The sequence below is a fragment of the Aetokthonos hydrillicola CCALA 1050 genome (assembly GCF_017591665.1).
Taxonomy (GTDB): domain Bacteria; phylum Cyanobacteriota; class Cyanobacteriia; order Cyanobacteriales; family Nostocaceae; genus Aetokthonos; species Aetokthonos hydrillicola.
This window is the reverse complement of sequence record NZ_JAAKGC010000060.1, coordinates 1-45,122: the sequence shown is the minus strand read 5'-3', so window position 1 is coordinate 45,122 and position 45,122 is coordinate 1. Positions and strand designations below refer to the sequence as shown.

Sequence of the window (45,122 nt, the reverse complement as noted above, 5' to 3'; positions counted from 1 at the left end):
AAAAATAATAACGTCTTGGTTAATGTTAGGTATCGAGAAGGAACGTTGCGGATGGATGCGGGAATGCGGAGAAAGATATATTCTAGTTGGTTTGCGTAACCATGAAGAAGCAAACAGGAACGTACAAAATTTAACAATAGCACCAGGGAAATTGACAATTATGCCCCATGCCCCATGCCCTATGCCCCATGCCCCATGCCCCATGCCCCATGCCCCATGCCCATTTTTCCCCAACATTTGTAGTTAAATTTTGTTACGATTAACATAGAGCTAGCATTTCTGCCTTCCCTATCTATCACCTACTTCGGAGACACCTGATGCTGCGACTTGAACATATTAGTAAAATTTACCCTACAGGTGAAGTCCTCAAGGATGTCAACTGGGAAGTCAAACCAGGCGATCGCATTGGTTTGGTGGGTGTAAACGGCGCTGGAAAATCGACCCAACTTAAAATTATCACAGGAGAAATAGAACCTACTTCTGGTGAAGTTATTCGTCCTGCAAGCTTACACATAGCATACCTCAATCAAGAGTTTGAAGTAGATCCCCTTCGGACTGTAAAAGAAGAATTGTGGCGTGCCTTTGGTGAAGCCAATAAAGTTAATGAAGCATTGACACAAGTCCATCGCGAAATGGAAACTGCAACACCAGAGGAGTTAGACAAACTGATCCACACAATGGATCGGCTTCAGCGCTCCTTTGAAGCTTTGGACGGATACGGCTTAGAAGCCCAGATCGACAAACTCTTACCAGAAGTTGGATTCGATCTGGGCGATGGAGATCGCCTCGTTAGCGCTTTTAGCGGTGGTTGGCAGATGCGGATGAGTTTAGGAAAAATCCTGCTGCAAAAACCTGACTTATTGTTACTGGACGAACCGACAAACCACTTAGATTTAGAAACTATTGAGTGGTTAGAAAATTATCTCAAAGGGCTAAGTACTCCCATGGTCATAGTTTCTCATGACCGTGAGTTTCTGGATCGCCTCTGTACTCAAATAGTCGAAACCGAACGTGGGGTTTCTACTTCATATCTAGGTAACTACTCAGCATACTTACAACAGAAAGCTGAAAACCAGTCCGCTCAACTGAGTGCTTACGAACGCCAACAAAAAGAATTAGAAAAGCAACAAGCGTTTGTTGACAGATTTCGCGCTAGTGCTACCCGTAGTACTCAAGCAAAGAGCCGAGAGAAACAATTAGAAAAAATTGAGCGTATTGAAGCCCCTACGGCTGGGGTAAGAACTTTACACTTCCGTTTTCCCCCTGCACCCCGTAGTGGACGTGAGGTGGTGATAATTAAAGACTTAACCCATATCTACGACGATAAAGTGTTATTTTTGGGTGCAAATCTTTTAATCGAAAGAGGCGATCGCATCGCTTTTATCGCGCCTAACGGAGCTGGTAAATCCACTTTGTTACGCTTAATTATGGGGATCGAGGAACCAACAGAAGGGCTCGTCAATTTAGGCGAACACAGTGTTATTCCAGGCTATTTTGAACAAAACCAGGCAGAAGCTTTGGATTTGAAAAAAACAGTCATGGAAACTATTCATGACGAGGTTCCAGATTGGAAGAATGAAGAAGTTCGCACTCTATTAGGAAAGTTTCTCTTTAGTGGAGATACTGTTTTTAAAGCAGTTTCAGCACTAAGTGGTGGCGAAAAAGCACGTCTGGCGTTAGCAAAGATGCTATTATGCCCTGCGAATTTGTTGATTATAGATGAGCCCACGAACCATCTCGATATTCCCGCTAAAGAAATGCTAGAAGAAGCCATACAAAACTACGATGGCACGGTGCTTGTGGTTTCCCACGACCGGTATTTTATCTCTCAGGTTGCCAATAAAATTGTAGAAATTCGAGATGGTGAGTTCCGCGTTTATCTCGGTGATTATCATTACTATCTAGACAAACTTGAAGAAGAAAAAGAACAGGTAAGGTTAGCAGCAATAGCTGCTGAGAAAGCCGCAAAGAAAGCAGCAAAAGCCGCCAAAGCTAGTGCCAAACGAAAATAAAAGAGGAGTCAGGAGACAGAATTCAGTAGTCAGAATATCTCACCCATAAAGGGATGGTGTATTCTAAGTTCTGAGTTCTGAGTTCTGAATTCTTTTTATTCTCACTTCTGTCGACTGACCTCACAAATTCTGCTTGACAAACTTAATAAATTGTAATGAAACAAGTGGATGAGCAAAAATCCACTTGCAGAAGTTCTTAGCAATGGTATCATTCAAGTATTACAAAAAGTAAAAGGCAGTTTTGTTATGACCAAAGCACCTGTTTCTCCCGTGGTGCTAGTCATTTTAGACGGATGGGGCTACTGCGAGGAGATAGATGGAAATGCGATCGCCGCAGCTAACACTCCGGTGATGGAAAGTCTATGGACGGCTTATCCCCATACCCTCATCCGCACATCGGGAAAAGCTGTGGGTTTGCCAGAGGGTCAAATGGGGAACTCTGAGGTTGGTCATCTAAATATTGGCGCTGGACGAGTTGTACCACAAGAACTGGTACGCATCACAGATGCAGTAGAAGATGGCTCGATCCTCGGAAATCCAGCACTTGTCAAAATTTGCCAGGAAGTGCTTAGTCGTAATGGCAAGCTGCATCTAGTAGGGCTTTGCTCTGAGGGTGGTGTACACTCTCATCTTAGTCACCTGTTTGGCTTACTGAACCTAGCAAAGTCGCAAAATATTACATCTGTCTGTATACACGCAATTACCGATGGTCGCGACACTAGCCCAAAAGAAGGTCTAAAAGCGATAGGGCAGATTCAAGATTATATAGACCGCATAGGAATAGGGCAAATTGTCACCCTTAGTGGTCGCTACTATGCGATGGATCGAGATCGACGCTGGGATCGGGTCAAACGAGCTTATGACGTGATGACACAAGATAGCTCTGGTAACGGTCTTTCGGCATTGCAAGTCATACAAGCATCTTATGCAGAAGATGTAACTGATGAGTTTATTGTCCCAGTTAGAATTGCTCCAGGTGCAGTAGAACCTGGAGATGGCATTATATTTTTTAACTTCCGCCCAGATCGTGCTAGGCAGCTTACCCAAGCTTTGATTAGTTCAGAGTTTAAGGGTTTCACAAGAGACCAAATAACGCCGCTTTCTTTTGTTACTTTTACTCAATACGACCCAGACTTACCAGTTGGGGTTGCCTTTGAGCCCCAGAATCTTAGTAACATTCTGGGAGAAGTCATCGCTAAGCATGGTTTAAAACAGCTTCGGACTGCGGAAACAGAAAAATACGCCCACGTCACTTACTTCTTTAATGGTGGGTTAGAAGATCCTTTTCCCGGAGAAGACCGAGAATTGGTTAATAGTCCAATGGTGGCGACTTACGATAATGCACCTGCAATGTCAGCAGCGGCAGTTACAGATGTGGCGATCGCCGCTGTTGAAAAGCGTATTTACTCTCTAATTGTAATAAACTATGCCAACCCAGATATGGTGGGACATACTGGGAACATGGAAGCTACAGTTCAAGCACTAGAAACAGTTGATAAATATTTGGGTAACCTGCTTGCTAGCATTAGCAAGGTTGGGGGAACAACAATTATCACTGCTGATCATGGCAATGCTGAGTTTATGCGAGATCATGACGGTAATCCTTGGACAGCTCACACCACTAATCCAGTTCCTTTGATCCTTGTAGAAGGAGAAAAGGTCAAAATCCCTGGACATGGTACAAATGTTGTACTACGCAGCGATGGAAAGTTAGCTGATATCGCGCCTACAATTCTGGATATTTTACAGTTACCAATTCCTGTGGAAATGACAGGGCGATCGCTGTTACAATCAGCTGAGTATGAAGTTCAAATTCCTCGCAGACCTGTACAGGTCGGTCTTTGAGATAGCAATCAAATCTTTGCTCTGATGCTGTCTCAGTAGATTAAAATCAATGTGTTTTTACTGTAAACCCCTGGTGAAAATCTAGGGGTTTACTGCTATGTTTTGATAGAATTTTGTAAAGATAAAAAAATTAACATTTTATAAGATGCAGGCACTGGAAAAACATTCTGTCAAAGAAAAGTCAGTTGTATCCAATCTTCGTCAGCCCTTAAAGATTGTCGCTTTGGGAGATAGCTTAGTCTATGGCTTCGGCGATCCAGAAGGAGGAGGATGGGTTGAACAACTGCGGCGATGGTGGATGTTACCTGATAGTGCAGGTCATATCATATATAATTTGGGCGTACGGGGCGATCGCACTCACCAAGTCGCAGAAAGACTAGAAGTTGAATTTCGTCATCGAGGTGAATTGCGAAATCGTGTTCCTGACTTAATTATTCTTTCAGTCGGGGTGAACGACTCAGCAAGGGTAGGTCGTCCGAATGGGAAAAATTATACAGATTTTAAAACTTTTGAATCCCAGATAACTTCTTTACTAGAACGAGCACAACAACTTTGTCCTGTACTCTTTGTCGGTATGGTTCCCGTTGATGAAGCGAAAATGCCGTTTCTAGATTGCTTGTATTACAACCATACAGACCAGTACTGTTATAAAGAAGCTACTAAACTTGCTTGTGTTAAGCGAGAGATTCCATATCTCGATATTTTCCAACAATGGATGGATCGCGGTGAGACTTGGAGGCTTAAGCGCATGAGTAACGATGGGCTGCACCCGAATACGCTAGGATATAAAGCTTTATTAGAAGATGTTATCAATTGGGATGCTCTTGCTCCCTATAATTTTAATATTCAAAATCTCGTATGACGCCAACTTTATTTGGTCGCTGGCAAACTCGACTATTACTACTTTTAACCGTAGGCGTTGCGGTGTCCATACCGTTTGCGACGGGTTTAATTGCTTCCAGTCCTGGCATAGTTTATTTTGAGATACTTGCCTATGTTGCTATCTTTGGCTTAGCCTGGGATATAGTTTATAATCAACTCCAAAAGTATCGTTGGGATAGGGATTGGCCTGCAATTTACCAGTTATTTGCAGGTATTTGGGAAATGGTATTTGTTTGGCTTGGGGTCGGAGTTTTTCATCTCTTACCTGTTCCCCAAGAAGTTCCCATCAAAGTTTTTTTGGTTCACTATAGTATCGTGTGGATAGCAGTTTTTATCGCTTCCCAAAGCGTGATGCGTATTCTATTTCCCCATTGGCGTTTTCGCGGTGGTCGATGGTTGTGAAGCAATGGCTCAGTTTACCTGCATTGGTTGCTCGTTGATCACCGATTGTTATGGCGCGTAAACTTACAGAATGCTGCGACGAACAGCGAACCCTTCCCATTATTAGTTAAATCGCAGTTCTCTGCTGTTCCTTTACCTCTTTCAACTACCCGCACACCATATGAGCCATTCCCACTAATTCGACTACCTTGAATGCGAAGTTCTGCTCCACTAGTAATATGAACCCCATCATATTCATTCATGATGATATTGCATCCTTCCACTATTCCCCGAGCACTCTTCCGTATTAAGAGACCAAAGTATTTCCCATGATGAATTTGACAGTTACGGATGACAGGTTTGGCTGTCGAACCGTGAATATGTATACAGGAATGGTCAGAAGTAATGTCACAGTTTTCTAACAGCAGTTCCCCAAAGGGAATATCTACGCCAGCAAAATTTTTTTCTCCAGTCCGACAACGTAGGGTTAAACCACGCACTTCAGCATAATCAGCACCCATTAAGATACATGATGAGTTTATACTCTCAATAATAATTTCCTCGACCGAGCCAATACCAACGATTTGAACGGGCTTATCAATAATAAGGCTCTCCTGATAAATTCCTGCTGGAACCAGGATAGTATCACCGGGCTTAGCATTACGAATAGCCTCGTTAATAGTTGTTGGAATTAACAACCGCTTTTTTAGCTGTTTAGGCAGGTTGCTAATAATACTTTCTGGCACAACTTTCAGTACAGTAGTGCGCTCGATATCAAACATCCACTTTAGTATCGGAGGGCTCGTCGAAGAAGGAGCAACAGATAGAGGACGAGGGAGAGCAACGGGGATAGGAGGAATAACTTGCTCTATCTGTAGTACCTGACTTACTTCCTTAAAACAAGCAGATTGCAGAGCCTTAACACCTTTGACAACATCCTGATTAGCCAGCAATTTAAGTTCTGCAAATACTTGAGAATTTTGAGGTTGTCGAAAGTCATTGCGGCGAAAAAGAATGTTTTGACCATTATCAAACGTAGTCCATAACTGTGGTTGCTCACTTAAAGCTTTAATGGCAGTATAGATAGCCAAAGCAGAAAAATTATCGATATCGAGACTAAAATCCTCTCTTGTTCGTTTCGGATGTTGATAATCGGGATTACCAACTTCCAAGCCCAGTGTTCCGGTTAAAGGCGGAACAAACATCCCATCATAATCAATCAACTTGAGCTTGTCACCCACTACTAGGACGTTGCTATCGGATAAATCACCGTGAGCAATTCTCATTTGTTTCAAGTCTTTTACCAGGCACAGCCAACGGTCAGCTAATTGCTTTAAAGCAATTGAATTTCTTAGAATACTTTGAATATATTCTCTCAGGGTCTTTCCCTCAACCCACTCCATTTTAATAATTGGGTACCACTGTTTATTAACCTTAATTCCTACTTGCTGAAATTCAAAGTTAACGAAATAAGAACTATTGTGTTTTTTTAAATACTTGCTAATTATTTCATAACGAATTTTACGTTCTGGTTGATTGTGCTGAAAACAGCGTATTGCCCATTTACGAGTGCCACAATCTATTTTATAAACAATGGCAAATCCCCCAGTACAGGCACGTGGCAATCCATTTGAAGTCATCACTGGCACACCCCGTCGCAACTCAGGGTCATTAAAACGGGTATTAGGATTTTGAATAGCTATTTGGTAATCTCTAATTTTTGGCCACGGCATAATGTTTGCATTTTTTAGTGAATATCAATACTAATGAGAGTCACATCGTCATTGCGTATTTCCTTGTTGTCTCTCAACGTAGAAATCCACTCCTTAAACTGTTCTTGTTTTTGAGAGTTAAGTTCACTGAGAAATTCTAAAGCTGTTGTGTTATGTTTCTCGCACTGATTCAAAAACCAACAAGCTAGAGCATCAGTCATTAAATAAAATCTGTCTCCTTTTTGCCAGTAGTCTTCTTTCTTTACTTCTACCGCTTTTACTTTTACTGCATGAAGAATCTCATGATTCCGAGAAGGATTACTAGATATAAGTAAAGGAGTATTATTAAATTTAGCAGAAGAAGACACGGGGAAAGGATATATTAATTTGTTATCTCGTACTTGGAATAAGCAACTATCACCTAATGCAACTGCTATCCATTTTCCTGACATGTTATCAGTATCTTCGAATTCTTCCCGATTTAGTGATGCTTGTTCAAAGACTTTCTTTTGTCTCTCTGCAACAGAAATTGAGGGTTGTTCTGATGTGAGATCGCTTGGTTGTATGTTCGATTCTGAAACAGGACTAATTGCTTCAGTCATTTCATCAGATTTGGGTATTTCTGGTGAATTCACAGACTCGTTTGTGCTATTTTTTTCTGATAAATTTCCTGATTCTGTGTTTGGCTCTGAAACAGGATTAATTGCTTTAGTCATTTCATCAGATTTGGGTATTTCTGGTGAATTCACAGACTCGTTTGTGCTATTTTCTTGTGATGTACAATTTCCTGATTCTGTCTTTGGTATTTCTTCTGAATTAACGAACTGATCTACAACTTTTTCTAAAGTTGGTTCAGGCTCTATGAATTTTAGAAACAAGAAAGTTGAAAATGCCCCCTTTTTCAAACCTGGCTCTTCATACCACTTAATTGGTTTTTTTCTTTCTTTTCTTTCTTGAAAATATTTCTCTGTCCACTCTTTCCATTTTTTATAGGCTATGTTAAGAGATTCCTCAAGAAAAGTTTCTGATAAATATTTTGATTGATTGTCGTTAACTTCATACTGCTGCAAGCAGTCCAAAAGAATACGAGCCCAATGTTTACTTAGTAAACTCTTACTGGCACCATCTGCAATTCCAAAACACAAGTGCTTCTCTTGCTGATCAATGGTTTCTTGAGGAAAGAAAGCATCTTCATACTCTTCATCTTTATTTCCTGCTTTTGGAAGATGAAAAGTTGCATAATAAATCCTCATTTTTTCCTCGAATCTTAGCGTGGAAGACAACTATTTTCTGTTTGAGTCCCAATATCTAACAAGTCGATCACAGTATCTACCTTGGCATTATAAACAAAACCCCGTGAATTTTCAGATAAGTTGTATTTCAGAATTTCTGCATAATTTCTCATTTCCGCTGGAAACTGACTAGACATCTCAAAAAGAGTACGAGCTAAGTCATCAGGTAAATTTCGCTTAGTATCTGGAAACAAGATCTCATTACCTTTTTTTTTCGCAAGGTGACAGTTAAATAGCAAAACGTTACCATCACTACTAGAAAGATCTTTTAATGATTGCGCAGGAATAGTAGGATCACCATCAGTTGCTCTACCATCAGTAATGTTGATAACTATAGGTGGATAGCAGTTGGGGTGTTCTTGCAACCAGTTTTCTATAATTGAGTGAGCCAACTGCAATGCTTCACACATTCGAGTTTGGTCACCTTCTGCAACTGGCAAAAACCAAATTGGGTATTTGTATATTTCTCCTTCATCAGTTGTGCGCTCCTCAATATGATATGTTTTCTCTGCAAGTTCACTAATTGGAACGAGTTTTTTACCTGCTAAATCACCTATAAATGCAGGAGCAACAGAGTGATTGTAACCAATGACACCAACGTAAAAATAATCTCGAATCCCTTCTTCTTGTGCACAATTATTTGCTAAACTGTATAAAAAATCATTTATTTTTTCTGAAAGCTCCTGAGATGCAGTTTTTCCTTCAGCCTCGTGAGTGTAAAGTATTCCATCTATGACTTTTGGTAGGTCTAATGCAGTCATGTTAGTTGGATCTAATACCGACTGCATAGAACCTGACTGATCGAGTAAACATAAAAAACAAGTAGGGTTTCTACGGCTAATTTCTGCTTGATAAGGCATGTTTTACTCTCCAATATATTTATATGTAAAGAAATTTACCGAAGTGTAACCGTTGGAAATCTACAATCACCCTGCATTGGTGCTGTCTGGTACATTGTTACCAGATATCTCCAGTAATTTTAGCAGAAATCAAAATCTTTCACCTATCTCAGTATCAGGCAATGAGCTACCGTCTCTTTAGATCTGGGTGCTTACAAAAATGTTTTTTACGATAAATTATAACATTTTAGGACTTACGCACTATACAAATCCGACATCATGTGTATTAACAGATAATGGCTGTTTCAAACGTACGTGTAGGGGCGCAAGGCCTTGCGCCCCTACAATGGACGGTAATACCCTCATTTGTGAAAAAATCGTCGGTGGAGGCGTTATTAATTCCTACCCCATATCTGATGATTTCTGTCAATGCGTAAGTCCTACATTTTATAAAAAAATAACTATTTCAAGCCTAATAAAGCTCACCATATTACTGGTAGAACGAGCAAAAGAGATTTAATCGTGATCGTCGTCATCGTCGTCATCGTTATCGTGGTCATCATGTTTAGCTTTATCTGTAGCAGCAGGCGATCGCGATCGCAACACTTGAGAATTTGTTGATCTCCCAGACGTAGTTACACCAGAGACAGCAGGCGGTGTTGATGTTTGGAGTTTTGATGAATGATCTTCCAAAGGTTTTTTGAATGCAAAGAACCCCAGAGCAGCTGAGATGAGGGTGACAACGGCTGCTAAAGTTCTTGCAATAGCTTCAAATTGTTTAGACCGGATCTCCATCTTTGTATAATGGCTCTCATCTTTAGGGCTCATTCCTAATCCTCCTGTCTTGCAATAAGTTAAGAGTTTATCTTAATGACATAAAAGTTGAACTATCTTGAGATAGAGCTTTGGAAAAAGCCAAAAATAGAGGAATTCTGTATTACAGAAAAATTAATAAATATAAAAGGCAAAAAACCAGATAAAAATCTGTTTTTTTAGATTGTCAATGCGTAAGTCCTAATCTTGCAGTGTGGGTTCATCCCCACTTCGGTAATAAAGTAGGGAGCAAGATGCTCCCACTACCATCTTTTTTGCAAAGTTGAGAAGCTGCGAATATCAGTGCTTTTACTGTACCAATCTTTAGGAGCAAGAAAGTAGAAAAGAATTAACAAATTTTATTTTGCTAATCAGTATTGTTTTATGAAATTTTTATCTAAAGTTTCGATAGTTTTAACTTCTTCTTTGGGTTTATTTTCAATTAATTTTGCTTTTTCTCTACCTGCACAAGCGTCAGTCGTCTGTGAACCTGGTACAATTAATAACTATCAAAATGGTTCCTTGGCAACTTGTATTCTTGCAAGAGATACAACCGTGCAGGTTTATAGCCCCACTGCCGGATCATCTAATTTTGAGTGCCAAGCTGAAAAATCTATATCTTTTGATGATAAGGCAAACTTTAAAAGTTGCCAGCTTGCACAGGAAATTAAACTTAGAAAAGGTAACTTGATTGAAACTTGTCCGGCACAATATAAAGTATATGTTTCAGTTTCAAATAACGGTATTCAATCCATTAGCTGTAGTCCTTAAGTTTAGAGGTGTCAAAATAGCCATTGATGAATAACCTCTATTTAATATTTTGTTGTATAAAGCTGGGCAACCATTTCGGCACGAGATGAAACTTCAAGTTTACGAAAAATTCGCTTTAAAGCTTGCTTGACAGAATTCTCTGTAATCCAAAGTTCCTTGCCAATTTGTGCGTTGGTTCTTCCTAGGGCGACTAATTCAGCAATTTGTAATTCACGAGGCGTTAAGCGATCGCTCTTTTCGATCCCTTTTTGTAACTTTCCTTCACAAACATTTTGTGAACGCACTGTTGCAGCCCAAGTAGATAAATGTAAACAGATAGCACTCAAATCGGCTAGATTTTGTGAGTCAAACGCTGGCATTGACTGTTCACGAGTACAGCCCACAACACCAACTAATTTACCACGACTGACGATTGGTCCTGCCATTACATGCCAATGATCGGGGCGGGGACAAATCATAGTCCAAATCTTGGGTGATACTACCAACCCTTCGTGAACTGGCGCATGGCGTTCCACTAAGTAACGTACAACTGGATTATGTTCTATTGATAGTCCAATTTGCAATGTTTTTTGAAGCTTGCTGTCTTTGAAAGGCAATTGATCGAAGAAAAAAATTCCGTAGCGTTTAACAACAAAATACTCGTTGATTTTTGGCAAGACTTGCGATCGCAGCTCTTGTTCATCCTGCGCTTGGTTGATTGCTCCAAATAAAAACTGCAAGGAAATTGCCATAGTCATACTGGGCAAAAGTGTACTCGTTCGAGGACTGGGCGAAAGCAATGCGCCTCTTCTAATCTTAGCTTTAGTCCAAATCGCGTAACACAACCTATGCTCGAATATACTCATCCCGAGGTTTTAGTCGATACCGAATGGCTAATGAATCATCTTAACAATCCCACTGTGCGTGTGATTGAAGTTGATATGAGTCCGGAACCCTACAAAAATTCTCACATTCCTGGTGCTGTTTTCTGGAATATTCTTACAGATCTGCTATTACCAGACCTCAGGCTAAATTTAGAAGCGACTGCTATCGAAAAACTACTTTCGAGATCGGGGATTTCCAATGAAACGACTGTGATTGCTTATGGTAGTTATCCAGGTATAGGAGCTTGGATCTTCTGGATTTTGAAAATGATTGGACATGAAAAGGTGTATGTTCTTAATGGTGGGTATTCGAAATGGGCGGCTGAGGGTCGTCCACTAGCAGCAGAGTTGTCAAGCTTCCCACCCAGTCTGTACCGAGCGAAATCACCTGATCCTAATTTACGAGTTCCACAGGTAGAAGTTCAAGCATCTCTTGATCGACCAGACTGTGTGTTACTGGATGCACGTACCCCTGAAGAATATCGTGGTGAAGTATTCATGATTAAGCCACCAGAAGGGAGGGAACGAGCAGGACATATTCCGGGTGCTGTCCATGTTGATCACTCCCTCACCCTAAATGAAGATGGAACTTTTAAGTCAGCCTCTCAGTTGCATTCTCTCTACAGTAGTCAGGGTATCACTCCTGATAAAGAAATATTCCCTTACTGTGCAATTGGTGGACGCTCTGGATATACCTGGTTTGTTTTGAGATATTTACTGGGGTACCCCAAGGTACGAAATTACGATGGCTCGTGGAATGAATGGAGCCGTCTACCTGATGTACCGATTGAGCAGTAATATTAAAATATCGTTCGTAGTTGCGCTGTCTTCGCTAAAGCGAGCCAGTGCGTTGGACGGGTTTCCCGGCTTAAAGCAACTGGCGGTGCAACTACAAACCAAAAAACTAGAAATTTATGAAACGCTGTACTCAGTTATTCTAGAACCAGGAATTGAGAATCAAGATATGCCTTATAGTCAATTCACGACTATTGGAAAAGTTAAACAGGCTTTTGGGATCGAGGTAGTTGAAGGGAAACGCTTTTTACCTGAAGTAGAACCAATCACACCATCTGATACTTTACTGAACTACTTGGAGCAAACATTGCCTTTGGCGATCGCCGTAAGTACAGAAAAAGCTAGATCAGAAGGAATCATTGCCCCTATCTTGGTGGAAGTCCGTAGTATTCTCAATAAACGGGTCAGCCTCTTTTCTGGTGAAGAGTTCAACGTAGATGAGAGTGTCGGACTAAATGGGGTGTGCGATTTCCTATTTAGTGGTTCATCAGAACAAATGGAAATAGAAGCCCCAGTTTTGATACTTGTCGAAGCAAAGAAGGGAGATCTGAAAGTTGGTATTGGTCAGTGTGTTGCTGAGATGATTGCTGCACAAAGATTCAACAAGGACAAAGGAGGGTTGATTAAAGTAATCTACGGTTCGGTAACAAATGGAACTTCGTGGCGATTTATGCGCTTGGTAGATCTGACTGTAGAAATTGACTTTATGGATTATTCAGTTCCACCTCCAGATCAAGTTCTTGGTTTTTTGGTGTGGATGATTCAAAATTCAACAAATTATTGAATATCCTATACTGTTACAGTAATACTCATTTCATCTTAAACTGAACTTCTCTCGTAACAAGGATCTGTCAGAAGCAATTAAATTCAGCTATAGACATAGTGTTCCAGTTAATCGTAAATCCTTTACCTATCAAGTTTTTGGGTTTACGGTGACTCATTAAACACCCACTTCAACCATTGTATAAAAGATGAGAGTACGTTTAAGGACTTTACTCCAGGCGCACCAACAGAAGCTAGATTATCCACTGATTGTAGAGCAGCGTACTGTAAACCGAGGAAACTGTCAACTGGTGCATAGGAACCACCAAAAGTAATAGTTCCTGCTGCATACATTCGACCTTGACCATTAAGCATCTGTTCCAACTCAAAATGATTGTCTACGTCTAATCGACCAGACTGATTCAACGGGAGGTTATAACGTTTTACTAAATCCTTTAACAAAGGACTTGTTTCTACTTCGGCATCAAGTCCAGTTGCATCGATAATAAAGTCAGCTTGTAATATTAACTGTCCAAAGTCTTTTTCTTGAATATAAGTAATGGTGCGATTTTGGGAATCGCGTTCTACTTCTCGTACTTTACCAAATTCAATTTTATACCAGCCTTCTCTTAAACCTTGGTCAATAATGCGCTGCCAGTAACGACGATGAGCAGTGGTTGTACCTCCCCACTGTGACTTTTATAATAAGTTCTCACGTCTTTTAGGAATGGCTTTTTCTAGCATTTCCTTCAATTCTCCACCCCAACAGGCTTTAGGCCAGTTAAATGGTTGAAGTTCGCAATGATTTTTAACTAAGCGTTGCGTTTTATCGAATTTATTACCTTGAGGTTTAGGCGATTGCATCAAATGCAAAACGGTGATATTTTGATTTCGCTGTCGTGCCTCATAAAGCCGTTGTATAATGCGGGAAGAGACAATCCCCCTTCCTCGAATTAATACTTTACCACCCTGTCGCTCTAACTGCTCATAGACATGATTGTGAGGTTCATAAGCATTTACCACAGATTTAAAATCTAGATATTTTTTTCGATAAGCTTGTAGATCTAATAGCAACTCAATTCCTGGATAACCTGTTGCCAAATGTAAATAACAAGCAACTAAAAAAGCATAATTTCCTTTTCCACGAGAATATGCTAGGCAATATCTGTTATCATCAGTTTTGCGTATTGCCCGCACTCCCCCAAATCGATAAATTTGCTCCCATCCAATCCGCTTTGCCTCCCGATCTATAGAGTCAAAAATATTTCCTGCGCAAGGAGTATAAGTTTCGGCAAATGTAGGTTCAGCAAAGACTTGCCACAAATATCTCAAGGATTTGTGAAGCTCACCTTTAGTAAAATACTGCCAAGCTTCTCGCCAAGCATAACTAGGGAAGCCCCAAATGTTATCAGGACAAGAGTCACAATTAGAGCGGAGTCTTTCGAATAAGCGAATTTGCGAATTCAAGCACAGATCCTTGTAATGTCCATAAGGCTTTTCTTGTATTCCCAGTGCTACAATTTTGGTTTTCTGCACACCACAAATTCTCAGAAAATCTACCCAAATAAAGCTACCAAGTCCCGCCCCAATAGTGGCATAATCACACTCGTCCACGCTGTAACCTGTAGCATATAGCGCTTGTACCCGAACTTTGATCTCCTGAAACACTGGTGGTGGAAAATTACTACTGAGCGGTGTTGCACGTATTGTGAGAGTGATTCTATAGGAGCCAATTTGTAAAGTATCACCGTCAGATAGAGGAAAAGGTTTTTGAGGTTCACACCTATCACTGTTAACGAGGGTACAGTTAGTACTATTTTGGTCAATAACTACCAATTGGTTATGTTCCCGCTTAATGAGAGCATGGTAACGAGAGACTTTGTCACTGCTAAGTATTATGCGAGAAACACGCTCTCCCCCAATCTCTGATGGCATTTGGTCACATTCTCTCCCAAAGGCAATTGGTACATTCAACCGTGGTTCTCTTCGTTCTCCCGTTGCTGGATCTTCCCAAGTTAATTGAATCATTGTTAAGGGATGGAGGGTTGGATGGTTCTACTAACAACTAACAAAATTACTGGTACAACACGGTGGAAATAAAGCTAGTATTTTGCAAATAGGTAAAAAGCTTGCAGTATAAAAGTTCTTACTTTTTTCTGATTTGACTAGGTTGTACTAAAACAGTGAATGCTCCTGATAAAAAGGTTCCGCACCAAGGACAGCTAGCTCTCAGATATTCAATAGGGGAAACTTCATGACATTTTGGACATTCTAAACCAGAAACACCTTGCTGTTGTAGGCTCCTGGCAGATGGAATAGAAATAGCTACAACTTTGAGTTCTTGTTGTCCCAAATAAAAAACGCTACCTTCTGTTAAAGCGAATTCACCTTGAATCAGTTCTCTTCCATCTACCAGGGGGATATTGTAATCTCGCAGATTCCTGATAAAAAATTTCTGCTCAGATGAATGAAAATAGATTTCAACATGCAGACGTGATACAGTAGGTTCATTTAGAACAATGTCGCATTGGTATGGATCACGACCGATACGAATCGTTCCTTGATTTTTGCTTGGTTGTTGTTCGTAAATTTGCTGAGTTTTGTCTTCGCCTGCATCGTGCCACTGTAAAGTTAGTGCGTTCATCGTTCTAACTCCGTAACTTTTATTACTTGATTGGCGTTCTAGTATAATTCTTCTTCTTTGTGGGTTTCGATAGTGACATCAGAAATTGGATAGGCGACACAGGTCAATACATACCCAGCTTCTAATTGGTCATCACATAGGAATGACTGATCAGACTGATCCACAACACCCGATATAACTTTACCAGTACAGGTAGAACAAGCACCAGCGCGGCAAGAGAAGGGTAAATCAAGACCAGCTTCTTCAGCTACGTCTAGAATATATTCATCACCTGGTACGTCAATAGTTTGGTTTAGACCTTCAGCTTCGTTGATGAGTGTCACTCTGTAAGTTCCGTAACTGCGTGGAGGGGGATTGACAGAAGTTACAGAAATAGGAGTAGTGGGTACAGAAATAGGAGTAGTGGGTACAGAAATAGGAGTAGTGGGTACAGAAATAGATCGGTGACGAATAATAATTGTGGGAGCTATCTTCAACGCTTGTATCACTTCTTTTGCTGTTTGATAGCGACGTTTCACAGCCCCTGAAACCATCTTGTCTAAAACTTGTGCCAAATTATTGCTTACAGGAGTGCGCAAGTAATTTCTCCAGACCCACTCACCTTCCATGATATCAAATAAGTCAAATGGCGATTTTATCGTTAGAAGATGTAAACAAGTGACACCAAGACTATAGATATCACTGGCAAAAGATGCTTTCCCCAATGCTTGCTCTGGTGATGCATAACCTTGTGTTCCAATAGCAGTCCCTGTGACTGCTAAAGCTGTTCTGGTGATAGTTTTAGCTGCGCCAAAATCAACTAAAACTAGCTCACCATTACTACGCTGGATGATATTTTCTGGTTTAATGTCTCGGTGAATGACTTTTTTGGAATGGATGAATTCCAACACTGGCAGCAAGCTATTTAGTAAACTGATGATCTTGTCTTCAGTGAAAGTCCCGTTTTGCTTTATTTCATTCGCTAAATTCTGTCCCTCAATAAACTCTTGTACCAAATATTGTTGGCTCTGCTGAGAGAAATATGCCAGTAGTTCCGGAATTTGACGATGATTGCGACCTAATTCATCCAAGTGTGCTGCTTCTACTTTAAATAACTTCTCTGCTTCAGCAATATTGTTGGTACCTTGTGCTTGAGGGAACAATTGCTTGATGACGCAGTTAGGTTGAGAAGGTTTATGTTCATCAATAGCTAAGAAAGTTCTCCCAAATCCACCTTGTCCGATCTGCTTGATAGCCCGATATCGGTCTGCCAATAATAGTTTAGAGCCACAAGTTGTACAAAATTTTGTGTCACGACGGTTTATGATTGGGGAAGTGCAATTGGGATTGAGACAGTAAGTCATGGGATGTGTTCCTGTAATAACTTCTGGCTAAGCTAGAGAAAGAAGTGCGATTCTGTAGAAGAAGAAACGTCGTTGGTTTTTAACGATTTCTACCAAAGTATTATTAAATTCCATTAAATATACTGAATACAAAACTTAAAGCAAAAAGCCCACAAAAATCATGGTGTTCTGGCTTCAATAACAAAACCGAACATCCATCACTATGTTTTGGGTAACGCTCATGCGCTCTACCCAACAGTCGCTACGATTTTCTTTAACTGAATCGGAAATTCCTTCTGTTAAAATCCAGACGGATATAAATATACTACAATTCTTATTTTAAAATAAAGGGGTTTGATTGCTAACAAAGTAAGTCAGTGGGCGAGAATTATAAGCTGATGTGTAGCTAAACTGTACAACATGAAAAGATAAAATCATTGTAGTGCGGGCATCCTGCCCGCGCTTTTATATTAGAAATTAAATGCGTAACAGCTTACGACTGTACGTTCGCTTATTTTGAGATCCAAACGGGAATTAAAGCCTTAATGTAAAAGGAAAAAGGGAGTTTTTACGTAAATCAGTATTTTTATGTAAAATTTATTACCGCTCCAAAAGGCTTTCAGAGGCGCTTATTTAAGCCGTAGGCATAGGATAAATCATAAAATGACCAAAAGCTCCTATGGGACTAAAAATGCCTGAATCCATTCCACAGCCTGAATTACAACCCCTGTAAGGCTTAATTAAATCTTGCGGTTAAAAATGAGCGAACGTACAGTTACGAACTGTGTGAAGTTTTGTAAAACAGCTTGGAAGGTTTGTAGTTGGACGTTAGTGCGCTAAAGCGCAACTACAAACCAAGGATATTGTTTGTGCCGATCTACTTAGACTGAATACAAAACTTAAGGTAAAAAGCTTATAAAAGAAGGTGTTCTGCATCCAGAACACCTTCTTGATTACTCATCAACAGTTAACAGGATCGTGTGTTATAAAACTGACCCTGCATTCGCCAGTAATAACTCCCGTTGCTCTGGCTTACGTACTACCACCTGACCATCATCGTCAAGATCAACAATAGCAGTACTGCCTTCTGTGATTTGACCAGATAGCATTGCTTCAGCCAAAGAATCTTCCAAGAGGTTCATAATCGCCCGACGTAATGGTCTAGCACCATAGCTGGGGTTATAACCTTCTTGTACCACACGGTCTTTGAAGCTTTCGGTTACTTCTAAAGTGATTCCTTTTTCTGTTAAGCGGCTCTTCACTTCACGAAGCATGATCTCAGCAATTTGCTTGATTTCATCTTTCTTCAGTTGAGTGAAGACGATCATGTCATCGATACGGTTCAGGAACTCTGGACGGAAATAAGCCTTTAGTTCCTCATTTACAAGTGTACGAATTCGGTTGTAACTAGCTTCAGCTTCATCGGCTGAGAATTGGAAGCCTAGACCACCACCACCTTTTTCTATTACCTTAGAACCGATGTTAGAAGTCATAATTAACAGTGTGTTTTTAAAGTCCACTGTTCGACCTTTCGCATCAGTTAGGCGACCATCGTCCAACATTTGCAGGAGCATGTTGAATACATCAGGGTGGGCTTTTTCGATTTCATCGAATAGCACCACTGTGTATGGTCTGCGTCGCACAGCCTCGGTAAGTTGCCCACCTTCGTCGTAGCCTACGTAACCAGGAGGTGAACCAATGAGTTTGGAGACGGTGTGGCGTTCCATGAATTCGGACATATCCAGGCGAATCATCGCGTCTTCTGCGCCGAAGAAGTAGGAAGCCAATGCTTTTGCTAATTCTGTTTTACCTACTCCAGTGGGACCAGAAAAGATAAAGCTAGCAATAGGACGGTTGGGATGTTTTAACCCAACACGAGCGCGACGGATTGCTCTGGAAACAGCAGTGACCGCTTGCTCCTGACCAATAAGGCGCTGGTGAAGAGTGTCTTCTAGGTGTAAGAGCAGTTCTGACTCAGATTCAGTCAGCTTGTTAACTGGTACACCTGTCCAAGAGGCGACGATCTGAGCAATGTCTTCTTCATCTACGATGGGAGCATTGACAGATTGCTCGTTTTGTGATGGAGCTTGTAATTGTTTTTCAAGCTCCAACTCGCGATCGCGCAATTGTCCAGCTTTGTCGAAATCTTGGACTTGAACTGCTAGGTTTTTAGTTTTGCCGACTTGTGCTAGTTCTCGCTTCAGTTCTTTGTTAGTAGAATTCATAGAACTACGCAAACGAACGCGAGAGCCTGCTTCATCGATCAAGTCAATTGCTTTATCGGGCAAGAAGCGATCGCTAATGTAGCGATCTGATAAATTAGCTGCTGCAACAAGTGCGGCATCAGAGATTTGTACTTTGTGGTGTTGCTCATAAGCTGAGCGCAAGCCATGTAAAATCTGGATTGTTTCTTCTACCGATGGTTCGCCTACCATAATCGGTTGGAAACGACGCTCCAGGGCTGCATCTCGCTCAATGTGTTGACGATACTCGTCAAGAGTTGTAGCTCCTATGCACTGAAGTTCACCCCGTGCTAATGCTGGTTTAAGGATGTTGGCTGCATCCATACCACCTTCTGTGCCACCAGCACCAACTAAGGTGTGGAGTTCATCTATCACTAGGATGATATTTCCCTCAGTGCGGATCTCCTCCATAATTTTCTTGAGGCGTTCTTCAAAATCGCCGCGAAAGCGAGTTCCTGACACTACAGCCCCCATATCGAGGCTGATAACTTGCTTGTTTTGTAAAATGTCGGGAATATCTTGGTTAATAATACGTTGTGCTAGACCTTCCGCGATCGCTGTTTTACCAACACCTGGTTCTCCAATCAATACAGGGTTGTTTTTTGTACGGCGTCCAAGAATCTGAACAGCGCGTTCTATTTCTTTCTCACGACCGACTACAGGATCAAGCTTACCTTCTGCTGCTAGCTTGGTAAGATTTCTACCAAATTCCTCTATGGTTAGCGTTTGATTACGTCTTTGTTGACCACCACGGTTACCAACGCCAACAGATGATAGTTCTCCTAACTGACGAATTACTAAAGTTCGGACTTGTGATAATTCCAGTCCTAGATTTTGCAGTACTTTAGCGGCGACGCCTTCGCCAGCCTCTGTTAATCCTAAGAGTAAGTGTTCAGTACCAATATAAGTGTGTCCCATAGTCCGAGCTTCTTTGAAAGATTGCTCGAATAAACCTTTAACCTTAGGGGTAAACGGGATTTCTGATGGTACAAAGCCAGAACCCCGACCAATAATTTTTTCAACTTCGCGACGAGCTTCTTTGAGGGTAACGCCCAAGTCTGTCAACACTTTGGCAGCAACCCCTGTTCCTTCTCCAATTAAACCTAGGAGAATTTGCTCAGTTCCAACAAAGTTGTGTCCCAGGCGACGTGCTTCCTCCTGGGCTAGCATAACTACTTTAATTGCTTCGGAAGTGAAATGTTCAAACATACCGGGTTATTGCTCCCTTACAGCTTGGGCTTTGGGTGATATAACGTTCACCCTCACCTGAAATTTATTTTTAACTTTTCTTAAGAACAATGTATCTTTCATCAAAACCTTGTGGCAGTAGGGAGAGCCGTAAGATTGAAGGTGTGGTTGCCGTCTTTTTTGATTAAGTGACTTAGAATGATATATCTCCCTTATAGACCGAGTTTAACAGAGTTTAGAGAATGTTCATAGCATCCCCTAAACTTTACAGGAGCATCCCCATTTTGCAAAAAAATGGTAGTGCGAGCCGCAAAGCTCCCTACTTTATGACCGAAGCGAGCATCCTGCGCGCACTACAAAATAAAATAAATTCACACATTTGGGATGATCCCCAATTTTACCGGAATTAACTAAAACTCAGAACCTATGGCTGAAGCATCAGGAAGTAAAGACCAACAACATCCCCTTTACAATCGTGATTACCCGTTAGTTAACAATTTATTAAGTCAACAGCCCACCGACTATAACTTAGCAGAGCTTGCTAGACTAAAAATTCGCTATAAAGGTTTTCCTGGTGCAAGAGATATTCAACAAACCTTAGATAAAATCTTGCAGCAGTGGGGTCTTACAGAAGAACAACTTTACGAAAAAACTCGCCAGATTCATAACTCTGGGAGAATTTACACAAGCCGTGGCAAAAAAGAAGAAGAAGATTGGAATTAGTTCAGTTATCAGTTATCAGTTATCAGTTATCAGTCAAGAATAAGTCTTTATCAGAAGTTATGAGTATAATTATTGGTTTAAAACCTCCTACCGTTATCAGTTATTTCCTGGTAACTGAGAACTGTTCACTGGTTACTGTTCACTGTATTAAGCTACTTTTGCTGCTTTTTTGAAGCTTCATACTCCCGCAATTGCTTTAACAGCTTTTCTTGAGATGGAGAAGAAGTAAAAATAATTGTGCTTGGTTGAGACTCTTTGTCAAGATTTTTTGATGCTGTAGAAGACAAGTCAAATGTCATCTTTGTTGGCGTTTCCTTTGAGGCTGGAACTGTGGAATTTTGGTTAGAAATTATTGCAGCTTTTAAAGCATCTAAATCAGCAGCTACTTGTGATTGTTGCTGCATCTGCTGCGTAGAAGAGACCAAAGATTTAAGACCATTCACAAGTTGTCGCAAATTTTCTCGAAAGGTGGGGTCGCCAGTCAATTCGTCTAAATCGGAGGTAATTTTTTGAGTGTTTTGAAACGTTACTCTTGCTGAATCTAAGGTTTGCTGTACTACCATCAAATTTTTTGGTTCGTTGAGAGTATTTGTGACATTACGCAAATTACTAGATGCCTGTGCAGCATTTGCAGAAAGAGCTTCTAGATTTTTTAGTAATTCTCCTTTTGTGACACGATTGACTGCAGGTGATAAGCTACTAACAGTTGAGCGCAATTCCTCACTAGTTTGCTTAACATTGTTCAAAGTTGTAACTAGAGAAGAACGATTATTTACCAATAAATTATCCAAGTTGCTAATTAGCTTGTTGGCTTGATTAACTGTTAAACGAACATCCTTTGCAGTGGTACCGAATTCATTGGTCGTAGTAGTGATTTGATTTAAGGCTCGAGTGCTGGATGCACTCAGTTCATTTGTCGCTCGTTGAATTGAATTGTTAGTAGCTGAAAAGCCGTTGATTTGTTGTTGAAGGTTTTTCGTTAAAAGATTGACGTTGCGAGTTAATTCCGCAACATTACCAGCTGCCAACGCAGTGTTTTCTACAGCTTTATTGACATTCCTATAAAATTCTGGGGTGCTGTATCTACTTGATAGTTCAGTTGCGGAGCGAATAAGTTCATCAGTACTGATCCCAATTCGACCTTTTAAGTGAGATCCATTACAGACAATAATTTGGGGATTACAATTTTCGTCTAATGGTTTACCAGCAAGTTTTCCATCAAATAACGAGGTTTTTGGTGTAATATCGATTATTGTTTCTCCACTGATAAATCCGGTTTGATTAGCTTCAACAATCACATCTTTAGGTATGATCAAGTTTGGTTTGTTAATGTCAATTTCTACTTCAACATGATTTGGTTGTGGTCGAATAGCAGCAATATTGCCTACCTTAACACCACGATACTGAACAACTGCCCCTTTTTGCATTCCGTTAACGTTGCCAAATTCAATAATGGCTTTGTATGAGTTCCGAGTGACGGAGAATCTATTGATCCACAGGATGATAGATCCAAAAACTCCCAGTCCTAATAGGAGTAATAATCCTACAGAGCCTTCTCGAAATGTTCGCGATCGCATTTTTTTTACTCCCCTAAGAATTTTAGATTTCAGATTTTAGATTTTGTCTTTAATCCAAAATCCAAAATTGTCCTAACCCACCACATGAATTGGTCCTTGTACACTTCCACTAATAAACTGTTGAATCAGAGGGTTGTCGGTAGTGTCAATTTCGCTGACAGAACCCTGCCATTGCACTTTACCTTTATATAGAAAAACAATCCTCCGGGCTGTCCGATGAATTGTACTATGTTGATGGGTAACAATGGCATATGTATTACAAATTCCTGTTGTACAATGCAACTGCTGAATTAAATTTTCGATCACCGTCGAAGCAATAGGATCAAGTCCTGCTGTAGGTTCATCGTATAGTAAAATCTCTGGTGCTTTCTCAGGATTATCGGGGTTGGACATAATGGCGCGAGCAAAACTGACTCGTTTGCGCATACCTCCAGATAGTTCAGCAGGGTAGCGATCGCCTGTTCCCCTCAAACCTACCATTTCCAACTTTTCATGCACTAGTTCTCTAATTCGCGATCGCGATAATTTCGTATCTTGAAAAAGTGAAAACCCCACATTCTCCTCCACCGTTAAAGAATCAAATAGCGCCGCCTGTTGAAAAACCATCCCAATGCCAATAGAATTACCGTAATCTTCAATCAAACCCTCTCTCCGTCGCCCTTGTAAATAAATTTCCCCAGCATCGGGAGCATCTAACCCAGCTATAATACGTAAAATTGTTGATTTACCAGTCCCGCTAGGACCAATAATTCCCAATGCCTCTCCTCGATTAATCGTTAAATCTACATTGTCTAAAACCTTATTGCTATCAAAGGACTTAGAAACGCCTTTCAGTTCAATCAATGCTTCAGTCATCTATCATTGGTGGTAATTGTTGGTAGTCAGTTGTCGGTATTTATTTGACAACAAAAAAATGGGAAAAATGGACAATAGCAATGTGATTGTCATTGGTAGCGGTATCGGCGGCTTAACCGCTGCTGGATTACTCGCTCGTTACGGTAAGCAGGTGATTGTCTGTGAAAGCCATACAATTGCTGGAGGTGCTGCTCATAACTTTAGACGACGAGGATTTGAATTTGATTCTGGTCCTTCATTCTATTGTGGTCTGACAAGTGCTAGAAGTTTAAACCCTATCAAACAAGTTCTTGACGTTTTAGGAGAATCCCTAGAAAGTGTATCCTATGACCCATTAGGACATTACCACTTTCCTGAAGGCACTGTTGCTGTTTATTGCGATACTTTTGCTTACCATAACCAAATAAGTAAAATTACCCCCCAAGGTGCTGAAGAACTCAAGCTATTTGAACAACGCTTGTTACCTCTATATGAGGCGATGAAAGGTATTCCTACCTTGGCTTTAAGGGCAGATTGGCAGCTGGTTCCCATAGTACTTAAACGTTACTTGCCATCTTTGTGGAAAATGGTTCCTAATTTTCCCATTATCCAGCAATCTGTAGGCAAAATAATGGATGCAACCGTCCAAGATCCTTGGGTGCGGCGGCTCATTGACTTAGAATGCTTTCTACTATCAGGTTTAAAGGCTCATGGCACTATTGCCCCAGAGATAGCTTTTATGTTAGGTGAACGATCTCGTTCCGGGGTTGAGTATCCGGTAGGGGGAAGTGGCGCGATTGTCAATGCCTTAGTACGGGGTTTGGAAAGGTGGGGTGGCAAATTGTTATTGAATTGCCATGTTGAGCAAATTCTCGTAGAGAAATCGTTTGCAAATTCTCGAAACAAAGTTGTTGGTGTGCGTTTGAAAAGCGGCGAAATCCTCAAAGCGTCGGTAGTCATTTCTAATGCGAGTGTCTGGGATACTTACACTCAACTACTACATCCAGAAGACTTACCCTCATCTTATCGTCAAGCAGCTTTAAATACACCTGCAATTAATAGTTTCATGCATCTTCATTTGGGCATCAAAGCTTCTGGTTTAGAGAATTTAACGGGACATCATGTGGTTGTTCATGATGCTAGTAAAGATATTACAGTACCAGGCAATACTTGTATGGTATCAATTCCCAGTGTATGGGATACAACACTTGCACCACCATTCCATCATGTGGTTCATGCTTACACCTTAGAACCATACGCTGGATGGGAACGGAATGAGCAATATGAACAAAAAAAGCAGGAAAAAGCACAAACTTTATATCGTGCGCTACAACGGATTATCCCAGATATTAGGGAACGTGTGGTACTAGAACTTATCGGTACACCCCTCACCCATGCTCATTATTTAAGAAGGTATCAGGGAACTTATGGTCCCGGGATAGCTGCTAATCAGGGGATGTTTCCCGGAACACACACTCCTATACAGGGCTTATATCGAGTTGGTGATAGTACTATGCCAGGAATTGGTGTGCCCGCAGTAGCAGCTTCTGGTATTTTGTGCGCAAATACTTTAGTTAAACCACAGCAGATAGAAGAATTATTAGATTTTTCCTTTGCGTAACTAACTTAGTTAGTTGAGTAGCTTCTACCATCTGGAATAGTCTTTCAGCCTTTTGTAGTGTTATTTGAGTACAATCAATCAAAGTCCCATCAAATGTATACTCCATTGGAATCTAGTGACTTTTTTCCTACACCAGTTGCTGAGCCGCAAAAAATCTTAGTTTTATCAGCGATTCCTGGTGGACTACGTTTAGATCAAGAAATTCGCAATATTGAGGAAGCTATAGAACGATCAACAAAACGCGAGCTGTTTGAGATTTGTATCAGAACGGCTGTACGTTCTCAAGATATTCGTAGATCTATTGCCGAAGAACGTCCGTTTATTGTTCATTTTTGTGGGCATGGTATGGAGGATGGCAGCTTGTTATTGGAAGATGATGCGGGAGAGAATAAACTTGTATCACCACAAGGGTTAGCATCGCTGTTTAAATTACATGCAGATTGTGTAAAATGCGTGGTGCTTAATGCTTGTTATTCAGTTCAACTTGCTGAGTCAATTAGCCAATACATTGATTATGTAATTGGAATGAATCAGCCAATCGAAGATCAAGCTGCCATCGCATTTACTCAAGGTTTTTACGATGGGCTAGGTTTTGCAAATCCAAATAATCAAAATGCATTTGAACGAGCTTTTGACGAGGGTATGGTCGCACTTCAAATGGAAGACCTTTTACAAGCTTCAGTACCCGTTTTGAAAAAACTAAGTAACAAGAATATTCTTGAGATAAATTCTGTTATTACAAATCAAATCATTACTCCAGTCCTAGATAATGATCTAGGAAATAATAGTTCTGAACAGCTAAATATTAAAAATTTACAAACTTGTATCCGTCCCGAAGGAAGATATTTAAACTTAGAAGTACTTGCTCAAGGTGGCATGGCAACAGTTTATAAAGCTTATGACACAGTTTTAGAGCGTGATGTTGCTATTAAAGTTTTAGAACGCAAGGGATTAGAACAATATTTTGATAAAAGTGTTAAAGAGGCTGCTCAAATTTGTGATGAGCCTCAATTTATAACTATTTATAATTTTGATGTTAACAATGATGTTCATTACTACATCATGCGGTTTATCGAAGGAGAAAATCTCCGCAAACGGATGATTAATGATTATCCTCAAGGCTTCCCAGTCGAGTTAGTACACAAAATTCTTTTGAAAGTTGGAAATGCAATTGTTAGAGCACGGAAATTAGGTTTTACCTCTGGCGGCAGTATTAGACCGTCGAACATTCTGCTACATAAGTATAATGAGCCTTTTATCTCAGCCTTTAACTTGTGTGAAAGCTTTCCCACAGGAAAAATATTGCAAGAACTTGAGCGGATGTCTAAAGAGTCAGATGAGGAAGAATATCTAGAGGAGTTAGCTTATCTACTTCCAGAGAAATTTGCGACATATCGTCATGATTTTTCATTGGATAAATCTGATCAATATATGCTCGGTTTATTAGCATATGAACTTCTAACAGGCGAAATTCCACATACTCTTGAGAGTCTTGAAGACTTGCAGCAAAAAAAAGATAAAGCATTCAAAAAACTGACACCAATCACCGAGAAACGACCAGAGTGTCCTAAAAAATTTGAAAAAGTCATTTTAAGAATGGTATCACTTCGTCCAGAAGAACGCTATGAAACACTTCAAGAAGCAGTTGATGCAATTCCCCATAATGTCAATATTAATCTGAACCTAGCGAAAGAAAGTTATGCAAGATGTACAATTCAGCCGAATTTTAATAGGCAATTCTTCAAATCTTTCTACTATAAATTCACGGTAGAGTTGTGTCCTCACGCAGCTAAGAAATTTTCTTCACTTGAGACAGAAGACGACTGGAAACGTCAACATCAATCTCTTAAAGAAGCTATTCTTTTGTTATTTGCTTACTTTGAATTGAAGGGGCAAGAACAGGATGATCTCTTTTTGAGACAGGATGAGCAAGACGAACCTACTATTTTAAGTTGGATTGCCAAAACCCATAGTCATAAGCGTAGAAATATTACGCAGGACTTTTATAAACCCTTCGTCGATTCTCTGATTCAGACGGTAATTGATTTTGATCCTTCTTGTCAGGGAAACCCAGATTATCAAGAACTCGTAAAAAATGCTTGGTTAGAAGTCGTAGAACCAGGAGTTAAATATATGATATCGAAGTATTGACAACGCAATGTCTAACACCAAATTTGTAGAACGCGCCCTTGAATTTGTTTTCCTAACCAAGGTGTGTTACTCGAGAGTGTATAAAGGTTTTGTTTCTCGACTTTCCAGGTTTGCTGGGGGTCAAATAAAGTCAGTTCGGCTTTTTCACCAGGTGCGATAAGAGAAGCTTGCTGCCAAGGGCAGATCGCACTCATCTTCTGTTTTAAACACTCTGCTGGGTTGCTACTAAGAGCTTTCCATAACTCTAAAGCTGTAAATTCCCCGGTTTCTACCAGATTTTGCCACAGTAGGGGTAATGCTAATTCTAAACCAATTGCTCCTGGGGGAGCTTCAGCAAAGGCAACTGTTTTTTCTTCGTAAGTGTAAGGCGAGTGGTTAATGGCGATCGCATCTACAACACCTGTTTTCACTGCCTGTCTCAATGCGAGCAAATCATCTGGATTGCCTAACGGTGGATCTAAACGTAGAGACGGATTGTAATCGCTAATTGCTTTCGTGTCAAGTAACAAATGCATCCAGGTTGTACTGGCGGTGATGGGTAAACCAGAAGCTTTTGCTGATGCTATAAGTTCCACACCCCGAGCAGTAGATACATACATAATATGTACTGGTGTGCCTATATCAGCAACTAATTCTAATAAAGCAGCAATGGCGGAGGTTTCAGAAAAAGAGGGATTACCAGGTAAACCAAAGCGGATGGAGTCTGTACCTTCACGCATAACACCATTTGCTGCTAATTGGCGATCGCAACACCAAAATGCTACTGGTTTTCCTAAAGGTTGGACATATTCTAAGACTCGCCGCACCAGCACTGAATTCTCCCAAGGCTGACTATCAGCAAACCCAACCACTCCCGCCGCAGCTAGATCTGCCAATTCCGTCATTTGCTTACCAGCAACACCTAAAGTCAGCGCTCCCCAGATATTAACAACAGGCAAAGACGAGGAAAGAAGGGTATTTTCCTCATATCCTCGTTTAGTCGCTAATAACTTTGCTACCACAGCCGGATTATCGATTGATGGTGAAGTATCAGGTAAGAGACTAACTCGCGTAAAACCCCCAGCCGCCGCCGCTTGCAGTAGAGATAACAGGGTTTCCCGTTCTTCAAAACCTGGCTCACCGGAGTGGCTATACAAATCAATTAATCCTGTTCCTAGAACTAGCCCGCGACAATCTCGAATCCGAGTATCTTTTGGCAGCATATCAGAAGTACCACCAGTAACAGACTGGATCTTGCCATCACTGATAAGCACATCAGCGATTTGATCTGTTCCCGAAACAGGATCAATAACTCTTACTTGTTGTAGTAGTTCACTTGTCATAATTTCGATTTTTGAGTTTTCAGAAAGATTACAGCCAAACTGTTGAAAATACCAGAAAATTGCTTGCTAGGACTTGCAATCACAGATTCCATAAACTTGGTGTTATCGTCTTTACATAAAACTCAAAGCTCAAAAACCGTCAAAACCTTTACAAGGCACCTGCTGCAGTTTTATCCAATACACCTCCTCCTAAGTGAGAGGTAATATTCATTGCTTGCAGCACTGGTAAACCACTCAATCCAGAGGGGTAGTCAATGACGGTAACTGCGCCATTACCTTGGCGAAAATTCCAAAAATGTTGTGATGACAAGCCGAGAATTTGACAAAGCAAAGTCTTATTAGTAGCGTCGTGAGCAACTACTAAGCCAGTTTTAACTTGCTTTGCTAATGAAGCTTCAACAATTGAGTTCCAAGCAACCTGACTACGATCCCACACCTGTTGCAAATTTTCTCCTTCAGGCATTTGGACTTCTGTTGGAGTCTGTCGCCAACGCTGTAACTCTCCTGGAAACTCTTGCTCTATTTCTTTTTCTAATTTTCCTTCCCAAAGCCCGTGACTGATCTCTTTTAAACCGTCGTCGAATTCCAACACAACATTTTGATGATGCTGCAATATAATCTGTGCTGTTTCTTTTGGGCGTAACATTGGGCTACTGACTGCAAAATCAATATCCACGTTCTTAAGAAATTCAGCGCATGAATGGGACTGCTGCTTACCGTTCTCGTTGAGAGGAACGTCAATTTGTCCTTGAAACTTAGTCTGACGATTCCATTCTGTTTCCCCGTGACGCACTAGCAACAATCTTACTCCTTGATGATTTGCTCGCAAGGGCGGAAAAACTCCTCCCAAATGCTGCGTCTGATTCATTGACTCTAGTTGAACTGGTTCTCCCAATCCTCCAGAAAAATTTAGTACGCTAATACCACAGTTAGACTGTTGAAGGGAATGATAGCGAGATGGAGAAATTGAGAGCGCTGTTGCCAGCATTGCCCGATTAATTCCATTATGAGCTACTATAAGTATAGTTTCCCCTTGATGGTAAGGCAAAATCTCTTGCCAAAACTGCCGTGCTTGTTCGTATAAAGCTAAAACAGGAAAATACTCTTGTGTTCCTTCTGCTCTTTTAAGAAGCATCTTGAGTTTATCGGGTTGTTCCAACCAAATTTGGTAGTCTTCAGGGAACTTTTCCTTAACTTCAGCAGAAAGCATTCCTACCCATAAAGGGAGGTCAATTTCCATCAGCTTATCAGAAGTCTGGATGCTAGCAGAATTTCCAGCATTAATCGCTAGTTCGCGACGGATAATATCTGCCGTCTCTTTCGCTCGTTGTAAAGGACTGGTGTAAATTGCATCAAATGATATATTGCTGAGGGCTTTGCCTACTTTAATAGCATCATTACGACCTTTTTCAGTTAATTTGGACGCATCGGTACGTCCTTGAATGCGTTTTTCGGTGTTATAGGTGCTTTCACCGTGCCGCACAATGATGACGCGAGTCACTTTTTGCCCTCCTCTATCTAAATGTGTCATTTTACTGCAGAATGTGTACAAATGAAAAGGAATCAGAATTCAGGAGGAGCCAGTGCGGTGGAAGGGTTTCCCGGCATAAAGCACCTGGCGTTCAGAATAAAAACGAGGGCATTGGTAATTCTAGAGGTTCGGATGAACCTAGACACAACCGGACATTTAGTAATAGAAGCAAAATACGAGGATTTGACGCGAGGTTTTACACAGTTAGTTGCCGAAATGGTGGCGCTCGATCAGTGGGAGAATGCCACCACAGTTGACCAACAGCCTATTTTAATTGGCGTTGTTTCTACAGGTACAATATGGCAATTCGGTAGACTCGATCGCCCGCACGAAAGACAGGCTACTGTTCTACTCTCCCTACCCCAAGACTTAAGAAAGTTGTTTGAACATCCTCAATACTTAAGCCACAGTAGTAGTATTTTTTATCTTAAAGATTAGCTATGTAGTATCCTGCTTTTCCGCCGTTAATCCGAAAAAGGGAAATTAGCAGCGATTCGCTAGTAATTCCCTAACAATCGGTATTTTGTAATCCAATTGGTATATGATTTGGGCTACAGAGCTTGGCTCCTTTAACGTACCTGATATCTTGCTCCTAGGGTGTCAGCCAGCGATTTAAATCGCTGGCTAATAGCTAAAGTCCTCTCAAGAAGACTGCTCAAGGATTTTAGTCCATTGAAATGGACTAAAGCTATTAGCCCTGCACTTAAGTGTAGGGCGGGATATCGGGCTGATTCAGTCCGGGTGCAAAATGTCAGGTACCATCTGTACGTTCGCATCTAATAACCCGGTAGTAAATTGGATAAATAACTAAATTACTGACCCTGTTGAACTTGGACTTTTATTGCACTGTTAGGGTCAAAAGACTGATCTGGGATAGGGAAAATTACACTATTCGGGGATGCTAGTGGTTGCTGTATATCACGCCCTAATTCAAGTTGATCGTCGATTTTCACTGGGCGTTGATTTATATAAGGAGGAATATTACTTGTCGCATTGTTGCTAGAGATATCTCGATAATTTGTCGAGGAATTTCTAGAGACACTTGCAGAGTTGGTTATAGAAAAGAATCTTCCAAAGTCGCCACCAGCTGTTCTGTTATTAATTCCTCTTAGAGATCTTCCAGATAAGGTATATCCTTTATTGTTTGAGTTTCCCGATGCTGATGATTGTGCTTGAGCGGAACTACCTAAGCATATAATAGTTGCAATAACTGTTAAGCTCGTAACAATTTTGGTATTCATAGTTTTGTTCCAAACTCCCTATATTATTATTCTAGATTGAAATAGTTGGATTTTTATCTGGCGGTGCAAGTATAGCTCAATCAGCCGAAGCACTATCTATTCTGACTACAGACACCCGTTGTAGCCAAATTCACTCCTCATATCTAAGCTTAATACAGAATGATCAATATTGACTCTGGTCGTGGAGGTAAGACTGAAGGCATAAATTAGTCAACAAGACTACATTGCTCGTAAGGAAACCGCTTTCTCTGTTTCACATGAATTCGAGTTATTTCTCCGTCCTTTGTACTAGAAAATCGTAGGTTGGGTAGAGCGCATAAGCGTTACCCAACAAATGCCCATAAATGTTGGGTTTCGTCCCTCAACCCAACCTACCTAAAACTTGATTTTTTAGCTTAACCGAGCAGTATTAAGAGTTATTTATCCGTCGTTTGTACTAGTATTTATGGAGCAGTCGTCACTCTAGGTTTGGTTTTGAAGTTGAGGAGTAAAACAACAGTAATATGGTACTAAGTAATCTATTTGCCGCAGGTGGAGTGGTCATGTGGCCATTGTTGGGATTTTCTATCCTAGCAGTGGCGCTGATTATCGAACGTGTTATTTTTTGGGTGCGGATTAATAGACGTCAAACGCATGTTGTTAAAGAGGTACTGAGTCTTTATCGTCTGAATAACGTTGTTGGCGCTTTGGATAAACTCCATCAAAATACAGATTTGCCTCTGGCACGGATCTTTTTGGCAGCTTTGGAATTAGAGGAACCGACACCAGAAGAGTTTCGTCTCGCCTTAGAAACCGAAGCACAAGCCGAAATACCTTTGCTCAAGCGCTTTCAAAATATCTTTGAGACGATCATTGGACTTGCACCACTATTAGGACTTCTCGGTACTGTGCTGGGATTGATTGCCTCCCTTGCTTCTCTAAATATTGGTGATTTAGGAGGTACGAGAACAACAAATGTTACAGCTGGGATCAGTGAGGCGTTGGTTTCTACTGCATCAGGATTGGTAGTAGCTATTTTTACACTTTTATTTGCCAATACCTTTCGAGGACTGTATCAACGGCAAATAGCGCGGATTCAGGAGTATGGAGGACAACTAGAATTGTTGTACCGCCGCCGTTATGAAAGAGGAGATAAAACAACTTATGCGCCTACAAGATGAGCCAGATTTACCACTTCAAATCAACGTCGTGCCGATGATTGATGTAATGTTTGCGCTATTGACATTTTTTATTATGTCGTCGCTATTTTTAACACGCTCAGAAGGATTACCTGTAAACTTACCACAAGCAGGAACGGCACAACAACAAGCATCTGCACCAATTACTGTGACGATAGATAAAGCTGGTCAAATCAGCTTGAACCGTCAACCTACTGGGGTTGATGCTTTGGCAGAGCAGGTAAGCAAGTTGACTGGTTCTAACCAAGAAACTTTGGTAATCATTAACGCGGATGAGCAAGTTTCTCATGGTCATGTAGTGGCTGTTATGGATCGCTTACGTCAACTCAAAGGAGTAAAATTAGCGATCGCCGCCCAAAAACCATAAATATCGATAGCGATCCTAAATTATTTCTGAAAAATCTCTTGCAAGAGTGCTGATCTATTGCGTTCGTTCACGACTAAGTTTACAACTCGAATAGGATTGCTATAGCAGTTACTTATTGTTGGTTAGTGGTTAATCTCAATTAACCACTAGTCATAGCGAATTTTGAGGAGACGATACCATGACTATTTGGTTAAACGAGCAAGTAGACTCATCTGGGATGATTCACGCTTGTATTGCATGTTGTGACGAATCGCAAGCCCAAGATTGCCATGAGTCCTTTAAGCAGAATTTGACAGACGTACAAAAGGCTTGGGGCTGGGAGGCACGATTGCGAACAGTTAATACTTGGGATGATGTTCCAGTTAATGCTTTAAAACTTGACTGATGTGATGTTTTAGAAGTCGCAGGTGTCTCAAATGAGGCACCTGATCTGTACTCGACAGAAACTTCCCTCTCTTCAACGGAAATTCTTATCACAGTAGGAAAATCTTGTCCTACTTTATCAGAAAACGTATCTGCTAACGTTAAGATATATAAATAATAATATTAAAATTATATAAATAATAAATAAACCTTTCGATAAAGTGAACTCATCGGAGAAAATTAATAACTTTTCTGACGAATTAAGAGTTATCATCTACACAAAAGATGAACGTAAAAATCAGGTTGAGTGAAATATCCGAAGGCTTACACTTCTGTTGCAGGCTGTCTCATTGGTTTTGTTGGCAAAACAGGACGAGCAGTTCAGATCTCAATCCATCCTCCCAGTCAGTATATCTGTGCCAACTGCGAACGGGTATTGCCAGATTGGAAAAATCAGCTTTCTTTTTGGGTGGTGATTGTTTTGCAGCAATCACAACATGAACTAGTCGAAAGTACACCAGAAATAGAAACAGAAAAGCAACGCTTGCGAGAAAAGTTTATGCGGTTTGGCTGTGATGTAGCATTTAATATGCGCGATCGCGGTTATCTAACCGACTTAATTGATCCTCGTACTGGCTATCCTTTGCTTTCCCGAATTGGAAGTATTCCCCACGATGATATAGCTGTTGTAAAAGCTTTACTCAACTACCCAGTGATGCAAAATAAATGTCGAGTCCTAATCCATCCTGATTGGGGAATGGCAGTGTATCCTAGCATTTTAATGTCAGCAGCTTCCCCTATCATCATTGAATGGTTTATAACTATAATAGCTCCTCTTCATGGTTGGGAACCCCAAACTATTAATTAATTGCTGTCGGAATTAACTATCAAATATATTGATATTTTATTACAAATTCATGCTTTGTTCCCCCCTTTTCCCTAAAACTGCTAAATAATAGTCATAGCTGTCTAGTTGAGAAACTAGTTATGACTGAGTACGAGAATCATGCTCGATCAAGTGTAAATCAATCTTCTTCTCATTCAGGGATGAGGTATTGGGGTAAAGTAGAAGTTATTGAGGAAGGTGCTACTTATAGAATTAACCGTATTGAAATCAAGCCTAAACATCGTATCAAGCCTCAAATCCATTATCACCGCAGTGAACACTGGGTTGTAGTTTCTGGAACAGCACACGTAAAATGTGGCGGTAACGAACGATTACTTAACCGCAATGAGTCTGCTTTTGTCCCTGTTGCAACGCTTCATAGCGTCGAAAATCCCGGATTTATCCCACTCATTCTTTTAGAAATTCAAAATGGTGAATATATGGGTGAAGATGATATTGAACGCGCATTAGACTTGGCTTTAGCTAAACCAGTTGCTTAACAAGAAGTCAGAACTCAGAATTCGGAAGTCAGTCCGAACAAAACAAGTTTTTTTCCCTGCTCCCTATTTTCAAGCTAGAATTCAGCAATCTCTAATTAAACCAGTTAACAACCCCTTTTTTCTTTCTCCCGTCGGAATACACCTTCATATTGACTTCTGACTTCTGACTCCTATTTATTCTTCGGTCTCCGCAATTTCTGAGAACCAATTGGTCCCAAGAGTTGGTTAAGCGCACGCAATTGTTCTGCTGTCCCCATAGCGATCAGTGTATCTCCTGGCATAAATACCGTCTCAGCAGTAGGACCACCAATAAGTTCTCCATTAGTGCGACGAATGGCAAGCAATAATGCACCGGTTTGTGCACGTAGCTTTGCTTGCCTTAAGGTTTGACCCACAAAAGGACTAGTAGTAGGGTCGAGCAAAAATTCTTCCATATACAACTGTCGGTCTGTGCCTGAGATAATACCATCTACAAAGTCCATGACTTCAGGTCTAAGGGCAGCGGCAGCCATTCGCTTACCCCCTGTAATGTAAGGAGAAATGACTGCGTCTGCGCCACCACGCTGCAATTTTTGCAATGCTTCTTCTGTGCTTGCTCGTGCGATCGCTCGTATGCCAGGATTTAGTGTTTTTGCTGATAGTACTGTATATAGATTTTCTGCATCAGAAGGCAAAGCTGCAACTATACAAATTGCCCGTTCAACACCAACAGTCAAAAGAGTTTCATCTAATGTGGCATCACCCTGGTATACAGTATAACCTTCTACTTGAGCTTTGCGTACAGAGTCTATATCAGAATCAATCACCACAAAGGAAACATCTTCTGCGCGAAATTCTTGGGCTATTTGACGACCAGTCCGGCTAAATCCACAGATGATATAATGCCTTGATAAAGAGTCCATTAACCGCCTCTGTTGTCGTAACCGAATTCCTTCTTGAAAGTAACCTTGAATTACAGCTTCTGTAAACCTATTGACAATGTAACCAATAGTGATCACACCCATTAAAATCAGGGCGATGGTAAATAACCTTCCGCGTACTCCTAGTGGTCGTATTTCCCCATAACCTACAGTAGATAACGTAATTACCGTCATGTAGGTCGCGTCTTCCAAAGGCCAGCCTTCTACAAAGTGATACCATAAAGTACCAGTCAGGAAGACACCGGCGAGAGCGATCGCTCCTGCCATTAACTCTGTTTGGATACGTCGATATTTTTGCTCAAGGTTTGAGTACACAGTGCTTTACGATTGTTAGTCGTTTCAGAATAACCAAGTTTTAGCCTCGGTAGAAATTTTCGCTATTGGTTATTACAAAGATTTTTGTCAGAATTAGCTTAAAGGCATTAAATCACTATTACTATAAAAGATTTCGAGGATTTAGGCAGTGCTCAAACAAACTCTGGTTGAACAAGCAACAATAAATCCACAGTCAGGTTCCGTGTCATCTAGCACCTTTGATACAGATGATTTTAATCAGACTGTCATGTCCACTTATTCGCGGTTTCCTTTAGCCCTAGAACGGGGAGCCGGATGTCGCGTTTGGGACACACAGGGACGAGAATATCTCGACTTTGTGGCTGGGATCGCCACTTGTACTTTAGGACATGCGCACCCTGCTTTGGTAGAAACGGTGACACGACAAATTCAAAAATTGCACCACGTTTCTAATTTATACTACATTCCCGAACAGGGAGAGTTAGCAAAATGGATAGTAGAGCATTCCTGTGCAAGTAGAGCATTTTTCTGTAACTCCGGGGCGGAAGCAAACGAAGCTGCTATTAAACTGGCGCGGAAATATGCTCACACAGTCCTAAAAATTGACAAACCAATCATCTTGACAGCACATGCTAGTTTCCACGGTCGCACTCTAGCAGCGATTACTGCCACAGGTCAACCGAAGTATCAAAAGAACTTTGATCCCTTAGTACCCGGGTTTCACCACGTACCTTACAACGATGTTAGGGCACTTGAAGCAGCAATTAGCGAATTGGATGAAGGTGATTACCGTGTCGCAGCAATTCTTTTAGAGCCATTACAAGGAGAAGGCGGTGTTCGTCCGGGAGACATTGCTTATTTCCAAAAAGTGCGGCAAATTTGTGATGAAACCGGGATCCTGCTTATTTTTGACGAAGTACAAGTTGGGATGGGACGCACTGGTAAATTATGGGGTTACGAAAATATAGGCGTTGAGCCAGATATCTTCACTAGTGCCAAAGGCTTAGGTGGTGGTATTCCTATAGGAGCAATGATGAGCAAATCATTCTGTGATATTTTTCAGCCAGGGGAACACGCAAGCACGTTTGGTGGGAATCCTTTTGCTTGTGCAGCTGCACTCACAGTTTGCCAAACTATAGAAAAGGAAAATCTTTTGCACAATGCTGAAGCAAGGGGTGAACAATTACGAAATGGTTTGCGCGCGATCGCACAGAAATATCCGCAGCAAATCGTTGAAGTCCGTGGCTGGGGTTTAATCAACGGTATGGAACTTGCCGCAGATCCACAACTAACTGCTGCTGATGTCGTCAAAACTGCGATGGACAGCGGTTTATTACTTGTTCCTGCCGGACCAAAAGTTGTCCGATTTGTACCACCACTGATTGTTAGTGAACAAGAAATTGATACTGCATTGCAAGCTGTTGATAAAGCAATAGCAAAAATTGCAGGTTAGTACAGCCTTGAGTAGGTTGGCACAAAATTGGTTCGTAGTTGCGCTTTAGCGCACTAAAATGCAACTACAAACCTTTCAAGTATATTTTCTCCTAAGTATAAACCCGCAAAAATTAAAAATATACTCATCAAAATTACATTATTTCTATCAGTTTTAATACCTAAATAAAGGACTTTTGTTTTAATACTGAGTGACCAAACAATATCGATTCTTCTTTTCTTCAATACTTCAACAAAATCAAAAGTCAACTACTGGAAAGATGCACATAAGCAGTACTTCCCGTACTATTTAAATGTAGCTATAATTCAAGTTTATGAAGACAGAGATACAGCAATTAGACGACAATTCTAACTCAAAGAAACGTACTTCCGACAAAGTGCGGGAACATCTAGCAAATGAGCGTACCTATTTAGCTTGGATGAGAAGTGGAATTTCTTTGATGGGGTTCGGTGTTCTCATTGTTCGTCTTCGTATTCTCCGTCCCCCACTTGTCCCGGAATCTCCTGGTGCGGGCTGGAAGTTAGGTTTAGCGTTCTCGTTAGTTGGTCTATTGACAGTGTTATTTGCAACTCAGCACTATGGTGTTGTTCGTCGTGATATAGACACAGAATCCTATGAACCAGCAGACCGCTGGGTAATCCTCTCCAGTCTTGCTGTCGTACTTCTAGGACTTGGGGTTATATATTATGTTTTCTCAGTTTCCCTCGACTCGAATAATATTATTGTTTATTGATCGAAATTGCCAAATATTAAGTTGATGTTTCCTTTAGCAGGCTACAGTTGGGAGCAGTCCCCGTTTTGTGGGATCGAATTTTTATGAAACAGAATTCAGGAGTCAGAATTCAGAATAAATCCTTTATCATCTATTTTTAGGCATCCCACAAAATTGCACTGCTCCCTTAAACAAACTTAAGCAACTAGTTCTTCTGACCCCAAATTAGAAGTCACTCCAGGTTGGTATGCTTCTAAATTGGGATTGAGAGCATAAATTGCTGCATCCGTCGTTTCAAAACAATTTTCTCGCCCAATTTTATCGAGTAAACCAGTGCGTTCTAGGAGCTTTTGAACATCGGACTGTAATCCGCTCAAAATCAAGCGACAACCATGACGTTTTAAGTCATGATAAATATCTTCCATCGCCACTAATCCGGTGGTATCCATGTTTGGAACAAAGCGCATCCGCAGAATTAGATACTTTACTTCTGGCTCATCCCGCAGGAAGGTGACGAATCGTTCAGCCGCGCCAAAGAACACAGGACCATCAACCCGATACACCGCAATTTCCTTTGTTAGCTCTAGTGGAATCCCTGGTGGAAACGCATCTGTTTCAGGAACCTTAGCCAAACTCAGCTCACTCATGCGTTTGATGAACAATGCCCCAGCTGCAATTAATCCCACTTCGACGGCGAGAACCAAATCGAAGAAAATTGTCACCATCCAAGTAAGAATCATTACGGCAAAGTCAGAATAGGTCGCCCGCACTAATAAACCGATCGCTTCCCATTCAATCATCCGTACACTCGTCACTATTAAAATGCCTGCCAGTGCTGCTAATGGGATTTGAGCCGCTAATGGTGCTAATGTCAAAACAATCGCTGCCAATGCAACCCCTTGAATCACACCCGATAGCCTGGTTCTACCACCGGCTCGTACATTCACTGCTGTGCGTGCGATCGCCCCGGTTGCTGGAATGCCACCAAAGAAGGGTACTACGATATTGGCTAAACCCTGACCAATCAATTCGCGATCGCTATTATGTTTTTCACTTACCGTCATGCCATCTGCTACCACTGCCGACAGCAAAGATTCAATGCTACCCAATGCTGCCAGGGCTAATGCTGGATTAATCAATTCTTGGATCAACCCAAAATCATTCCAATGGGGAATCGATTGAGGTAAAGGTAAAGATTGAGGAATTGAACCAATGGTTGGAACATGCAAATGAAACACGGAGGCGATCGCTGTAGCCAGCACCAGTCCGACCAGAGAACCTGGCACAACCCTTGTAACCCTTACCCAAAAAAGTTGCGTCAGAATCACAATCGTTGCTAAAACAACGGCTGCCCAATTGAGTTGTTCCAAATGGGTTATAGTTTGCCACAATCCTGGTAAGAAATGTTCACTTCTGGATAGTTTCAGCCCAAAGAAATTGTTCAATTGTCCACAAAAAATAATGACAGCAATGCCGTTGGTAAAGCCTGCTGTCACTGGGTAGGGGATGAATTTAACAAGTCTACCCAACTTGGCAACACCTAGGGCTACCTGGATAATCCCAGCGATGACTCCAGCGATCCAGACTTTCTCAATTCCATACTTCGCAACAATTCCCACCAGAATGACTGCCATTGCCCCAGTCGGACCGGTTATTTGTACCGGAGAACCCCCAAAAACCGCTGCTATAATTCCCGCCACGATCGCAGTGTAGAGTCCGGCTTTGGGATCAACCCCGCTCGCTACAGCAAATGCAAGGGCTAGAGGAAGCGCAACAACAGCCGCCGTTAACCCGCCTGCTAAATCTCCTCTCCAGTGAGTGAATACACGCTTATACCACATTCCTAGTACACTGCGGAAGCTGTTAGTTATTGTCATCGGGTTCAAAGAACCTCTTTTTATCAAGTTCACCATGTCCTCAAAGAGTTTTGTCTTGTGAAATAGCTGGATTTGAAAGACATAATTAATGTCTGTAAACCTTTGTAAGTGCTTATACGCGAATCTATAAATCTGTAAAGTTTTGTATATAGACTAACACTGGTACTAAAACGTGACAAGCAGTAACGGGGGTGGAAGAACAAAGTTAAGCATATTTATCGCGCAATAATTTCAGATTTTCACTGATCTTCGCTGTTGTAGGATGATCTACCCCTAGACCACCAGTTGCAACTTTTTGATACTTAGCCCAGGAATTTAATTTCTGGGTCAATTTCTGCAAAAGTATAGAAATTCAGCGTCTATTGCGGGATTTCTTCTAAGGGAGACGCTTCTCAAGGGCGGAGAGGCTGCGCCAACGCACGCCCGCAGGGCTTTACGCGAACGCAAACGATAGGATTGCTTTGCTTCTCTTCGAGACGCTTTGCGAACGCTCGCGGCGGACTGGAAATATTTTTGTCCATCTACTTATCTGTAGGTATTTAGGAGGTGCGATGAGCAGTAAATGAGTAAATATTGAGCATATTTTGGTATGGAAAATAGACAGTTCTTTAAGAGAGACTTTTAGCATTCAATACCTTGTCAGAAATGTCATGCGTAACTCATTGATGACGTGTTTGCTAATTTTAGGAATTGCCCCTTTTTTTGTGTTTCTGATTGTTAAAAATAGCCAAGCTCTTCCATCCGGAGGAAATCCAAGCGAACCCAGCGTGTTTGAACAAGTGGGTAGCTGTGGTAGTAAATATGTTAATCAATTTAACTCATGTGCGCAAAAGAAAAACCCTAATGACCCAAACCCAACTCCAAGAGAAATAGAAGACTGCCGGAGTCGAGTGATTGGTGATTACGGAAACTGTCTCAGCAAAATTAATTTCAGTCCTGATAGCAGCGAATTAGATACATGTTCTACTGCCAGGATTGTAGCAGACCAATGTTGGGGTACTTACATGGGTTGTGGTGGTCTTAATACTCCAAGGTGTGCTGAGATGTATGACACTTGCATTGCTGCTAGTGGTGTTGGAAGTTGTCAGTAATTTTAAATATTTTGTTTTTTATTTAAAATTAAATTGTAAAAGCCAGTAGTTTCTTTGATAAGTATTCAAAATAAAAAGACGAAATTACTGGTTTTTCGATAATAGTAAAACATACATAATAAAACACAATGAATTTGAATTTCATAATTAATAAGCCAGTTAAGTTGTTAATTTTTATGGGTTCTATAATAATGATTACGGGATTAAATTTATATATATTCAATCAATATTTAGAATATTTGATTGCAATAAATATTCAAAAACATCCAGATTTAATTTTAAATTCCGTCAAAGATTATCAATTAAAATTAGAACGTGCTAAAAATCAAGCAATTGAAAATATTAGTAATGATTTAATGAAAAATCCTGTCGATTTTATAGGAGATTCACCTACATTAGGTTCCCAAGATAAAAAAATAATTTTAGTAGAATTTTCCGACTTTCAATGCCCTTTTTGTGCTAGAGCCCATAACAATATTTCAAAATTTATGCAAAAGAATGGAAATGAAGTTACTTTTGTTTATAAACACTTACCATTAGTAAATATTCATAAAGAAGCAATGCCAGCAGCATTAGCATCTTGGGCTGCTGGCAAACAGGGAAAATTTTGGGAATTTCATAAAGCTTTGTTTGAAAATCAAGATAAGTTGGAAGATGCTTTATATGTCAAAATAGCACAGCAACTTAATTTAGATTTAAAAAAATTTGATAAAGATCGTAAGAGTAATGCTGCCAAAGATGCTATCAAAAAAGATATTACTTTAGCTGAGAAATTAAATATTAGTAGTACGCCCTATTTCTTATTTAATGGTCGGCCAATGTCAGGGGTAATTTCATCCCAAATTTTAGAAAATACTCTCAGGCAGGTTAAAAATAATTAGTTAAGTAGATGAGCATAAATAATAGCTAGGCGCGCATAAGAGATGGGATAGAGTTTGTTTTATTAGGCATATCCCAATAAAACTTCTACATCACCCAAAATTTATGCGCGCCAAATAATCATTCAACTAGTACAGGGGTTGCGGAAATAAAGATATAATTCAAAATTAGCAAAAAAGTCAATTAATAAACTTTTTGAATTTTGAATTTTAAATTCCGAGTAAAGTTACTAGCTGTAGGCTTAAAAAGCTTTACTTAATCCCTGCTAATTTACGATAAGGTACAGATTGTTCAATATCGATGTTGTATGGGGAAATCCTTTGTGGTGGGTTACCTTGAGGATCGATACCTTGTGCCATAGACAAGAACAAAGATGGATCGCCCGCCTTCGGCTTTTTGTCTTGGGGAACGTATCTACGTACTTGTGTCTGCCAAATGATTTGTGGAAAGCCTAGCTTAGCGCGATAATAATCTTCGTAGCGGGGCAATTTAATATCAGTTGGCAAATCACCTTGAGAGCGCCCTTGTAATACCCGACGACGACGGTAGGGAACTGTGTTGTATCCAAAATTGTCTAGATACTCTTCGCTATTGAGCAGTTGATCAATGAAGCCTACAATACCTTTTGTAGCAACTACAATGGACCAAGCTATTTTTTCTCTCTCGTTATAAACTTCGCGCCCCAGCACGCGCTCAACGACTTGCTCAACAAAGCGATAGTTATTGTTGAGGTCGTAGAAGCTCTTTCTAAATGTATTAGAAAGCACTAAGCCACGAACAAAATCCCGTACTGTAATTTGTCCATTACGGAGTTGGGATTCAAGAAAGCGTTCGCGATCTGCTTCAAAAGCACGAAAGAACAATTGACGGTATGCTGCTTCGATCAGATTATCCAGATCTGAAGATGAGAGCAGGTTGTCCGTGGAATAAATCCAAGGCTTTTCATCACCTGCTACCTCAAACCCAGCAACACGCTGATTTTTGCTAGAAGGCGTGTATGTTAACAGAGGAAGTGACATTTATTAAACCTCCGCGATGTTAATGAAATTTAACAACTTCAAATCACATATTAAGGGAGTAGCACCAGCTGAATCCTAAGATTCTGATAGAATTTTACGAAATTTAACGAAAAGTAACTCTATGTGGCATCGTCTACGCCCAAACTCTTTGTGAACCTAACCAAAATTCTAAGGGGTCTTTGGTCGATTCACAATAAGGCCAACTACGCAAGCTAACCTCCTTTCCTATCTCCCAACAAGGTGGCTCTAATCCTAGTCCCAAACACAGATGAGAAAGAACACTCCCAAATCTCTGGCTATGCCCAGACTCACCCAAATGAGCATGGGCGTATTCATGGGCGACGACGTGCAACCAATTTTCTGGTACAACTCGACCAACGTCAACGAAAATCGTGATTGGAGTTGTAAAAATGTTGCATATACCATCAAGCCCAAAGGGTTGGGCTAGAGGAACAGCAAAAATTTGCATTGTCTTTCGCTCTTGGGGATGGAAGCATTCATGACAGGCTTGCAAGTGGGTATTCAAAAGATTGTTAATCTTCTGGATATTCTCGCCAACGAATGTACAAATGGGAATGCGATCGCGCAGGTTATCCATCACATCCACCATTTTTGGTTCTAAAGCAAGCCGCTGTACCATCAGCAGATATTCGCAGCCACGAGCAAATGCATCACCACGAGTAGAATAACTCACCAACCCAAAATAGAATAAAACTCTGTTGTTGATGAAACATCCTGCGCTTGGTTGTGAGTTCCCTCTTGTGTATCTTCTCCTACACGAGTTTCAGTACAAAATGACGCTGTGCTAAAGCCGCCAAACCGTTTTACAGTGCTGGTGCGTAATCGGACGTTTGGGCTGGCAAACCAAAATCTCTCAATAGAACTCATTGTTTCATATTCAGTCGTTAGCACTAGTCCATCTTGATCGTCCAGGTAAAAAAGACCGACTACAGGCATAATTTCTGCGTAGCCTCTCTCTCTCAGTAATTTACCTTGTCTTGGGTTATCCGCATCAGGGACAATCGCAAATACTGTTTTCCCTTCGTGATTCTCATCACCTTCTTTGTCCCAAGCCATAGTACCTAGCCAATTCACCCGAGATCCACCAACAGCTAAGCTAGGGTCAATCGAGTGCATCTCACACAGCGCAATTAATTCTGGATCCTCTGCACTCAAGGTTTCCACATTTATCTCAGACTCTCCCATTTCAGAACGTTTAAATGCTAAGTGATGAGTTGTACGAGAAGAAAGCCATCTACCAGCACTTAGCTGAAAAAATTCCATTGCGTCCATCAGACTTGTCGCTCCTAACTAATAACTCTTGAGAATGATGTTTTACTTATTTTCTGCTATAAAAGACTTACCTAAACTTGGTTAAACCAAGTTGAGCGCTAATTTCCTGCTTCAACTTGGGGAGTCGGCTCCTTCCAATCCACAGGCTTTACTTTCCGATCTAGCCAACCGTACTACTTTATTTGGTGCATCTTTTAAGTTGTCAGCAGCATTCTCATCCCTATCGTGAGAATGACCGCATCTTTCACAATTAAAAATTCGCTCTGATAGCTTCATAGGCTGTAGATGACCACACTTAGAACATTTCTTAGAACTTGGATAAAACCTATCAACAAGTTCAACTTTAGTTCCATAGTGGTCTTGCTTATAAACCAATTGCCTACGAATCTCATAGAAACAATTATTTGAAATAGCAGAGGCTAGTTTGTGATTAGCTAACATACCTTTGACATTTAAATCCTCAATCCTGATCACATAAGCTTTTGTGCTTATTTCTGAAGTCATTTTTTGAGTAGTATCTTGTCTGATGTTGGCTATTCGCCTATGAATTTCAGATTGTTCCTTAAAAAATTTAATAGCGTTTTTAGATGCTTTGATTTTTAGTGTTTTATTCCCTAAAATTTTTCTACGATTATGCCATTGGAGTTTACCTAGCTTGGTTTTTGCCTTTTTAGTAGTATCTGGCATATCGTAAGTTGAACCGTCAGAACATGTTGCTAATCTTTTAACACCCAAGTCAACACCAATTTTTTCTATCTCGTGAGTAATTGGCGGTACTTTTTCAGCATCTAAAGTAAAAGATACAAACCATTTTTCACCCGTTCTAGATACTGTAAAAGTCTGAGAACTGCATAAAAATGGTATCTTTTCCTTTAGTCTTAGTGTTTGTGATAACCCAGGTAATTTTATTTTCTTGCCTGAATTTA

39 protein-coding genes and 1 pseudogene are annotated in these 45,122 nt (G+C 40.7%); 20 read left to right on the top strand and 20 right to left on the bottom strand.

What is annotated here, in order from left to right:
* The first annotated feature begins 317 nt into the window (after positions 1-317).
* The 4 genes from G4P69_RS24780 to G4P69_RS24765 all read left to right on the top strand — a co-directional run bounded on the left by G4P69_RS24780 (position 318) and on the right by G4P69_RS24765 (position 5,141).
* A complete protein-coding gene (locus G4P69_RS24780; RefSeq protein ID WP_208351935.1) occupies positions 318-2,012 on the top strand; it encodes an ABC-F family ATP-binding cassette domain-containing protein in 1,695 nt (564 codons plus the stop codon).
* Between the two features lie 246 nt (positions 2,013-2,258).
* On the top strand, positions 2,259-3,857 hold the full coding sequence (gene gpmI / locus G4P69_RS24775) for a 2,3-bisphosphoglycerate-independent phosphoglycerate mutase (protein ID WP_208351939.1): 1,599 nt from the start codon (positions 2,259-2,261) through the stop codon (positions 3,855-3,857).
* A gap of 145 nt (positions 3,858-4,002) precedes the next feature.
* Positions 4,003-4,719, top strand: coding sequence for a GDSL-type esterase/lipase family protein (locus tag G4P69_RS24770; RefSeq protein ID WP_208351933.1), 717 nt, complete (start codon positions 4,003-4,005; stop codon positions 4,717-4,719).
* Positions 4,716-5,141, top strand: coding sequence for a hypothetical protein (locus tag G4P69_RS24765; RefSeq protein ID WP_208351924.1), 426 nt, complete (start codon positions 4,716-4,718; stop codon positions 5,139-5,141). The genes G4P69_RS24770 and G4P69_RS24765 overlap by 4 nt, the downstream gene beginning before the upstream one ends.
* A 38-nt stretch (positions 5,142-5,179) precedes the next feature.
* On the opposite strand, the gene G4P69_RS24760 is transcribed toward G4P69_RS24765, so the two are convergent.
* From G4P69_RS24760 to G4P69_RS24745, 4 genes are all read right to left on the bottom strand, one after another.
* Positions 5,180-6,853: a right-handed parallel beta-helix repeat-containing protein gene (locus G4P69_RS24760; protein WP_208351921.1), complete on the bottom strand. Its 1,674-nt coding sequence runs from the start codon at positions 6,851-6,853 to the stop codon at positions 5,180-5,182.
* 14 nt (positions 6,854-6,867) lie between these two features.
* Positions 6,868-8,085 (bottom strand): hypothetical protein, encoded by a 1,218-nt coding sequence (locus tag G4P69_RS24755; protein ID WP_208351918.1) that lies wholly within the window; start codon positions 8,083-8,085, stop codon positions 6,868-6,870.
* Between the two features lie 14 nt (positions 8,086-8,099).
* Positions 8,100-8,984 (bottom strand): vWA domain-containing protein, encoded by an 885-nt coding sequence (locus tag G4P69_RS24750; RefSeq protein WP_208351917.1) that lies wholly within the window; start codon positions 8,982-8,984, stop codon positions 8,100-8,102.
* 495 nt (positions 8,985-9,479) lie between these two features.
* Positions 9,480-9,791, bottom strand: coding sequence for a hypothetical protein (locus G4P69_RS24745; RefSeq protein ID WP_208342440.1), 312 nt, complete (start codon positions 9,789-9,791; stop codon positions 9,480-9,482).
* Between the two features lie 369 nt (positions 9,792-10,160).
* Between G4P69_RS24745 and G4P69_RS24740 the strand changes: the two genes are divergently transcribed.
* A complete protein-coding gene (locus G4P69_RS24740) occupies positions 10,161-10,547 on the top strand; it encodes a hypothetical protein (RefSeq protein WP_208342442.1) in 387 nt (128 codons plus the stop codon).
* A gap of 41 nt (positions 10,548-10,588) precedes the next feature.
* Here G4P69_RS24740 and G4P69_RS24735 read toward each other — a convergent pair whose 3' ends face one another.
* Entirely contained in the window at positions 10,589-11,278 is a 690-nt protein-coding gene (locus G4P69_RS24735; RefSeq protein WP_208342444.1) for a LuxR C-terminal-related transcriptional regulator, read from the bottom strand.
* A 96-nt stretch (positions 11,279-11,374) separates the two neighbouring features.
* Between G4P69_RS24735 and G4P69_RS24730 the strand changes: the two genes are divergently transcribed.
* Entirely contained in the window at positions 11,375-12,208 is an 834-nt protein-coding gene (locus G4P69_RS24730; RefSeq protein ID WP_208342446.1) for a sulfurtransferase, read from the top strand.
* Positions 12,156-12,989: a hypothetical protein gene (locus G4P69_RS24725; RefSeq protein ID WP_310834520.1), complete on the top strand. Its 834-nt coding sequence runs from the start codon at positions 12,156-12,158 to the stop codon at positions 12,987-12,989. Before G4P69_RS24730 ends, G4P69_RS24725 begins: the two co-directional genes overlap by 53 nt.
* A gap of 143 nt (positions 12,990-13,132) precedes the next feature.
* Here G4P69_RS24725 and G4P69_RS24720 read toward each other — a convergent pair.
* From G4P69_RS24720 to G4P69_RS24700, 4 genes and pseudogenes are all read right to left on the bottom strand, one after another.
* Positions 13,133-14,995, bottom strand: a pseudogene (locus G4P69_RS24720) (FHA domain-containing protein).
* 118 nt (positions 14,996-15,113) lie between these two features.
* Entirely contained in the window at positions 15,114-15,611 is a 498-nt protein-coding gene (locus G4P69_RS24715) for an FHA domain-containing protein (RefSeq protein WP_208342448.1), read from the bottom strand.
* A gap of 38 nt (positions 15,612-15,649) precedes the next feature.
* A complete protein-coding gene (locus G4P69_RS40040) occupies positions 15,650-16,954 on the bottom strand; it encodes a protein kinase domain-containing protein (RefSeq protein WP_279605191.1) in 1,305 nt (434 codons plus the stop codon).
* Positions 16,955-17,916: 962 nt separating this feature from the next.
* On the bottom strand, positions 17,917-20,385 hold the full coding sequence (locus tag G4P69_RS24700) for an ATP-dependent Clp protease ATP-binding subunit (RefSeq protein WP_208342449.1): 2,469 nt from the start codon (positions 20,383-20,385) through the stop codon (positions 17,917-17,919).
* A 405-nt stretch (positions 20,386-20,790) separates the two neighbouring features.
* Between G4P69_RS24700 and G4P69_RS24695 the strand changes: the two genes are divergently transcribed.
* A complete protein-coding gene (locus tag G4P69_RS24695; protein ID WP_208342450.1) occupies positions 20,791-21,087 on the top strand; it encodes a DUF3288 family protein in 297 nt (98 codons plus the stop codon).
* Positions 21,088-21,239: 152 nt separating this feature from the next.
* Here the strand turns inward: G4P69_RS24695 and G4P69_RS24690 are convergent, their stop codons facing one another.
* Positions 21,240-22,664, bottom strand: coding sequence for an MlaD family protein (locus G4P69_RS24690; protein ID WP_208342455.1), 1,425 nt, complete (start codon positions 22,662-22,664; stop codon positions 21,240-21,242).
* A 72-nt stretch (positions 22,665-22,736) separates the two neighbouring features.
* Positions 22,737-23,519, bottom strand: coding sequence for an ABC transporter ATP-binding protein (locus G4P69_RS24685; protein ID WP_208342457.1), 783 nt, complete (start codon positions 23,517-23,519; stop codon positions 22,737-22,739).
* 67 nt (positions 23,520-23,586) lie between these two features.
* Here G4P69_RS24685 and G4P69_RS24680 point away from each other — a divergent pair, with 67 nt between their 5' ends.
* On the top strand, positions 23,587-25,119 hold the full coding sequence (locus tag G4P69_RS24680; protein WP_208342466.1) for a phytoene desaturase family protein: 1,533 nt from the start codon (positions 23,587-23,589) through the stop codon (positions 25,117-25,119).
* Between the two features lie 93 nt (positions 25,120-25,212).
* A complete protein-coding gene (locus tag G4P69_RS24675) occupies positions 25,213-27,270 on the top strand; it encodes a protein kinase domain-containing protein (protein WP_208342474.1) in 2,058 nt (685 codons plus the stop codon).
* An 11-nt stretch (positions 27,271-27,281) separates the two neighbouring features.
* Here the strand turns inward: G4P69_RS24675 and G4P69_RS24670 are convergent, their stop codons facing one another.
* Together G4P69_RS24670 and G4P69_RS24665 are read right to left on the bottom strand one after the other, a co-directional pair.
* A complete protein-coding gene (locus G4P69_RS24670; protein WP_208351914.1) occupies positions 27,282-28,592 on the bottom strand; it encodes a dihydroorotase in 1,311 nt (436 codons plus the stop codon).
* Between the two features lie 148 nt (positions 28,593-28,740).
* Positions 28,741-30,093: a histidine phosphatase family protein gene (locus G4P69_RS24665; protein WP_208342492.1), complete on the bottom strand. Its 1,353-nt coding sequence runs from the start codon at positions 30,091-30,093 to the stop codon at positions 28,741-28,743.
* Between the two features lie 51 nt (positions 30,094-30,144).
* Here G4P69_RS24665 and G4P69_RS24660 point away from each other — a divergent pair, with 51 nt between their 5' ends.
* On the top strand, positions 30,145-30,561 hold the full coding sequence (locus G4P69_RS24660) for a hypothetical protein (RefSeq protein WP_208342494.1): 417 nt from the start codon (positions 30,145-30,147) through the stop codon (positions 30,559-30,561).
* Positions 30,562-30,935: 374 nt separating this feature from the next.
* Here G4P69_RS24660 and G4P69_RS24655 read toward each other — a convergent pair whose 3' ends face one another.
* Positions 30,936-31,364: a hypothetical protein gene (locus G4P69_RS24655; protein ID WP_208342477.1), complete on the bottom strand. Its 429-nt coding sequence runs from the start codon at positions 31,362-31,364 to the stop codon at positions 30,936-30,938.
* 503 nt (positions 31,365-31,867) lie between these two features.
* On the opposite strand from G4P69_RS24655, the gene G4P69_RS24650 reads away from it, so the two are divergent.
* The 5 genes from G4P69_RS24650 to G4P69_RS24630 all read left to right on the top strand — a co-directional run bounded on the left by G4P69_RS24650 (position 31,868) and on the right by G4P69_RS24630 (position 34,658).
* Entirely contained in the window at positions 31,868-32,524 is a 657-nt protein-coding gene (locus tag G4P69_RS24650) for a MotA/TolQ/ExbB proton channel family protein (RefSeq protein ID WP_208342478.1), read from the top strand.
* Entirely contained in the window at positions 32,508-32,909 is a 402-nt protein-coding gene (locus G4P69_RS24645) for an ExbD/TolR family protein (RefSeq protein ID WP_208342479.1), read from the top strand. Before G4P69_RS24650 ends, G4P69_RS24645 begins: the two co-directional genes overlap by 17 nt.
* A gap of 178 nt (positions 32,910-33,087) precedes the next feature.
* Positions 33,088-33,294: a glycogen debranching protein gene (locus tag G4P69_RS24640; RefSeq protein ID WP_208342480.1), complete on the top strand. Its 207-nt coding sequence runs from the start codon at positions 33,088-33,090 to the stop codon at positions 33,292-33,294.
* A gap of 285 nt (positions 33,295-33,579) precedes the next feature.
* Positions 33,580-34,140, top strand: coding sequence for a methylmalonic aciduria and homocystinuria type D protein (locus G4P69_RS24635; protein WP_208342481.1), 561 nt, complete (start codon positions 33,580-33,582; stop codon positions 34,138-34,140).
* A 119-nt stretch (positions 34,141-34,259) separates the two neighbouring features.
* Positions 34,260-34,658 (top strand): phosphomannose isomerase type II C-terminal cupin domain, encoded by a 399-nt coding sequence (locus G4P69_RS24630; RefSeq protein ID WP_208342482.1) that lies wholly within the window; start codon positions 34,260-34,262, stop codon positions 34,656-34,658.
* Between the two features lie 170 nt (positions 34,659-34,828).
* Here the strand turns inward: G4P69_RS24630 and G4P69_RS24625 are convergent, their stop codons facing one another.
* Complete coding sequence (locus tag G4P69_RS24625) at positions 34,829-35,893, bottom strand: potassium channel family protein (RefSeq protein ID WP_208342483.1); 1,065 nt, start codon at positions 35,891-35,893, stop codon at positions 34,829-34,831.
* Positions 35,894-36,041: 148 nt separating this feature from the next.
* Here G4P69_RS24625 and G4P69_RS24620 point away from each other — a divergent pair, with 148 nt between their 5' ends.
* Positions 36,042-37,325, top strand: a complete 1,284-nt coding sequence (locus tag G4P69_RS24620) for an acetylornithine transaminase (protein ID WP_208342484.1) — start codon at positions 36,042-36,044, stop codon at positions 37,323-37,325.
* A gap of 313 nt (positions 37,326-37,638) precedes the next feature.
* Positions 37,639-38,058 (top strand): YidH family protein, encoded by a 420-nt coding sequence (locus G4P69_RS24615; protein WP_208342485.1) that lies wholly within the window; start codon positions 37,639-37,641, stop codon positions 38,056-38,058.
* Between the two features lie 176 nt (positions 38,059-38,234).
* Here the strand turns inward: G4P69_RS24615 and G4P69_RS24610 are convergent, their stop codons facing one another.
* Positions 38,235-39,914 (bottom strand): SulP family inorganic anion transporter, encoded by a 1,680-nt coding sequence (locus G4P69_RS24610; protein WP_208351912.1) that lies wholly within the window; start codon positions 39,912-39,914, stop codon positions 38,235-38,237.
* Positions 39,915-40,564: 650 nt separating this feature from the next.
* On the opposite strand from G4P69_RS24610, the gene G4P69_RS24605 reads away from it, so the two are divergent.
* Both G4P69_RS24605 and G4P69_RS24600 read left to right on the top strand, forming a co-directional pair.
* Complete coding sequence (locus G4P69_RS24605; protein ID WP_208351910.1) at positions 40,565-41,005, top strand: hypothetical protein; 441 nt, start codon at positions 40,565-40,567, stop codon at positions 41,003-41,005.
* 176 nt (positions 41,006-41,181) lie between these two features.
* Entirely contained in the window at positions 41,182-41,886 is a 705-nt protein-coding gene (locus tag G4P69_RS24600; RefSeq protein ID WP_208351908.1) for a DsbA family protein, read from the top strand.
* 249 nt (positions 41,887-42,135) lie between these two features.
* On the opposite strand, the gene G4P69_RS24595 is transcribed toward G4P69_RS24600, so the two are convergent.
* From G4P69_RS24595 to G4P69_RS24580, 4 genes are all read right to left on the bottom strand, one after another.
* Entirely contained in the window at positions 42,136-42,903 is a 768-nt protein-coding gene (locus tag G4P69_RS24595; protein WP_208351906.1) for a phycobilisome rod-core linker polypeptide, read from the bottom strand.
* Between the two features lie 133 nt (positions 42,904-43,036).
* The gene (locus G4P69_RS24590; protein ID WP_208346114.1) at positions 43,037-43,597 is read right to left on the bottom strand and encodes a hypothetical protein; all 561 of its coding nucleotides are present in this window, start codon (positions 43,595-43,597) and stop codon (positions 43,037-43,039) included.
* Complete coding sequence (locus G4P69_RS24585) at positions 43,594-44,196, bottom strand: phycobiliprotein lyase (protein ID WP_208346113.1); 603 nt, start codon at positions 44,194-44,196, stop codon at positions 43,594-43,596. The genes G4P69_RS24590 and G4P69_RS24585 overlap by 4 nt, the downstream gene beginning before the upstream one ends.
* 111 nt (positions 44,197-44,307) lie before the next feature.
* Positions 44,308-45,122, bottom strand: an 815-nt coding sequence (locus G4P69_RS24580) for an RNA-guided endonuclease InsQ/TnpB family protein (protein ID WP_208351904.1), incomplete at its 5' end; no start/stop codon positions are given.

Bases quoted from the DNA above. Each gene is read 5' to 3' on its own strand.
- G4P69_RS24700 (WP_208342449.1), bottom strand. From the start codon at position 20,385: ATGTTTGAACATTTCACTTCCGAAGCAATTAAAGTAGTTATGCTAGCC.
- gpmI (WP_208351939.1), top strand. From the start codon at position 2,259: ATGACCAAAGCACCTGTTTCTCCCGTGGTGCTAGTCATTTTAGACGGA.
- G4P69_RS24610 (WP_208351912.1), bottom strand. From the start codon at position 39,914: ATGACAATAACTAACAGCTTCCGCAGTGTACTAGGAATGTGGTATAAG.
- G4P69_RS24630 (WP_208342482.1), top strand. From the start codon at position 34,260: ATGACTGAGTACGAGAATCATGCTCGATCAAGTGTAAATCAATCTTCT.
- G4P69_RS24740 (WP_208342442.1), top strand. From the start codon at position 10,161: ATGAAATTTTTATCTAAAGTTTCGATAGTTTTAACTTCTTCTTTGGGT.
- G4P69_RS24680 (WP_208342466.1), top strand. From the start codon at position 23,587: ATGGACAATAGCAATGTGATTGTCATTGGTAGCGGTATCGGCGGCTTA.
- G4P69_RS24780 (WP_208351935.1), top strand. From the start codon at position 318: ATGCTGCGACTTGAACATATTAGTAAAATTTACCCTACAGGTGAAGTC.
- G4P69_RS24605 (WP_208351910.1), top strand. From the start codon at position 40,565: ATGCGTAACTCATTGATGACGTGTTTGCTAATTTTAGGAATTGCCCCT.
- G4P69_RS24755 (WP_208351918.1), bottom strand. From the start codon at position 8,085: ATGAGGATTTATTATGCAACTTTTCATCTTCCAAAAGCAGGAAATAAA.
- G4P69_RS24675 (WP_208342474.1), top strand. From the start codon at position 25,213: ATGTATACTCCATTGGAATCTAGTGACTTTTTTCCTACACCAGTTGCT.
- G4P69_RS24655 (WP_208342477.1), bottom strand. From the start codon at position 31,364: ATGAATACCAAAATTGTTACGAGCTTAACAGTTATTGCAACTATTATA.
- G4P69_RS24760 (WP_208351921.1), bottom strand. From the start codon at position 6,853: ATGCCGTGGCCAAAAATTAGAGATTACCAAATAGCTATTCAAAATCCT.
- G4P69_RS24615 (WP_208342485.1), top strand. From the start codon at position 37,639: ATGAAGACAGAGATACAGCAATTAGACGACAATTCTAACTCAAAGAAA.
- G4P69_RS24685 (WP_208342457.1), bottom strand. From the start codon at position 23,519: ATGACTGAAGCATTGATTGAACTGAAAGGCGTTTCTAAGTCCTTTGAT.
- G4P69_RS24765 (WP_208351924.1), top strand. From the start codon at position 4,716: ATGACGCCAACTTTATTTGGTCGCTGGCAAACTCGACTATTACTACTT.
- G4P69_RS24735 (WP_208342444.1), bottom strand. From the start codon at position 11,278: ATGGCAATTTCCTTGCAGTTTTTATTTGGAGCAATCAACCAAGCGCAG.
- G4P69_RS24725 (WP_310834520.1), top strand. From the start codon at position 12,156: ATGGCTCGTGGAATGAATGGAGCCGTCTACCTGATGTACCGATTGAGC.
- G4P69_RS24730 (WP_208342446.1), top strand. From the start codon at position 11,375: ATGCTCGAATATACTCATCCCGAGGTTTTAGTCGATACCGAATGGCTA.
- G4P69_RS24650 (WP_208342478.1), top strand. From the start codon at position 31,868: ATGGTACTAAGTAATCTATTTGCCGCAGGTGGAGTGGTCATGTGGCCA.
- G4P69_RS24690 (WP_208342455.1), bottom strand. From the start codon at position 22,664: ATGCGATCGCGAACATTTCGAGAAGGCTCTGTAGGATTATTACTCCTA.
- G4P69_RS24645 (WP_208342479.1), top strand. From the start codon at position 32,508: ATGCGCCTACAAGATGAGCCAGATTTACCACTTCAAATCAACGTCGTG.
- G4P69_RS24600 (WP_208351908.1), top strand. From the start codon at position 41,182: ATGGGTTCTATAATAATGATTACGGGATTAAATTTATATATATTCAAT.
- G4P69_RS24745 (WP_208342440.1), bottom strand. From the start codon at position 9,791: ATGAGCCCTAAAGATGAGAGCCATTATACAAAGATGGAGATCCGGTCT.
- G4P69_RS40040 (WP_279605191.1), bottom strand. From the start codon at position 16,954: ATGACTTACTGTCTCAATCCCAATTGCACTTCCCCAATCATAAACCGT.
- G4P69_RS24640 (WP_208342480.1), top strand. From the start codon at position 33,088: ATGACTATTTGGTTAAACGAGCAAGTAGACTCATCTGGGATGATTCAC.
- G4P69_RS24715 (WP_208342448.1), bottom strand. From the start codon at position 15,611: ATGAACGCACTAACTTTACAGTGGCACGATGCAGGCGAAGACAAAACT.
- G4P69_RS24585 (WP_208346113.1), bottom strand. From the start codon at position 44,196: ATGGACGCAATGGAATTTTTTCAGCTAAGTGCTGGTAGATGGCTTTCT.
- G4P69_RS24770 (WP_208351933.1), top strand. From the start codon at position 4,003: ATGCAGGCACTGGAAAAACATTCTGTCAAAGAAAAGTCAGTTGTATCC.
- G4P69_RS24595 (WP_208351906.1), bottom strand. From the start codon at position 42,903: ATGTCACTTCCTCTGTTAACATACACGCCTTCTAGCAAAAATCAGCGT.
- G4P69_RS24750 (WP_208351917.1), bottom strand. From the start codon at position 8,984: ATGCCTTATCAAGCAGAAATTAGCCGTAGAAACCCTACTTGTTTTTTA.
- G4P69_RS24670 (WP_208351914.1), bottom strand. From the start codon at position 28,592: ATGACAAGTGAACTACTACAACAAGTAAGAGTTATTGATCCTGTTTCG.
- G4P69_RS24660 (WP_208342494.1), top strand. From the start codon at position 30,145: ATGAAAAGGAATCAGAATTCAGGAGGAGCCAGTGCGGTGGAAGGGTTT.
- G4P69_RS24695 (WP_208342450.1), top strand. From the start codon at position 20,791: ATGGCTGAAGCATCAGGAAGTAAAGACCAACAACATCCCCTTTACAAT.